Here is a 57,671-nt window from a genome sequence, read left to right as displayed (position 1 = left end):
ATGATTGACTTGCTGAGCAAGGCAATTTCGACGCTGTGGCCTTCGTAAAACCCACCCGAAGATCGCTTGATCTCCAGATCGGTAAAAGGATCCTTCATAGACATGTGATTCCTCCCTGTTCGCACGTGTCCCGATTTCCAGGTCATTCTCTTCTGGCACCCCGGATTTGCACCACAAAGCCCTAAGTCAGCAGAGCCTCAATTTTGTTAAGTGTCGCAACGTTCACCGCAACGCCATCAGATTTTGCTGCCAATCGTTTTGCACGGCGGCCATCTCCGGGCAAATGTGCGCCCTCTTGCGACCGGATCGCTTCGACAAGATCGACAATTCCTGTTGAAAATGCGTCATTCGCCGTCGCATTTGCGTCAATCGCAATAAAGAACTGCCCCGTCTTCGGCGGACCACCGACCGTGCCAGAAAACGGAGAGGCGTGGATTCCCAATGTCGCGCCGGTCAGAGCAGCAGCCAGAACTTCGGTCAGCAGCGCGATGCCAACACCTTTGTAACCACCCGACGGCGCCATCGAACCCTTGAGGCCCACATTCGGATCAGTAGTTGGATTTCCTTCTTCGTCCAGCGCCCAACCAACAGGGATCGGCCTGCCTTCACGTGCGTGTTTCATGACTTCGCTTTTGGCGATGGTGCTGGCGCTCTGGTCAATCAAAAGGGCGGGCTGGCCGTCCGTACCCGGAGCGGCGATTGAAAACGGATTGGTGCCGACCACCGGCTTGGCTCCGCCGGAGGGCGCAATTGAGGCCGGAGCGTTGGTGAAACCCAGACCTACCAGGCCGGCCTGCGCCAGACGATAAGTGTGATATCCAAGAACGCCGCAGTTATAGCTGTTTCTGATCGCCAGCGCCGCAATCCCCTGCGCGCGGGCAGCGGGGATCAAGGCGTCGAACCCGGCTTCTATGGCGGAATGCGCAAATCCGGTGGCAGCATCGACTGTAACGACGCCGGGGCGTGGCTGCGCCAGAACGGGCTGTGCCAGCCCATCAACCTTGCCGCATTGAACATGCTCACAGTAGATCGGGATATAGGCCAGACCATGGCTGGCAACCCCGTCAGCCTCGGTTGCCGCGGTCGCAACCGCCAAGGGACGCGCGTTTTCTTCGCTCGTCCCCGCAGCCACCAGCGCGCGAAAGGACAGGTCTTCAATTTCAGCAAGTGAAAGGGTGCGGGTTTCAATCATGTCTGTCTCTTTTCAGTCATTGTCAGAAAGCCCAGCCCCTGCGCCGAGCAAACGGGATTCTTCAGTCGCAGGAGCATAGGTAAGATGGGCAAAACGGTTCAGTATTGTCCATGCCGCCGGATCAGGCGTTGCACGCGTCTGTCGTGAACACGGCTCGATCAGTAGGTCGCTAAATGCAACCTCGACATGATCCGCGCGAACCGGGCAGTCGTTTCTCGGCATCAATCTCGCACCATCCGTCAAAGCCTTGAAATCGCCCGCCGTGACTGAAACCACCGTGTTGTGCATGCGCGCAGCATAGGCCGCAAATGGCAGTATCATCATTGGCGAAGAAACCTGTCTGATCCGGATCGGGCCTGCCAACAGCATGTGCGCACAGTCGGAAAGCAGAGCACCGACCATCAGTGGGCATAGGTCTTTACGACCAACCCAGTCTCCGTCCAGCCCTGCGGGAACATGATCTTCCAGTGACCCGGCAAACTCGCCTTCCAGCACGCGCGACAATTCGACCGTTCCATCCAGCCCCTGCGCACAGAGCCATCGCGTCGCTTTTGCGGCCTCTTCAGAGATGCCCCAGGCATAGCCCGCACCCCGCGTTGCACGCTTGGCCGTGGCTTCGATTTCATTAAGGGAAAAACTCATTGGGCGCGCTCCGGATACACCCACAAATCCGCGTTCTCCGGACTCAGTTCCTCGGGGTAAGGTGCCCCCGAATACATGCAAATACGCACCCAACGATCCGAGCGCGGGTCGAAATGCGTGGCACCAAAAAACGACAATTTGGCGCGCAACATGTCAATCGGCAGGACCTCCGCACTGATCGTATTGTCGCTGATTTCGCCATATGGTGCCAGTCGGCTCATCTGCGCACGACGTACGGTGTGGCGGTGTTCAGGGTGGCGCAGCAGGAATTCGGCGATCGGACTTTCGCCCAACCAGTCCGCCAAAGCCTTATCGGCAAGCGCAGAATCACGTGCCGGAGCAAGCGGTTGCTCATACTCCTCTATCGGTTCTTCAAACCGTTCCCCCAAACGAGGCTCAAGCTTTTCTTCCGACACATACCAGGCACGCGCGCAGTGTTCAGGCGCCGACCAGTCAAGATCGAGCGCCCAGCCAAAACTGGAGCGGATCAGGTCGCGCACCTGTGCGACTGGCATCGCGCCGTCAATTGTAAAGGCCGCGCTATTGCCATCCGCCATGCAGCTGGCCAGCCCGTCCACCAACTCGCCATATGGTTCAAGGATCAAAGAAGCCAGCAACTCTTGCCCTTCTTCGCTAAGCGCGGTCCGGGACCACAGGATCAGGCGATCCCAGGGCTGATTTTCCGTCAGATCGGTCTGATCGAGATGCGCGGCTATCGCGCCCAGATCGGCATTCAGTGCGGCGAGTTTTTCAATCTGGATCGGGTGCTCGGACCGCCACCACGAGATCGACAATTTACTGCGCTCGAAAATCTCGCGGAACATGGCAACTTGGGCGTCTGTGGCGGCATCAAGGGACCGAACGCGTGCGATGGCCTCTTCACGGACCATGATCCAGTTGTTGAACAGGATCGGGTGATTGACGATGAAAGGCGCCATGCCCAATCCGGTCGAGTTGCCGATCCCCAGCCAACGAGCGATATCGGGATCAAGCTGCGCGGTCTGCGTACCACCCTTTGCATTTGCCATATGCTGCACCAGATCACGGACGAATATTCGCGTCAGATATACTGACAGCATCTCGGCCTGAAACGGGCCGCTGACCTCGGGGCGGTCTGCGATCTTTTCCCGATCCGCCGCGCCGAACTTGCCCGATCCGTAAACCGCAGTTGTGCGCATCAGATAGCCAACCTTGTAGATCTGCGCGAGATCTGGTTGCTGGCCCGCAGCCAACTGGTCGACCACATGAGCCCACAACCGAACAGAACGGTTGGCACGCGACAGCGACAATTCATTTTCACTGACACGCCCGGCCTCTTGCAGTGGTACGTTGCGAGACAAACGTTGGATATCGTCCTTGGTGGGAACACCATCAAACAAGGTGAAGGTGGCATCCCAGGCCTCGGCGATCACACGGTCCGAGCGTTGCTCGGGCGGCAGGTCATGGGCGAATGCGACCAGTGAATAGGTGCGATCGGGTCCTTGTGCGGAATAGACCGCGTGGCCGACCCCGTTGTCATCGATATCGAATACGGGGCGGCTAAAAACCCACTGCTCGGCCGCCATGCGACGGGTGAGCTGGCGCATAAAACTGAGCCGACATTGATGAAGCGAGCCCAGACGCGAAAGGCGCATCACCGTGGCGGGATCGCGGCGTTCGATTGTTGGGTTCACGGTATTCATGGTTCATAAGGTCCAAAGTTTTCTGCAAAGAACCGATACCAGTTGCCGCCCATGATTCCGGCGACTTCCTCGGCATTCATGCCAACGGCACGCAATCCAGATTCGATATTGCCAAAATCCCGATTGTCGCGGAACCAGTTTGGCATCGGCGGGAACCCGGCGTTAGAAGCCGAGCCTTCGCCATAGTCGATCTCTTTTGTCCAGCGCCCAACCCGCATCCATTCGACCACGCTATCGGGTTGGTCCTGACACAGGTCCGTACCAACCCCCAGATGCTGCGCCCCGTACTTGTCAGCCGCGCGGGCGATCATTTCGCAAAAGCTTTCCAACGTGCAGTCGGACTTGTCTTTCAGATGATGAGGATAGACCGAAAAGCCTAGCATCCCACCTTTTTCCGTCACCGCCCGGATCACGTCATCCCGCTTGTTGCGAAGCGCTGGAGACCATTCATGGGGGTTTGCGTGGGTGATCGCGATGGGGCGCTCGGAAAGTTCGGCGGCCTCGATAGTCGACCGATCCGCCGAATGGCTCATATCAACCACCAACCCCACGCGGTTCATCTCTTTGATGACCTGCTTGCCCATGCGGGTGATACCGGTGTCTTCGGCCTCATAACAACCGGTCGCCAGCAGCGACTGGTTGTTATAGGTCAGCTGCATGAAGCGCGCGCCCAGATCGTGCAGGATTTCAACCAGACCGATATCATCTTCGATCGGAGATGGGTTCTGAAATCCGAAGAACACAGCCGACCGCCCGGTTTCGCGCGCAGTGTCGATGTCGCTGGCCCAGCGGCCTTTCATGATCAGGTCTGGGTATTGTTCGAACCAACGGTTCCACTTTTCAAAGTTCAGAACGGTTTCGCGGAAATTCTCATGGTAGGCGATGGTGACGTGGATCGCGTCCACGCCTCCTTCACGCAGTTGCCGGAAGATCTTCTCCGACCAGTTTGCATATTGCAGGCCATCGATCAGCATCAGACAGGGCCTGCGCTGATATAGGCGGTTTTGACGGTGGTGTAGAACTCCGCCGCTGCCTTGCCCTGTTCACGCGGACCGTAAGAACTATCACCCCGCCCGCCGAAGGGAACATGGTAGTCAGTACCTGCGGTGGGCAGGTTGACAGTAACAACACCCGTGCGGGCATTGCGGCGGAAGTGAGTGGCACGTGCCAGAGATTTAGTAACGATGCCCGAAGTCAGACCGAAATTGGTGTCATTGACCACGCTCAGCGCCTCGTCATAGCTGCCTACCTTGATGACGCTGGTCAAAGGGGCGAACATTTCCTCGCGGTTGATACGCATGTCATTATTGGTGTTCAGGAACACGCCCGGCGACATGTAGAAGCCATCGTGCGGCATCTCAAGACGCTGACCACCGCAGGCCAGTTCCGCGCCTTCGGATTTGCCCAGATCAACATAGGCGAGGTTCTCGCCCAGTTGTTGTTGGCTGACGACGGGGCCCATCTGAACGCCCTCTTCTAGTGCATGGCCGACCTTCATCGCCTGCGCGCCTGCAACCAGTTTCTCGACAAATGCATCGTGAATGCCCGCGTGAACCACCAGCCGCGACGAGGCTGTGCATTTCTGACCGGTGCCACCAAACGCGCCGCCCAATGCCAGCGAAACCGCCAGATCCAGATCGGCATCATCCATGACCGCCAGTGCGTTCTTGGACCCCATTTCCATCTGAACCTTCGTCAGATTCTGTATGGCCGCTGCGGCGATGCCCTTGCCCACCGGGACCGATCCGGTGAACGAGATTGCATTGACCTTGGGGCTTTCAACAAGACGCTGCCCAATTGAGCGCCCTGACCCCATAACGAGGCTGAACAATCCTTTGGGAATATCCTGACGCTCGATGATCTCGGTCAAGGCCACTGCCGAGGCCGGGGTGATGTTGGCAGGCTTCCAGACGACAGCGTTGCCATAGCACAGCGCCGGTGCGATCTTCCACGAGGCCGTCGCAGTTGGGAAGTTCCACGGGCTGATGATCGCAACAACGCCAACGGCTTCGCGACGCACATCCACCTCGATATCAGGGCGCACAGAATCTGCGTTCTCACCGATCTGACGCAGACATTCTGCAGCGTAGTAGGTGAAGAACTGACCGGCGCGATAAACTTCGCCCTTGCCTTCGGCCAGTGGCTTTCCCTCTTCCCGGCTGAGCAGCGTGCCCAGTTCCTCAGCGCGCGCCATCAATTCATTGCCGATTGCGTTAAGAACTGCTTGCTTGCGCTCCAGCCCGTAGGCGGCCCATTCCGCCTGCGCCACGCGTGCCTGATCCAGTGTCGCCTCGAGCTGGTCGCCGCTGGCCTGCGCGAACATGCCGACCAGATCGGTCAGATCAGAAGGGTTCCGGTTTTCAATTTCGCTTTCGCCTGCCAGCCATTCGCCAGCGATTAGGTTCAGTTTGGTCACAATGCGCCCCAGAGTCAGAATTCGTTTGTCACAGGATGGATTTTCGGGGGCGCATCAGTCAAACTCAAATAACTTAAACAAACTTCAAGGAAGCTGAAGGTTGGCCATCAAAATCGAAATGTTGCGATGCTTTTGCACCGTCGCGCAGACCGGCAATCTGGTCGAGGCAGCCGATCGCCTTGGCCGAACGCAATCAGCCATCTCAATGACGCTAAAACAGCTCGAGGACCATCTGGGTAAGAAACTGTTTGAAGGCGAGCGAAAAAACCAGCTATCGGCGCTGGGTGAGCAGGTGTTCGAACTTGCCCTGAAGCAGATTCGCCAATTTGACCAGGCAGTCCAGAACATCGATGCGGCGGCACAGGCTCAACAGGGTCTGATCCGGATCGTATCCGTCCCTTCGGTCGGGGCGTTGATATTTCCACCTCTGCTGGAATACATGACCAGCCAGTTCCCAGGTGTTAAGATCGAACTGCGTGACTCGGATACGCAACAGGTGCTCGACGCGATTGCGCAAGATCAGGCCGATATCGGCATTGCATCGGGATATCATCCATTGAATGGTGTTCGCGCTCTTCCACTATTTCAGGATCCATTTGGACTTGTCGCCGCCTCAGATCATGACCTGATCACAAGTGCAAAACCGCTGAGCATCGCTGATATCCCAACCGCGCCATTTGTGCGAAATAGGCTTTGCGATCTCATTCAATCGCCAGCGTTCCTGTCAGCCACCGAAAATGCCGCGATCACAATCCACAATACACATTCACTGATCACTCTGGTTCGATCCGGTAATTGGATCACTGTTTTGCCCCAAACCGTGGCGGAATTCCTGCCAGAGGCGGTCGCTTTCCGCCCTATCGTGGATCTTGACGACAAGAGGCAGGTTTATCTGTATGTCCGCGAACGGTCGCGGTTTCAGAACCTGACCGAACAGTGCAGCACTTTCATATTGTCATGCGATTTCGCCAAGAAATAGGATTCCCAAATTCAGCCTCCGCGCAGGCGCTGCATCAGATAAACTTCGGCACCTTCCGGGATCGGCTCGGACAGACCCGTCGCGATGATGCGACCGTCAACCGCAACCGATACGCCCGCGTCAATTGGGGCCTGTAATCGGGGATGATGGCGCACCAGTTCTTTCAACAACTCCCCCGTGGTAGCCGCCTCAACTTCGACCACCTGCTGGCCTCCGGTCAGAGACCGGAGGCTGGACCAGAGGTGAACCTGGATCATTTTTCCTTAAGCGCCGCCAGAATGCGCGGCGGTGACATCGGCAGTTGCTTCATCCGCACACCAGCTGCGTTGGATACCGCGTTGGCGATGGCGGCCAGAGGCGGCACGATCCCGGTTTCACCCACGCCGCGCACGCCAAAGGGATGGCCGGGGTTGGGCACTTCGACAATCACCGTATCAATCATCGGCAAATCGCTTGCGACCGGGATGCGGTAGTCAAGGAAGATCGAGTTCTGCAATCGACCATCCTCGCCATAGATATATTCCTCGTTCAGCGCCCAGCCGATGCCCTGCGCGGCGCCGCCTTGATATTGGCCTTCCACATAGGTCGGGTGGATCGCCTTGCCGGCATCCTGAATGACCGTGTAGCGGACGATGCTTGTTTTGCCGGTTTCCGAATCCACCTCGGCATCCACAATATGAGTGCCAAAGGACACACCCGCGCCTTCCGGGGTGGCTTCGAAATGACCTGAGATCGGACCTCCGGTCGCGCCCATATCTGCGGTGATGTCAGCCAACGGCAGCGGGTCGAAATCGCCCGCATTCGGGCCCGACGGTACTGCGCAACCATCCTCCCATTTCACCGCATCAACCGGAATGCCCCATTTGGCTGCTGCGCGTTCGCACAGTTTCTCAACCGCGTGGTTTGCGGCTTTGATCGTCGCCAGACCACTGGCATAGGTTACGCGGCTGCCGTGAGAGACATCATTGTAACCAAGCGAAGCAGTGTCCGCGACGGTCACCCGAATGTTTTCATAGGGAATACCCAAAACCTCGGCCGCCATCAGGGCCATTGATGCACGCGAACCGCCAATGTCAGGCGTTCCAACCATAACTTGCGCCGAGCCATCCTCGGACAAGGCCAACGAAACAGAGGTCTCGCCACCGTGGTTGAACCAGAAGCCACAGGAAATTCCGCGCCCCTGCCCTGGTTTCAGCGGTGCCGAATAATGCGGATGCGCCTTGGCTGCTTCAAGTGTTTCGACAAGGCCGATGCGCTCATATGTGGGTCCATAGCTGGCTTTTGAACCTTCAGCCGCCGCGTTCTTTAGGCGCACATCCACAGGGTCGAGACCCAGCTGATTGCACAGCTCATCCAGCACAGATTCAACCGCAAACGCGCCCATAGGTGCGCCTGGCGCGCGATAGGCGGCCTGTTTGGGGCGATTAGCTATTACGTCATACCCCACCTGCCGCACGTTGGTCAGGTCATAGGGCGCAAAAGCACACATCGCAGTCAAATCGCCGGGTGCACCGGGAAACGCGCCGCCCTGCAGACGAAAAATACCTTGGGCCGCTGTGATCGTGCCGTCTTTCTTCATCCCTATCTTAATATCCATCGACGCGGATGAAGTGGGGCCGGTGGACCGGAATACCTCGGATCGGTTCATCACCAGCTTGACCGGGCGGTTGGCTTTGCGGCTTAACGCCAAGGCCACCGGTTCGATGAACACAGTGGTCTTGCCGCCGAAACCTCCTCCGATTTCGGAAGCTGTCACGCGCAACTGCGCGGTTTCGATGCCCAGCAATGTGGCACAGTATTTCTGGGCGTACCAATGACCCTGAGTGGTGCACCAAAGTTCTCCCTTACCATCCATGCCCAACGACGCAAGACAGGCATGAGGCTCGATATAGCCCTGATGAGTCGCCTCGGTCACAAAGCTGTCTTCGATGACCAGATCAGCCTCGGCGAACCCGGCCTCTACATCTCCGTGACCGCTTTCATGATAGCGTACGACATTTGGATGCATGCCTTCAGGCACCGAATAGTCGGCCGCGCCTTCGCGGATCACCGGTGCATCCGCAGCCATCGCGTTGTCTACATCGGTGACATGAGGCAACACTTCATATTCCACCTCGATCAGTTTCAGCGCATCACGTGCAGCCAACGCTGAAGTCGCGGCAACCGCAGCAATCGCATGGCCGTCATACAGCGCCTTCTCGCCCGCCATGACGTTTTCCAGGACATTCCAGAACTCGCCTTCCAGACCCGGCTTGAACGGGAGTACGGCAAAATCTGCACGAGTGACGATAGCCTTGACATCCTTGAGCGCCTCGGCCTTTGAGGTGTCGATCCTGACGATCCGCGCATGGGCGTGGGGTGAGCGCAGGATTGCACCATGCAACATACCCGGCGCGTAGGCATCAGCCCCGAACCTGGCACGACCTGTCACTTTGTCGAGCCCATCAGGGCGGTCGGGGCGCGTGCCCACAAAGTTGAAGATGGACTTACGATGGTCGAGTGCCATTACGATGCCTCCCGCAACTCAGCGGCCGTATCCATCACGGCGCGGATGATCTTGTCATAACCGGTACAGCGGCACAGATTGCCGGCCAGCCAATAGCGCGCCTCTTCCTCGGTTGGATCCGGGTTCTTTTCCAACAGGGATTTGGCCGCAACCAATATGCCCGGCGTGCAAACACCGCACTGCAGGGCGGCATATTCAATGAACTTCTTCTGCAACGGATGAAGGACATAGCCATCTGCGATCCCTTCAACGGTTTCGATCTGCTTGCCCTCAGCCTCGACGCCCAGCATCAGGCACGAACACACCAGACGACCATCGACGGTCACAGAGCAAGCGCCGCAATCACCGGTGCCGCAGCCTTCTTTCGCGCCGGTCAAGTTCAGCTTGTCGCGCAAACAATCCAGCAGCGTTTCACGCGGATCGCAAAGATATTCAACTTCATCACCATTTACGGTGGTCGTTACGTGCAGCTTACTCATGCTTGCTCTCCCTTGGCGCGGGCATAGGCGATCTTGGCGGTACGCTTGGCAAGAACTCCGGCAACTTCGGTCCGAAACGCGATGGTGCCACGTTTGTCATCAATTGGGTTGCACGCAGCCGATGCGGCAGCGGTGAGGGCATCGAGCGCGGCGTCATCCAAAGTGGTGCCAATGATCGCGCGGGCTGCTTCTTCGACCAGAAGAACGGTCGGCGCGACAGCCCCAAGTGATACGCGCGCCTCGGTGATGATGTCGCCGTCCAGTCGCAGGTTTACACCCACTCCGACCACGGCGATATCCATTTCGGTACGCGGGATGAACCGCAGATAGGCATCCCCACCGTTTTCGCCACGCGCCGGAATGTTGACAGACGAGATTACCTCACCCTTAGCCAGTGAAGTTTTACCGGGACCGGTCGGGATGTTTTCAACCGCCACGTCCCGTGCACCCTCTGGGCCAGTGACTGTGACCGTTACACCTGCCGCGACCATGGCGGGAACGGAATCAGCCGCCGGAGAGCCATTGCAAAGGTTACCGGTCAACGTTGCGCGCCCCTGTACCTGAGTCGATCCGATCAGGTCCATTGCCTCGACCACACCGGGCCAGTCATGGCCAAGCTCAGGGTGCTCGCTCATCTCTGCGCCGGTTGCGGCTACACCCAATGTCCAACTGCCGTCGGAATTACGGGTGATGTCATGTACGCCGTTGATTTTCTTGATATCGATCAGCGTATCCGGTGTCACCAGTTCCGAGCGCAGTTGCACCAGAACGTCGGTGCCCCCCGCCAGAAACCGCGTGATGCCCGTTGCATTTTGTGCCAGCGCCGACGCTTCGGCAAAACTGGCAGGGCTGTGATAGTCCATGAAAGTACCTCGCACCTGTTGATCAGGGTTCACTGGGTTTTGCGGGGACGTTAGTGCAGCGACCCCAGTTCGTCCATGGCCTGTACGACCTATTTTTTGATCTAAATATGTCGCATTCAGACTGCGCTCAGAGATCGATTTCGATCACACCGTCTTTTTCCGCTGCGCGGCTTTGGCAAAGAATGATCGCCTCTTCTCGTTGTTTGTTCGACAACACAAAATCACGATGTTCGATTTCGCCCGAAATCACACCGCATTTGCAGACACCACAGATGCCATCAGAGCATTTCACATCAACGTGAAATCCCGATTCATTCAGGACCTGAGCAGCATCTTTGTCCGCTGGCACTTTCAGTTCCCGACCCGATTTGGCCAGCCTAAGGGTGAATTCGTGGTTTTCGTATTCCGGCTGTTCAGGGACCGAAAAATACTCCAGATGCCGCGCTTCTTCTGGGAAACCCTGCGCTTCGGCGGCTTGCATGACGCCATCCATGAAACGATCCGGACCGCAGGTATAGACATGCCAACCCTCCTGATAGCCGCCAAGGATCGCATCCAGATCGGCACGCGTGCCCTCATCTGAAAAATGATAGTGGACGTGATCCGCCCAGGGCATCGTGGCCAAGTCGTCCAGATATCCCGCCCCGGCGCGCGTGCTGGCAGAATAGTGCAGTTCAAATGGACTTCCTAACGCGTGCAATCGATGCGCGAAGGCAATCATCGGAGTAATCCCGATGCCGCCCCCCATCAGGAACGATTTTGATGCATCTTCATTCAGCTCAAAGTGGTTGATCGGTTTGGACACGAAAACCTTACGACCTTCATTGAAAATCCGATGCAAGAGGGCTGATCCACCCCGCCCCTCATCTTCGCGCAGAACGCCGATCTGATAGGTCGAGCGATCTGACGGGTCGCCGGACATGGAGTACTGCCGCAAAAATTCTGGCGCGACCAGCACGTCCAGATGCGCACCAGCAGTCCATTCGGGCAGCGAGGCACCATTGAGCGTCGAGAATTCATACTTCGTGACATCCGCGGTCATCTTGTCGACCTTAGTCAGCTCCACCCTCATGACCGGAGCATCGCCTGCGATCTGATAACGATGAATGACCGACATATCGCCCGCAGCCTTGCGGGCTTTGTATTCATCGGCAGTCAGCATCGCTTCATACGCTGCGATCCCGGCCTCGCGGTCCATCGCAAACGGATAGGGCCACGGATGCGGTGCAAGGTAGGCCGGATACACCGCAAGCGTCTGATCCTCGTATTTCAGGTCGAGGTCCTTTTGCAGATCGCGCCGGTTCAGGGGATGTTGCGTAGGGCGATAGGCACCGTCAGCTTCCAGCTCTATATCCCACCACCATTTCTTGGTGTCATTCAAACCGCCATTGCCGACGGCATCGTCCAGCCTTGCCAAGGCAGGCGCGGCCTGAGGGATATTCATCGCGGCCCATCGGAAAGGGCGTTCCTTGAATATGCCTTCCAGATTCCAGGGGCAGGTTTTCATGCAACGCCCACACATGGCGCCGCCCGGAGTGGTGACCCGGTAGGTCGCGCATTTCTGACTATCGGACTTCCAGATTTCGTAGCCATTGAACATCAGCTTCGGCCCGGCGGTGATCGCACCCGATGGGCACTCACGCGCGCATTTGTTGCAGTTCTCACAAAAAGTCTGCAGGCCAAAATCGATCGGCTTGTCATGCGTCATCGGCATGTCGGTTGTCACGACACCCGATTTCAATCGGGGGCCGAGATATGGGTTCAGAATAACTTCTCCGATCCGACTGACCTCGCCCATTCCCGACAGTAGCAACAGAGGGGGCTGCAGCACCTCTCCATCCATCACCGTATGGGCCTTGGCTTTGTAGCCGAGGTTGCGGATTTGCTGCGCAATTACGCCGCCCAAAAGCGAAAACCGCAGATATGCGCGCATCGACTGGGCCACGCTGATCCAGTCATCACCGCTGGCGCCTTCCATCGTCTCGTAACCCTGGTCAATGATCATGCTGATCGCCTGATCATGTGGCGGGTTTATCTCTTCGCCAGTGGCGTCGTGGGAATACCAGCTCCATTCGGGACACCGGCTGAGACCGACCGCGTCGACCCCAAGGAAGTAAGTCGCAGCCTTGATATTCGCGGCATTTCGGTCGGCATCTGTAGGTCCTTCGACCTTGGCGCTGTCGCCATCCTGCAGCAGAACAAACGCGCCCAGCGCACGGCGTTGGGCAAAGCTTGGGGCCGCTTTGCGGACATAATAGCCGCCCTTGGCTGCGTCCTGCAGGTTTTTGCCCATGTCGCCGAACTGTGCTCGTGCGAACATATCCGCCCGTTTGGGCACGCGGGCAACATTCTCTTCGTCGATATATGTGGTGGGGTTATCCACGCGTTTGAGGTTTTCGAACGGATGGGCACCATCGACATATCGACGCTTAGCATACGGATCACGGTTCATGGCATTCTTCGCAAAGCCGGTACCCAACCACCACGCTGGACCCTGGGTTCGGAACCAGGGTTGTTCCGCCATGGGGCAAAGCGGGAGGTCATGAGCAAATTCCATTTCGGTGGTTACCGCTGTCAGACCAAAGCGTTTGCCAAGCCACGGCACTACGACTTCACCGTCCTCCAGTGAAGCCAGGCCTGCGGCCACGGCGAGTTTGCCCAGATCAACCTCGGATGACATTGCCGAGTGTGCCCGCGCATCAAAACCCAACAAACGAATGTAGTTGGCTATCACAACGGCATTTTCGGTAGCCAAGAGGCAGGCGCGATGATCCTGCGCCTCCGCGATCCATTCGGCCCCCGGCTCAGCAGGGTCAGGATCACGGTTGAATTCGTAAAGAAACACAAGTGCATGGCGATGGCTGTCGATGGGCTTGGGTTCGGCCTCCATACTTTCTTTCAGATCAGCCATGATCACATCGATACCCGAGGCCAGCGTTTTGGTCTGGCGGGTTCGAAGGGCATGGGCCAAGCGATCGATATCCGGGTTGCGCCGGGGTTCGGCCAACATTGCATCCGGCAGTAGAGGTCCGCAGCCCATCATCGACGCGTCGTTAAAATAACCGAACGCTTTCAGGTGGTTGGCGCGATCAACGGGATCGGCTGGAATTTCAGACGCGACTGGATTCACGAAACCGTCCCGGATCGCATCCAGCATTGCCTGGAATTCTCCCATTGCATTGACGATGCTTTCGGGCCGATCAGAACGGTGATAGCTGAGCGCGCGCATTGGTGAGACTTGTGACAGGTCAGGCATCCGGTTTTGCCGTGCCAGCCGTTCCAATGGGTACGAGCCCATATGAACGGGTCGGTTCTTGTCCGAGAAAAAGCGGATCCCCATCGCGTGCCTCCTGCTTGCTGCCTTTCCCCCTATCCGGGCATGGACACCAAATCCATTCATGAATAGTCATATATGGTATGAACAAAATTGATTTCACCGATCTTGATGGCAAAGTCTTGCGGGTATTTTTGACGATACTCGAAGAAAGTTCAGTCTCGAAGGCGGCCGACCGGTTGGGGGTGACGCAATCGGCCATCAGCCATACGTTGGGAAAGTTGCGGCAGGTGCTTGGTGATCCGCTGTTCGTTCGATCCGGGCAAGGACTAACCCCGACCGAGCGCGCGCTTGCCCTTAAAGAGCCGGTGCAACAGGTGCTCGACAAAATGCGCGCCCTGACCGTCGGCCGTCCATTTGATCCTGTGTCTGAACAGATGGACATCCAGATCGCCACCAATGATATGCCGCGCGAGCTGATCTTTCCCGAACTGCTGCGGGAAACACGCGACGAAGGCGTCCGGCTGCGGCTGGAATTCATCCCTTCGGGGGTTCCGGACCCGGACCTACTACGCAGTGACCGGTGCCAGTTGATGCTGACCCCATTGCCGCCAGATGGGCCGGATATCTTTCAGAAACGGCTGATCACCAGCCCGCTAATGATTTTCTACGATGCCGCCCACCACGACCCGCCCAAGGACTGGCAGGCATATTGCGATAGCGATCATGTCGAGGTGCGTTTCGCCGACGGACGAAATGCCCGTGCCGTAATGCGTGGCGTGGACCAAAGCCAGATCAGACCACCCGTTGTTACCTTGCCGCATTTCAACGCAATCCCGCCCTTCGTGAAAGGCAGCGACCTGATCTCGACCGATACAGCTTTGATACAACGCGGCCCGCTGGCGACACTGGACTGTGCGCCCTTACCATTTGAGTGTGACCCAGTGTCGATCTACATGGTCTGGCACCAGCGCTCGACCAACGATCCCGCGCATCGCTGGTTACGCACACGGATCGAGAGCATTGCCGCCAATCTTCAGACCTGAGATAGAAGCCAGTCGCGCATGTGTCCTACTAATTCTGGTTGACGTGGCTTCTTAGGGGTGACGATAAAAAAGCTCAGATCATCAACCAGCACCTCGGATAATGGTTGCGATAGGCGCCCCGAGGCCAGTTCATCCGACACAAGCGGGGCATTGGCCAGCGCAAACCCCTGACCTGAGATTGCGGCGTCAATCGCCAGGCTTGTCTGACTGAAGCTTATCGTCCGGGGTTTCCCTTCTACCCCTGCACGTTCCAGATACAGAGGCCAAAGTCCGTGGGAATCGCTGAGTAGAACGTACTCCATCAGATCATCTGGGCTGGAGATTTGTGATGCCAATTCTGGAGAGCTGACAACAACGAACTCGGTCGAGAATAGCGGTATGGCATTCAGGTCCTGCGCAATCGGCGAACGGCTTTGACGTACTGCGATGTCGATCCCATCCGATCTGAAATCCGCCAACCGCTCGCGTGCATCAACCTGAACTGAAATATCGGGATAGCTGGTCAGAAAATCATTCAAACGCGGCACCAGCCATTTAGATGCAAAACTGGGCGTGACCGATATTGCGATCTGCCTATTATTGGATAGGTCATCGAAGGCATCTTCGATCAGACGAAACGCCCGACGTAGTGGCGCTTGGAACCTGCGTCCCGCTTCGGTTAGCCGCAACCCGCGCGGAAGGCGTTCAAACAGAGCAGTCCCCAATCGCGCCTCAAGTCCACGCACTTGCTGAGCAACGGCCCCTTGAGTGACCCCAATTTCTTCCGCTGCAAGGCGAAAGTTCAAGTGACGCGCCGAGGCCTCGAAGGCGCGCATCGCGTTGAGAGGTGGAAGAGCAGGCATTCTTAGACTGTAGATTTTCTACTGCTATCGCGCAATAGAACTGATTGGTCAAATTCATGCAGGTCAGTCATCTTCACATCAGTTATCGCAGAGGGGCGCGAAGATGGAAAAAGTTGCATTGATCACTGCAGGCGGCAGCGGTATGGGCGCGGATAGCGCGCGCCGGTTGGCGGCGGACGGGTTCAAGGTTGGCATCCTATCCTCTTCGGGTAAGGGTGAGACGCTGGCGCATGAATTGGGCGGCGTCGGTATTACGGGTTCGAACCAGTCAAATGATGACCTGCAAAAACTTGTGGATGCGGCGATGACCAATTGGGGGCGCATCGATGTACTGGTCAACTCGGCTGGTCATGGCCCACGCGCACCGGTGCTCGAGCTTACGGATGAGGACTGGCACACTGGTATGGATGTCTATTTCATGAACGTGGTGCGGCCCACACGTCTGGTTACCCCTATCATGCAGGCGCAGGGTGGTGGATCGATCATCAACATCTCGACCTTTGCCGCCTTCGAACCTGACCCGGTGTTTCCGACTTCGGGCGTATTCCGCGCGGGGCTGGCAGCCTTTGCAAAACTGTTCTCGGACAAATATGCCACCGACAATATCCGCATGAACAACGTCTTGCCGGGGTTCATCGACAGCCTTCCCGAGAAGGAAGAATTCCGCGCACGCATTCCGATGGGCCGATATGGGCGCAGCTATGATGAGATCGCCTCGGTCGTCTCGCTGCTGGCCTCCGAGGGTGGCGGATATATCACCGGCCAGAATATCCGTGTGGACGGCGGCATTACCCGGTCTGTCTAAACTTCAAAATCGGGTTTTGACGAGGTGCGTCAGGGCAGCTCCGGTTTCGAAAAAAGCACGGCGTAGACCCGTCCAGCTCTCACAGTACTCCGTTATCGGCGGCACAGGCAGCAGCGACGGATCATCGTTAAGCAGGCTTTCGGCCATCAAGCGACCGAACACCGTGCCCGGTCCGATCCCACGCCCCGAGAACCCATGCGCGGCAAGCGCATTCGGACCAATCTGAATGATCTTGGGAATGTGGTCTGAAGTCATCGCAATGCGTCCGTGCCAACCTTCGACCAGCGGTTGATCCGCCAGTTGCGGATAGAGCACCACCAACTTGCGACTGACCCAAGCTTTGTGCGCAAAGCCTCCGACGCTGTTCAGATCACCCATTCCGCCAATGATAAATCGTCCCTCCTGATCCAGCCGGAACGATGTCATGATCAGCCCTGTATCCCAACACCCTTCACCCTCGGGCAGTATGCTGGCTCGTAGGTTATGTGACAGCGGAGCAGTGGCGTATTGGAAATAGTACACAGGTACGTAGGCGGGCGCGGTATCGGCGATGCCTTGATGATAGGCGTTGGTCGCCTGAATGATCGATTTGGCACGCACGGTGCCGTTTTCTCCGTGCAAAACCCACATCCCCGCCTCCTGTCGCAGGGATTGGATTGGGCTATCGGTATAGATCAGCGCCCCCGCATCCTGCGCAGCGCGTGCCAGGCCGACTACAAAGGCCAGCGGTTGAATTGTGCCAGCACGGGGGTCGAACAATGCGCCATGGACAGCGGGGCTACCTGTGCGCTTGCGTGAGGTGTTTGCATCAAGTAGCTCGACCGGCGCCCCAGAAACGCTCAACTGGCTATGGCGTGTATGCAAATCCTCAAAGCCCTTGGCCGAATGGGCACAATGTAACGTGCCATGCCTCACCGGCTCGCAGGCGATCTCATGCGCATCAATCAACCCAAAGACTTCAGATGGTGCATTCGCCAGCAGATCGATCAGACGATTACCTGGCACCTGCCCCAAGTGCGATCGAATTTGATCAGGCGGCAGCCAGAGCCCTGCATTGACCAACCCGACATTTCGACCCGAGCCGCCATGCCCAATCTCATGTGCTTCGAGTAGGCAAACCGAAGCCCCAGCCTTTGCTGCGGTCAAGGCGGCAGAGCACCCCGTGTACCCGCCTCCTATAACTGCAATGTCTACGGTTACGTCACCGGAGAGTTTTTGCGTTTTGATACTCTCGCCGCAGGTCTGCCGCCATAACGATTGATCATAGTCAGGCATTCCCAAGCCTCGCCAAATTTTCGTCGATCATCAGGCCGGATCTAGCCAGTTGCAAGGGCGCGTTGATCGGCCCGCCCCATGGCAATCAGAAACGGGTCAGCTTCCTGCAGCGACTGGAACGACATCTTGTCCGTCATACCGCGCCAATTCCCCAAAGTCAGAGATTGCGCGACGGCACCGCCTAGCGTTGCACCGGGGCCTGTCACAATAAAGAGGTCCGGAGCGAACTCGCGCGCCGCCGTCTGGATGGCATGGGTGAAATCATAGGTCTCGGTCACCTGATGGCCAAGTGTATACTCCCACAGTGCCCCGGTATCTGTCGCTCCTGGCCACCAGATTTTGCCGCGGCCGTCAATCATCGGGCGCTCGGGTTGGCCAAACAGATCAGCGCCCAGTAGCGCCCGACCTTCCGCCGCGACTGGTGCCTGTAGCGCGGTGTGGAAGGCAGCGTGGTTCGCCAGTCGCAAAGGAAACCTATCCTGCACAACGGGATTGGCGGTTTCAAACGCATTTAGTCCTGCCTCATTCCCTGCAAGTACCAGCATCCCGCCCAGATCAATCGAAAGCGCCAGAGTATGGTCTTTCAATGTGTTGATCCGTGCAACCGCGTCTAACAACGCTGATTTGCGTGCAACATCATTCGACCACTCTTCGTCGACGAACGGGTACACCAATTGGCCACCGATCAGTTGCTTTTGCATTAGCGTACCCATCGCATTGACCACACGAAAGCCGTTCTCTGGGGTCAATGCACCAGCGACGGCCAGCGCGATGTACCATCCCATCGAATTGCCGGTGACGGCGACTACCTCAATATCCTTGGCAAGTGCCTGCGCATCCGCCAATGACGCCGCATAGATCAAGGGTGAGGCCACATCGCCACGCGAATATTTTCCAACGCTGAAACGGCCAGCACCATCCAGCGCCGTAACCGTCTCCTGCCCCGCTTCAGCACGGATCTCATCGAAACTGTGAAATTGGCTCATCCGATCCGCATGATATTGATGCAGGTAGCCCAATTCAGGCTTGTTATAAGTACCCCGACCAGGACAGATCACAACAGCAGTGCGGGTCATGATTTTCCTCCGGTCAGCGCCAAAGCAGCGTCAACAATTCCGTCTTTCGAGGGGAGTGGAGCAGCATAGGCCGGTCCGGTCGCTATAAAGCAATCCTCGGCCACAACACGAGCAGTTGGTATTGCGGGGCTGTCTTCCGCGAAGAAAGTCATCAACGCCTCAGACTGGCTGCCGGTGCGGCGGCATTCGTCAACGATCAACACATGCGCGCATGTGTTGGTGGTCTCGCGCAAGGCGTCAGTCGGTAGCGGAGCCAGCCAGCGCATATCAATGATCCGGGTTTTCAGCCCTGCCGCTTCAAGCTCGGGCAAAGCCTGTCTCGAAAGATAGTGCCCATTGCCGTAGGTCACGATCGCCAAATCTGTGCCGTCACCATGTATGCCAACCTCGCCCAGCGCGATCTTTTGATCCGGTGACGGATATGTGGTCATCCACCCTCCATCCTGCGCCCCGTGCAGATCGCGCATGGGATAGAGCGCGATCGGTTCAAGAAACACCACAACCCGTTGCTCCTCTCGCGCCAACCGCACGCACTCGCGCAGCATTTTTGCCGCATCCGTACCAGTAGAGGGGCAGGCGATGATCACCCCCGGTATGTCGCGCAAAACGGCCAGAGAATTGTCGTTGTGAAAATGCCCGCCGAATCCCTTCTGATACCCCAGACCAGCGATCCGCAGGACCATCGGATTAGTGAATTGTCCATTCGAGAAGAACGGCAAAGTTGCCGCCTCACCCCTGATCTGATCCTCGGCATTGTGCAGATAGGCCAGAAACTGGACTTCGGGGATCGGCACGAAGCCGTTATGACCCATGCCGATAGCGAGCCCCAAAATAGATTGCTCGTCCAGAAGTGTATCAATCACTCGATCCGGGCCAAAACGCTGCTGCAGCTTTTGCGTTACGCCATAAACGCCACCTTTGCGTCCTACATCTTCACCCATACACACGATCTCACCATGTGTCAGCATCAGATCAGTCAGCGCCCAGTTGATCAGCCGACTCATTGGCTGGGGCTCATCCATCGCACGCATGTCGCCACCAAAAGTATCAGTCCGCGCTTTGGCACTCGGGCCATTTGTCGGCTTGCAGGGACGCTTGGGCGGGATCAGGCTTGCCATAACCTCGGCCGCATTCGCCAGATGCGGACGTCTGGCGACCTCGGTCGCCACGCGATCGGTTCTTGCGCAAGTGTCGCGGTAGATGCTCAGCGCTTGGTCAGGCGACAACGCACCTGCCTGATCCAGCAGCCGTACGGTGTGCAATAGCGGGTCGTTTGCCTCATCTGCTTCAACTTCAGACTTTGGCAGATAAGTTGTCGGCACATCCGCACCTGCGTGGCCATACAGGCGAACTGTTTTCAAATGCAGGAAAGCTGGTTTTCGACGCCTGCGGACATAGTCGGCAGCCTTTTTTGCGACGGCTTGAGTTTCATAGATATCCAACCCGTTTGCCTGAAAATACCTGATCCCCGGACGGTGCTCCATCGACGCCTGAATCCAGCCTTTGGGCGTTTTGACGGAAATCCCGATTCCATTGTCTTCGCACACGAACAGCAAGGGCAGCGGCGTCGACTGCACGCTTGTCCACCCTGCAGTGTTGATCGCCCCCTGAGCCGTCGAGTGATTGGCCGAAGCATCCCCGAAAGAACACATTGCAATTCCGTCTTCCGGCAACACGCGATGTTCAGGCGTGTTTCGGCGCGCAGCCCCCAGCGCATAAGCCGCACCGACAGCTTTGGGTAAATGGCTGGCGATGGTCGAGGTTTGTGGCGGGATCATCAGTGCTTTTGACCCCAGAACTTTATGCCGTCCGCCCGAGATCGGGTCATCACTTGAGCACGCAAAGCTGAGCAGCATGTCCCATGTGATCTGTTGACCCGGTACCTGTTCCGCCCGCGCGATCTGGAAGGCCGCGTCCCGATAATGGAGGAACGCAATATCGGTCGGGCGCAGGGCATGCGCAACGGCTGCCATCCCCTCATGCCCGGACGAGCCAATCGTATAGAACCCCTGCCCAGCCTTTTGCATCGCTCGGCTGGTCCTGTCCAATGCACGGCTCAGAACCTGTGACCGGAACAGCGAAACCGCATCTGCATCGCTCAACCCGGAGCGCGGCGGCACGCCGTCGGGAAAATCGCGATCTGCAACGCGGGTCAGAAAATTCTCATGTACGATCTGGGCGCGGTCCATGGTTCTCGCTTTTGTTTGGTCTGTATCATCGGCGTTGACCGATCTCGGCGCGGGTTCGCCCAGCCTCTCGATTTTCCCGCGCCCGGGCGCTCGTTTCAAGATCACAATTGGCGATGCGTTCCAGCTTTCATCGCTCTGGTGGCTGGAAAAAACCAGTGCTATTGCATTCAGAAGGTATGAGGATAAGTCATATGATTACGCCCAGGCGGTTTCTTCCCTCCATCTCATCTCTGCTCGCGCTCGAGGCTGTTGACAGGTTGGGCAGCGCTTCGGCTGCGGCTGCTGAACTGTCCCTGACCCAAAGCGCAATCAGTCGCCAACTGAAGACAATGGAAGACCAGTTGGGCGTACAACTGATCGAGCGCAGCCAAATGCGTCTGCACCTCACGCCCGCCGCCAAAGTTTATGTCCAAACCGCAAGGTCTGCAGTGCAGGAACTGGCGCGTGCGGCATTGAAGCTCAAAGCCAACCCGGCTGGCGGGTCGCTTGACCTGTCGATCCTTCCCGCGTTCGGGATGCACTGGCTTGCACCGCGCCTGCAGGATTTTGCCCGCCGCCATCCTGAGGTCACAGTCAATCTGGGTACCCGCCTCAGGCCATTTGATTTTGCCTCTGAACCGTTTGATGCAGCGATCCATTTTGGTCAGCAGGATTGGACGGGTGTTCAGTATCTGCCGATCATGAGGGAAGAGGTCCTGCCCGTTTGTGCCCCTGCACTTACCAACGTCAATTTCGACACCTTGGATACCCTCTGCGCCGCGCCGCTGTTGCACCTGGATTCCCGACCAGACGCCTGGGAGCGCTGGTTCGAGATGCAGGGCCAATCAGTCACCGGTCTGCGAGGTATGATGTTCGATCAGTTCTCGACCATGATCCAAGCCACGATCCACGGATTAGGCGTAGCTTTGGTGCCTTCATATCTGGTTCAGGATGATCTGCGCTCAGGGAGACTTGTTAAGGCGTGGGACGGTCCGTATGTGAGTCTTGGCAGCTATTATCTCGTATGGCCGAATGACCGGTCTACCCCCGAGCCGCTGCGATCTTTCCAAGGCTGGATCAGTGAACAATTGGAGCCTGATACCAGCCTTTAGAACTCCCTTAGAATTTGCCGTTGTCATTCTTCCATTCGCTGCGCGGTGCAATCGTCTCAACCGTATCCCAATGTTCAGTGATCTTGCCAACAGATACGCGGAACAGATCATAGAAAGAGCTATGCTTGCCTGCTCGCTCGCCCTCACAAACGGTCAAAACAAAATCGCCTTCCGCCAGAACCCGGTGAAGATGCTGATAGTTTATGGCCTCTATGTCGGACAATGCGGCGCGCAACGCTGTTAACTCGTCTGAGAAACCCGGGCTGTGTTCCACAAAGGCAGTTGTGTTAACAAAAGCTCCTATCTGATCTGGGTCTCCTGCGATCAGGGCATTTTCGACGAAAGAACGGACAAGCGTCCGGTTCTTTTCTGTATTCTCGATGTCCCGGCTTTCTGTGGGGCCATCCACCATACTTCGCCCCGAGTCATTTGGACCCAGTCGTTTCTGAATATTATCCCAATGCTCGACCGCTTGCCCGTCTTCAAAGCGGAATACTTCAAATCCAATGTTTCGGCGCGAGAAATCATATTCGGTATGCGCAAAGACAAAGTCTCCATCTTCAAACGCGCGCACAATGTTCACGCATGGAGAGGTATCAGACAGCCGCTTGAACAACGCCGCCAGGCCCTCACTGCCTTCATGAGTTTGTGGATTGTGCTGGATATACCGCGCTTCGTTCACCACTGAAATCGGGCCCGGATCGCCCGTCTCAATACTCTTGAGCAGGGCGCATATGCGATCTTTGTTAGACGCAACCATATCGAGGTTCCTTTCGGACAGAATATCCCTCAATCACAATGGCAGGCAGAATTCAGTGCTTCAATGGCAATCAGTGCCGCAAACCTACGCGGCCTCCGGCCTTGCGTCCTGCGGACGGCAGGGGCCAGGCAGGCGCGGGCTGCGCCCGCGCCTGCCTGGCCCAACGGGAGGAGACGTTCTGCAAGGAATGTCGACGACGGGCGGGAGTGTCTCGCCTTAGGTGTCCAGCGAACGGGCGATAAGCTCTTTCATCACCTCATTGGTGCCACCGTAGATCATTTGCACCCGCGCATCCGCGTAGAGCCGCGCAATCGGGTACTCCATCATGAAGCCATAGCCGCCGAACAGTTGCAGGCATTCATGCATGATTTCGTTCTGCACCTCTGAACCCCAGTATTTCACCATCGATGCTGTCGCTGCGTCCAGCTCACCGGCCTCTAGTTTGCCGATGCAGTCATTGACAAAACTGCGCAGGACTTCGGCCTTGGTCTTACACTCGGCCAGCTTGAAACGGGTATTCTGGAAATCCATCACCCGCTGGCCAAAGGCTTTGCGTTCCTGCACATATTTCACTGTCTCAGATATTGCGAAGTCGATCGCGCCCAGCGCCATGATCCCGATGGTCAGCCTTTCCCACGGCAGCTGTTTCATCAGCTGATAGAACCCTTGCCCCTCCTCTGGGCCCAGCAGGTTAGTCATTGGAACTTTGACATCCTCAAAGAACAATTCTGCCGTGTCGTTGCCCTTCATCCCAAGCTTTTCGAGGTTCCGTCCCCGGCGGAATCCCTCGGTTCCTTCGGTTTCGACGGCAATCAGCGAGACACCCTTTGCCCCAAGGGATTTGTCGGTCTTCGCCGCCACGATGACCAGATCAGCCGATTGCCCGTTGGTGATAAATATCTTGGAGCCTTTAAGCCGATACGAATTGCCATCCTTCTCAGCCGTAGTCTTCACTGCCTGCACATCCGATCCGGTACCCGGCTCGGTCATGGCAAGCGCTCCGATCATCTCGCCCGAGGCAAGCTTTGGCAGCCATTTGTGTTTCTGATCCTCACTGCCATAGGTCGTGATGTAATGAGTCACGATGGACTGAATGCCATATCCCCATCCAGCATCACCGCGTGCGGTCTGTTCGTACAGGGTGACAGAATCGAAGCCCATTCCACCACCAACACCGCCATATTCCTCGGCAATCGAACCGGCCATCAGACCCGTCTGACCCGCCTGCAGCCAAAAGTCCCGATCGACCACGCCGTCTTCGGCCCATTTCTCTGTGTTGGGAACCAAAGCATCGTCCATGAAACGGCCGGCCATCTCGGCAAACATCCGGTGTTCGTCAGTAACCCAGGCTGCGGTGCTGGTAAAAAGCGACATCAATAAGCTCTCCAGATCAGGTGTTTGACCTAAGGCTATCTGCGTGTGCGATTCCTTCCAATCCATGTGACGTGGCGTCGAAAAGCGTTGCTACGCAACGTCTTTGGTCCAGTTTCCGGCCCTGTTCACTTCTGCGTTCCCACATCTGACAGCCCACGCAATTGTCATCCATATTGAAGACAATCCGCGAAAGTCTCAGGAGACCGCAAAAATGCCCCGCGCCTTTTCTGAACTGACCTTCACGCCCGCAGTGCGCACCCATCAAGAGCGGATGGGATCAACCAAAACCTACTCAAAATTCCTCGAATCCGGGCCACGGCAAGGCCATCAAATCGGACCGGTAGAAGAGGCGTTCATTCACGCACGCGACGGATTTTATCAAGCCACCGTATCAGAAACAGGGTGGCCGTATGTTCAGTTTCGCGGTGGACCGGTCGGGTTCCCGAAAGTGCTGGACCCGCAAACTATCGGTTACGCTGACCTGTCGGGAAACAAGCAGTACATCTCGCGCGGAAATCTTGATGGAAATGACCGCGTAGCGTTGATTCTGATGGATTACGCGAACCAGCGTCGCCTCAAGATCCTAGGGCGGATGACATTTTCCGAGGGTGTTGAGGCCGCAACCAATCTCTATGTCGACGGCTCGGAGACCGAGGCAGAGCGTGCTGCCATCATCAAAGTTGAGGCGCTCGATTGGAACTGCCCGCGCCATATCACGCCCCGCTTCACCGAGGCCGAGCTACGGCCCCACCTAAACACTCTGGGCAAGCAACTGGCTGATTTACAGACAGAAAATCAGCGGCTGCAACGCGAGTTGGCCGAGCTCAAGGCTTCCGGCGCGTAGATCAACTTCAATCCAGGTGCGACGGTGACGCGCAGTTGAGAACAGTGTCTTTACCTTCCAGTGACTGGAGACTCTATATCGAGACCAAAGTACATTACCAGGACGCCACGAATGGCCGAGTTACTGCATACACAGATCAGGATTCCGGGCATGGGATGCGCCTCGTGCGTTGGCCGGGTCGAGGGCGCATTGCGTGCGACACCCGGGGTGTGCTCCGCCGAAGTCAACTTCGCGACCAAGACGGCCGATATCACCCATGAGGCCTCATTCGACGAGATTCTAGACGCGCTCAACACGGCGGGCTATCCCGCGGCGACAAGACAGATACGTCTGGACATCGATTGCATGACCTGCGCCTCGTGCGTGAAGCGGATTGAGCGTATTTTGCAGTCAAGCCTGGGTGTGTCAGATGTGGCAGTCAATCTTGCCACGAAAAGCGCCACAGTGACCTATGCCGAGGGTGTAACCGAAACGGCATTACTTGCGAAAACTTTGACCAAAGCGGGGTATCCGGCGCGCCCGGAGGTCGAGGACGGATCCAATCATAATTGCAAAATAGATGAGTTTGCGGGACTGCGGCGCGCGACGGTGTTTGCGGCCATGTTGGCCTTGCCGGTTTTTGTTTTGGAAATGGGCGGGCATATGATCCCTGCATTTCACCATTGGGTTCATTCTACTATCGGCCTTCAAACAAGCTATTTGATCCAGTTGGCCCTAGCTTCAGCGTTGCTTGTCGGTCCTGGCCGGGTGTTCTACACCAAAGGTATCCCATCACTGCTGAGGGGCGCCCCCGATATGAACGCGCTGGTCGCTTTGGGGACAGGCACGGCATATCTGTACTCGGTCCTCGCGACATTTGCACCGCAGGTTCTGCCGCAAGGTACCGCCAATGTCTATTTCGAGGCTGCGGCAGTCATCGTTGTACTGATCCTGCTGGGCCGTCTGATGGAGGCTCGCGCAAAAGGGCGAACAGGTGCAGCAATTCGCAAACTGGCCGGACTCCAACCCAAAACTGCACGGGTCGAGAGGGATGGAACAACCCAAGACCAGCCTATCGCTGAGATCATCGTGGGTGACATCATTCAGATCCGCCCGGGTGAGCGCGTTCCTGTGGACGGCAACGTTTTGGACGGAACCTCGTAGGTAGATGAGAGCATGATTACCGGTGAGCCCATACCCATCGGCAAAGCCAAGAACGATCCGGTGGTCGGAGGAACGGTGAATGGAACAGGTGCCCTTCGCATTCGGGCCACGCATGTAGGTTCGGATACCGTGCTGGCGCAGGTTGTCAGACTCGTCGAACAGGCACAGGGGGCAAAGCTACCCATTCAAACGCTGGTGGATCGAATCACCTACTATTTTGTACCTGCGGTGATAGGTGTGGCCTTATTGACGGTTGTTGCGTGGCTGATTTTTGGGCCCGCCCCGGCTTTACCGCTGGCACTGGTGGCCGGGGTTTCGGTGCTGATCATCGCCTGCCCTTGTGCGATGGGTCTGGCTACGCCGACCTCGATCATGGTGGGTACCGGGCATGCAGCTGAATTGGGCGTGCTGTTCCGCAAGGGCGATGCATTACAGCAGTTACAACAAGCCAAAGTCATCGCCCTGGATAAAACTGGCACGCTGACTCTGGGTCGGCCCGAACTGGAAGAGATTGCGACAACAAACGGCTTTGACTGCGCCGAAGTCCTGCGCCTGGCCGCGGTGGCTGAGGCGCGATCGGAACACCCTATCGCTACCGCAATAACTCGCGCAGGTCCTGACATTTTGCCTGACGTGAAGGAATTCAACTCCCTGACAGGGTTGGGCTTGCGTGCGCAGGTCGAGGGGCATTCTGTATTGATTGGGTCTGACCGCCTTATGGTACAGACCGGCATCGACCTTGGTAGCCTGCGGCCTGATGCGCAGATACGTGCAGCCCAAGGGGCTACACCGATCTATGTAGCGATTGACGGACAAGCCGCTGCTGCGCTGACAGTTTCAGACCCACTCAAACCGGGCACGCCCGAGGCACTGGCCCGACTGCATGAGATGGGTGTGACCCTCGCCATGGTCACCGGCGATAACGCGCAAACCGCACAGGCGCTGGCCGATAAGCTGGGCATTGACCACGTCACCGCCGAGGTACTGCCGGAGGGGAAGGTTGACGCAATCGAAAAGTTGCGAACCAGGTTTGGAACGCTCGCCTTTGTTGGTGATGGCATCAACGACGCGCCTGCTCTGGCAAGGGCTGATATAGGTGTGGCAATCGGAACCGGCACTGACGTGGCAATCGAAACCGCGGATGTCGTGCTGATGTCGGGCGATCTGCGCGGTGTCGCAAACGCGGTCGAAATCAGCCAGCGCACGATGCGCAATATTCGCCAGAATCTCGGTTGGGCTTTCGGATACAACACGCTGCTGATCCCGGTCGCAGCCGGAGCACTATATCCGTTAGGCGGTTATCTACTGTCCCCCGCACTGGCCGCCGCGGCCATGGCCTTGTCCAGCGTCTTTGTCGTATCCAATGCTCTGCGGCTGCGGCGCATCCGGACCAGCGTGCCGGCGGCCAGTGACAATTCACTTCGACGGGAGGCGGTAGCATGAACATCGGAGAGGTCTCGACCCATACGGGCCTGCCCGTCAAAACCATCCGTTACTATGAAGACATCAACCTGATCAAACCGCTGCGCGACAACAATGGGTATCGTCGGTTCCGCGATCAGGACATTCACAAACTGAATTTCCTGGGTCGCGCCCGAACGCTCGGGTTCACCATCGAAGACTGCCGCACATTGCTGGCCCTTTACGAGGATGAGACCCGGGCCAGCTCTGACGTAAAACGCGTTGCGCGGGATCATCTGGCGCAGATTGACGCCAAAATTGCTGATCTCAAAGGTATGCGCCAAACGCTTAGCCATCTCGTCGATGCGTGTGCCGGGGACGACCGTCCTGATTGCCCGATTCTGAAAGACTTGGGCGGCAAACTGTGACGCAGGGTTGCCCTTTAGCCCAACCTTTGATTTGTCTCTGCTGAACATCTCGCCCTGTAGTGCCGTCGAGGCCTGGGACGGATTACAAAGAGGATCATCACATGGCAAAAATCGCTTTCCTTGGTCTGGGCGTCATGGGCTACCCGATGGCCGGGCACCTTCAGGCCGCCGGTCACGACGTCACAGTCTATAACCGCACCGCATCCAAAGCAGAGGCCTGGGTTGCCCAGCATGGCGGAACCATGGCGCTCACCCCGCGTGAAGCCGCAGCAGGGGCAGAATTCGTGATGGCCTGTGTCGGCAACGACGACGATCTCCGCATGGTGTGCACAAGTGAGGATGGGGCCTTTCACGGAATGGCCAAAGGTTCGATCTTTGTGGACCACACTACGGTATCCGCCAAAGTGACGCGCGAGTTGTACGAAGCTGGCAAAGCTGATGGGATCGCTTTTGTGGATGCCCCGATCTCGGGCGGTCAGGCCGGGGCCGAGAATGGTGTATTGTCGATCATGTGTGGTGGCGATCAGGAGGCCTATGACGCAGCTGAACCGGTGATGCAGGTCTATTCCAAGATCTGCCGCCGCATTGGCGACAACGGTGCAGGCCAGATGACGAAGATGTGCAATCAGATCGCCATTGCTGGGCTGGTGCAAGGCCTCAGCGAAGCGCTGCATTTTGCTGAGAAGGCCGGTCTGGATGGCCGTGCTGTCGTCGAGGTAATCAGCCAGGGCGCTGCGGGCAGTTGGCAAATGGCAAACCGGTACGAGACCATGTTGGATGACCACTTCGAACATGGCTTCGCCGTGGATTGGATGCGCAAGGATTTGGGGATCTGCCTGAATACAGCAAATGAGACCGGCGCATCGCTGCCCGTTACCGCGCTAGTCGATCAATTCTACAAGGATGTGCAGAAACTGGGCGGCGGCCGGTGGGATACGTCCTCGCTGTTCAAACGCCTGCGTGCTTTGAGTTGACGGCAGGGGGGCTGTCTGCCCCCCATCGCACCGGGGCGCGATCCCCCCGAGAGTATTTTTGGCCAGATGAAGGGGATCAAGTTGGGAATGGCATGGGGTAATGCATGGGCGATCTGAATGCATATTGGGCTGGAAAGCTGCGTCAGAACTGGGGGCTGGAAGCCCGTCTAACGCGGTTGGATGGGGAATATGACCTCAACTTTCTAGTCGAGGCCACGAATGGGCAGGACTATGTGCTCAAAGTAATGCGGGCCGGATGTGACGCCGATCTGGTGGATTTGCAGATCAAAACACTAAAGCATCTCGATGCCGAGGCTCCGGGCTTGCCGTTTCCTGACGTTGTTTCTGATTTGAACGGAACCATGTTGCCTGAAATTGCTGACGCGGACGGGCAACCGCGGCTGGTCTGGATGCTTGAACGAATGCCGGGGCAGTGCTTTGCCCGCAGTGTGCCAAAAAACGAGGACCTGATCCTCAAGCTGGGGCGTGTTCTAGGCGCAACGGACCGGGCGTTGGAGGCGTTCAAGCACAAGGGCTTAAGTCGTGCAGATTTCAAATGGGACCTGACCCAAGCGGGTTGGATTGTTGATCGACTGGAGGCAATTTCTGATCCTGCAAGGCGCGCACGTCTGCAAAAGATAGCTTTGGAATTTGATGCCATCGGTGATCAGCTGAACGGCTTACCTAAACAGGCGATCCACAATGATGCCAATGACTACAATATCCTTGTTGAAGGTGAGTTGAGCGAACGTCGAAGCGTCTCGGGCCTGATCGACCTTGGTGATATGTGCGCGGCACCGCGTGTATGCGAGTTGGCCATTGCTGGGGCTTATGTTGTTCTGGACCACCCGAAACCCGAACGCGCATTGGCCGCGTTGGTGCGTGGCTATCACGCCGCCAACCGTTTGCGACCTGATGAAATCGATCTGATCTGGCCCCTTCTGCAGATGCGGCTGGCAGTGTCGGTGGTGAACTCGACTCTGATGGCGGCCGAGAACCCGGACGACCCTTATGTGACAATCAGCCAGGCTCCGGCGTGGCGATTCCTGGAGGACGCGAAGATCAATGGCGCGCTCATGCCAGCCCGCCTGCGCGCCGCTTGTGGCCTGCCGGTAGTTGACGGTGCCGAGCGCGTCCACACCTACCTGTCCAGCCATCGCGGGCATTTCGCACAGATGTTCGGGCAGGATTTAAGCGATGTGCCGATGGGCTCGTTGTCCGTGGAAAATTCGACATGGCCACAAAATCCATTCCACATGCCGCTTGCTGAGGCGGCTCGAGTCGGAGAGGAATTCGGAGAGGGCCTCTGGCTTGGCTATTACAATGAACCCCGCCTGATCTATGCGGAGCCAGGGTTCCGCAAGGGTCCGTGGAAAGCGTCGGATCGGCGCACCGTGCATCTGGCGTTGGATGTGTTTGCACCAGCCGGAACAGTGCTTCATGCGCCGCTGAGTGGTCGGGTCGAGGTGGTTGAGAACCGGGACGCTCATCTCGATTACGGTGGGGTGGTGATCCTGCACCACGAAACACCCGAGGGGGACGCGTTCTATACGCTATACGGCCATCTGGACCCCGAAGTAAGCGAGCGTTTGAAACCCGGTGATCCGGTGGCTCAGGGTGCGGCTTTTGCCCGGCTGGGCAATGCCAGCCAGAATGGTGGCTGGGCCCCGCATGTGCATTTCCAACTGGCACTGACGACCGACGGGATGCAGGCCGACTGGCCCGGAGTTGCCGACCCGGATGAGATGGAACTGTGGAACGCGGTGTGCCCCAACCCGGCGGCTTTGTTGAACCTGTCGGATGAGAAGGTTTTCTATCGCCCAACCGACAAGCAAGCTATTCTGCAAGACCGACGCGATCACTTTGGCGGCAACCTCAGCCTAACATATGACGATCCGGTCATGCTGGTGCGCGGTTGGAAGCATCACCTGTTCGATGAGTGGGGGCGGCCTTATCTGGACGCATACAATAACGTGCCCCATGTGGGCCATGCACATCCGCGCATTCAAGCGGTCGCGGCGGATCAACTGAAGAGGATGAACTCCAACACCCGCTATCTGCATCCTGCGCAGACCGCATTTGCTGACAAGATTTTGTCGAAACTGCCAGATCACCTTGAGGTCTGTTTCTTTGTCAACTCGGGGACCGAAGCCAACGAACTGGCCTTGCGGCTGGCGCGCGCGCATACCGGGGCGAAGGGTATCGTGACGCCGGATCACGGCTATCACGGAAACACAAACGCAGCGGTGGCGATCTCAGCTTACAAGTTCAACAAACCCCGAGGGGTTGGGCAAGCCGATTGGGTGGAACTGGTTGAGGTCGCAAATGACTATCGCGGTTCGTTCCGCCGTGACGATCCCGACCGTGCCCGGAGGTTTGCGGATCTGGTTGATCCGGCGATTGAGGCATTACAGGCGAAAGGCCACGGCCTTGCGGGCTTTATCGCAGAAACCTTCCCTTCGGTCGGCGGGCAGATCATCCCGCCAAAGGGCTATTTGCCTGCTGTCTACGAGAAAATCCGCGCTGCCGGCGGGGTCTGTATCGCAGATGAGGTTCAGACTGGTCTTGGGCGATTGGGTGAACATTACTTCGGCTTTGAACATCAGGGCGCGCTGCCTGACATCGTGGTCATGGGAAAACCCATCGGCAACGGCCACCCCCTGGGCGTGTTGGTCACCACCAAAGAGATCGCCCAAAGCTTCGACAACGGGATCGAGTTCTTTTCTACTTTTGGCGGCTCAACCCTGTCCTGCAGGATCGGGAAAGAGGTGCTGGACATTGTCGACGACGAAGGATTGCAAGAAAATGCCCGCGTCATGGGGGCTCGCCTGATGGACGGCCTCAGGCAAATTGAAGCAGACTTTGCCTGCGTTGGCGATGTGCGCGGTATGGGCCTTTTTCTGGGCGTAGAACTGATCAACCCGGATGGCTCGGAAAGTGACGAGATCTGTAGCTACGTTAAAAATCGGATGCGCGATCACCGCATCCTGATTGGCAGCGAGGGGCCGGAGGACAACATCCTGAAAATCCGGCCGCCGCTGACCATCGAAGCGGAAGATGTGGACATGATCCTCTGGGCGTTGCGGGAAGTTCTTGCGGAGGTTGGGGACTATTGCCCCGCCCTCGAATGCGATCACGACCACCACCATGCAGGCTGTGGCTGCTGCTGAGTAAAACAAAACCCCGGCAAAATGGCCGGGGTTTTGCTACCACCGATCAGTGGAGCACCGCATTTGGGGGTTGGTGCCCTGTCGTCGGCAAAGGTGCCGCTTTAATCATCCGGCGTAGAGCCAGCCCCAGTTCCTCGGACAATGAGGCCAATGCTGGGGCAAAATCAGGTCGCACAATCAGCGAGGCCATCATCATCGCGTCCTCGCGCGCGCCTTCGGACGCGGCGCCGATCATCTGCGCAAAGCAGTTCTCATCAGCCCCCAGACACGCGCAACCCAAACCATGGCGCACTAGCGGGCGGCGACCGTGATGCGCGCACAGTGAACACAGCCGATCCAACGTCAGCATCGTGGCATGGCCCTGATCTGCGCCCAGCGCGATGTCGAAATCACTAGCAGCGTTGGCGCGGCCTTTGTCACCTTCACCCCAGAGACGCAGATACATGACTGCACCGGCCTCAATGGGGCTCAAGTCTGACAGGCGGCCGACGGCCGCCCCGCCGCGCGAAGAAGGTGCACTCATTTGGTCAGGATCAGTTTTCCTGCGCGGGTGATGCGCAGTGTATAAAGCTGATCGCCCAGCTCGATATGGGCCAGATTGCCACCGTTTGTCAGATCTTCTGCTTTATGAGCCGGCAGCATTGAAACAGCATAACTTTGCGTCGAGGAGGGTGTTTGCATGTTCATCGGGGCATCTCCAGAGCGTCTTTGGCACGTGGCCTGTCGGTTTGTTTCGCTTGATCTGGCTGACCCTGAATAGGGTTGGCTATCTTTTCGTAAAATTAATCTGATAAAAATAGTAAGGTTTGTCAAGCCACAGTTTTGAAGCCAATTATTCGGCTCTCCATTGCGTCGTCACGAATTGCGACCTAGGCACTAATCATCAATAGTTATAGGTGGATTCGCAGATGACGGCAGTCGTTGTATTTGACCTGGACGGCACCTTGGTAGACAGCCTTGCCGACATCGCTACTGCAGCAAATCGAATGCTTGATGATCAAAGGCATCCGGCCTTGCCTAATGACACAATCCGTAGATTCGTCGGAAACGGCCTGCCTAAATTGGTCGAGCGTGTAATGACCCATTGCGGGATAGAGCCGGATCGGCACGCGGAACTGACGCAGCTTACCTTAGCGCACTACAATGCGGGCGCGTGCGACCAGACCGTCGTTTACCCCGGAGTCTTTGAGGCATTGGAAGAACTGCGTGAAATGGGTTGTGCTCTTGGGGTCTGTACCAACAAACCCGAAGCGCCGGCCAGGCATGTATTGAGCGAATTGAAGCTGCAGCCTTATTTCGACACGGTATTTGGCGGCGACACCTTGGATATCCGCAAGCCCGACCCAGCGCATCTGAACGCCAGCTTTGAGGCACTGCAGGCTGCTGGCCCGCCCATCTTTGTCGGTGACAGCGAGGTTGATGCCGAAACAGCCCAGCGTGCAGGGGTACCGTTTTTGCTATTTGAACAAGGCTATCGCAAATCACCTATTTCGGACCTGCCGCACACGCTCAGCTATCAAGACAGCGCCGAGCTGCCTGCACTCGTTCGGCAAATCCTTCAAAACGATACGGTGTGAGCCTAGTCCCAAAAAAGTTGAGGGGCCGGCCAAGGGGGTAGGAAGCCAGCCCCTCATCGGGGGAAATTAGTGAAAGTGGTTGGGCACACTGGCCCGGTAGTTAATCAAAAGTTAACGCATCCATGGGAATCGCGAAATTGGGGGATTCCCGTAGTGTCGAAACATTTTTGTCTGATCCCAGAAAAAATCTTCAAACCGGCGCGCTTCGTAAGGGAAGATTCAACCGATCTGCGCAGCCGCCGCACGCGCTATTACCAATTCCTCATTTGTCGGAATGACCATCAATTTCACGCGCGACAAATCGGTGGAAATAACCCGCCTGTTATCAGCGTTTGCATCATGGTCCAGCTCGATGCCCAACCATCCCATATCGGTGCAGATGCGATCACGGATGTAGGTCGAGTTCTCTCCGATCCCACCGGTAAACACGACCGCGTCCAGCCCACCCAGCACGGCGGCCAATGCACCTAGTTCGCGGCGTATCCGGAAGGTGTAATAGTTGATTGCATTACGCGCACCCGGCGTATTCGACGCCTCGAGTGTGCGCATGTCATTGGTCATACCCGAAAGTCCCAGCAACCCGGATTTGCGATAAAGAAGATCCGATATCTCGTCCGCATTCATGCCCTGTTGATCCATGAGATACAGCACAACCCCCGGATCCAACTGACCGCAGCGCGTGCCCATAGGCAAACCATCCATGGCCGAAAATCCCATGCTCGACCCGACCGAGCGGCCTGCGATCATGGCACACATCGAGGCACCGTTACCAAGATGGGCTACAACCACGCGCCCACCGTGAATTAGTGGGGCGGTGTTGGCCAGATGGTCCGAGATGTAATCATAGCTCAACCCGTGGAAGCCATAACGCCGAACGCCTATGTCGTAATACTCGGTCGGCAATGCGAAGGTGTCATTGACCCAGGGGTGATGGCGGTGAAAAGCCGTATCGAAACAGGCAACCTGCTTGGCATCTGGGAACCTTTCCATCGCCGCGCGTGCGCCGTGCAGATTGTAAGGCTGGTGCAACGGCGCAAAAGGCTCGAGCTTTTCAAGCACCTGCAAACTATCGGGGGTCAGCAATATCGGTCGATCATTGTCCGGCCCGCCATGCACAATGCGGTGCCCAACGGCTGCCACACGTGCAGCCGGGAACTCTCGCTCTAGAAAATCCAGAATGTAATCCAGTGCGCTGGCCTGATCGTGCAGAGCCTCGGACGTGGTATCAACAAGTACCCGGCCATCCGTGGTCTTTGCGCTGATATGTGCCGCTGCACTGCCAATGCTTTCAACCTCACCCGAGCAGATCAGCACCGGATCGTCTCCGGTGGTTGTGAACAACCCAAACTTGAGTGAAGACGAACCCGAATTCAGAGTAATGATATGGTCCATCAGAATCTACCCGATATACGTTCCCGTTGCAGAGTCGCGTCCAAGGCAGCTGCATCCTGTATTGTGAAGCGCCGCGTCAGATCTGCAATATCGCAATTCTGTAACTGATCATTTGGATTGTAGTGGCAATGCATTGAATCTCTCGGCGGTGGATTTGACCGGAGCATTATGAGATTTCAAGCAAATGTCCAATGACATGGCCAAGCTCTTCTAGGGTTCAAAGCCCTCGGGCACACCAAAGAGCGGCGTATCAAGCGTCGTTCCCGTCAGAGCATGAAGAAAGGCAACTAGGTCGGCGATCTGATCATCCGTCAGATTTTGCGGGGTAATATCGATTTTGCGGCGCTGGCGAGCCATCTCTAAGCTGTCTTCCCAGACGATGAAGTCGACACGTTCCAGCCACGGCACTTCGGGAAGGGCAGCCATATCTGAGGTCCATGTCGCAAGACTTTCCGGCGGGTTCAGGTGATGGCGTACAATACCTTCAAGATCGGGAAACGCACCGTTGTGACCATAGGGTGCCGTTTTGGCGACGTTCCGCAGCATTGGCGTGCGGAACCGATAGGCGTCTTCCAGGCGATTGCTTTCACCCACACGGCCCACGTCGCGCGCATAAGGATCCCACTGACGGGTTTTCCCCGGACCAAACGGAGGCAACCCTAATGCATGGAATCTTTGATCCGAAAGCAATGGGCCAGAGTGGCAGGAAGAACAGCCCGCGTCGCCAAAGAACAAGGACATCCCTTCTTTTTGTTGTGGAGTCAGAGCCAAACGATCGCCGGCCAGAAATTGATCAAACGGACTGTCTGTGCTGCGCCATTCCAATGCCATGAACGCGGCCAGCGCGTTGGCGATCTGGGTAATCGTGATGTCTTCGGTCGTGTCGATTTCATCAAACGCACTGACCATGGCTGGGCCATAGAGAGGGTCGGTGCGAACGCGCTTTGCGAGGATCGGCCAACCTTTGTCGATGCGGTCATGCACCGCGCCCGTCACCTGATTTTCGGCGACATTGCCGGCCATCTCGAACTGCGAAGTCAGCGGGAACAGCGCCTGCGCGGCCAATAAGGAATTCAATCCTTCCGGCAGCCACTCCTGTGCAGGTGAATTGAAGCCGTTGCCGTAAACGTCCGAAATACTCAGGCGGCCGTCGTGAAAAACCGTATGGATCTCCTTGGCCCCCAGATTCCACAAACCCGGCGAGTTCCGCGGAATTCGCTTGCGGATCTTGTCCGCCCCGATGCCGGGCGTGCGGTCCGGGCCAAGCCCTTGCCCGCCTTCGCCGATGCCCAGAGACAGCCCATCCGAGGTGCCAAAATCCGGGTGATGGCAATGAGCGCAAGCAATGTTTTGATTACCCGATAGGATCGGATCGTAAAACAGTTGATGACCGATAGCGGCCTGTTCCATATCAAAGGGAATGAAATCAGCATCCGTCAGCGGGCGCGGCAAATCCTGAGCCACCGCGGCCCCGGCCAAGAGGAAAGAAACCCCATGCGTCAGTTTGTATTTGCCCTTTATCTGCTTGCGACTCCGGCGCTGGCCGAGTTGGAACAGGCGCGTGATTTTATGGAAGCCGGGGAGTTTAAGGCCGCGCGCGAAGAACTGTTGCCAGCGGCGCGATCCGGCAATGCCGAAGCCGAAGAGTTGATCGGTGTGATGTACGGGCTGGGTCTTGGGGTAGAGCAAGACTATGAGCGCGCGTTCGAATGGTATCTGCGCGCCTCGATGAAGGGGCATCCGGGGGCACAATCCGGCATCGGCTGGTATTATGAGCTGGGTCTGGGCATGCCTGCGCCTGATCTGGTGCGAGCCTACATGTGGTACACGCTCAGCGCGATCGGCGGCGATCCCGATGCGGCGATCAGCCTTGAGGAAGTGGTCAAGAAGATGTCGCCGGAGCAGATCGAAAGGGCGCATGTTCTGGTCAACGACTACAAAGGGTGGATGTACCCGTTTCGGTGAGGGCCGAGCCCAAAGGCCCGACCCAACAATTTAGTTCAGATCCGCATCACGCGAGGCGTTTACATCCTCCTCAGCCGCTGCAACGGCCTCGGTCAGCGCAGTGAACACTTCGTCCCCGCGTGCCACGTTTGACTGGAACCAGGCATAGACCGGCGTTGCAGCCTCTTTGAACGCGGCTTTCTGCTCGGGTGTAGGTACGTAGAGATCACCTCCGCCAGCAACAAAATCTTCGTACGCTTGGATCGATTTGCGCTTGGGCGAGGCAAAGGTGGCCTGCTGCAGCGCATAAAAACCATCCACGACAACGCGACGCATGTCCTCGGGCATTTCCTGGAATTTGGCGTTGTTCATCCACCACAGCGCACCCATGTAAGCGTGACCATCAAGCGTGACGTATTGCAGACCCGCATCGGGGAATTTCATGCCCATGATGTCGGTGATGCCGTTTTTGGATCCTTCAACCACACCGGTCTGGAAGCTGGTGAACAGTTCCGGCCACGGGATTGGGGTCGGCGAGGCACCAAGAGCCTTAACCAGTTCTTGTGGCAGGTCGGCCACGACTGTGCGAATTTTCAGACCTTCCATATCGGCAGGCTCGGCAACACGACGCTGCGTATTGGCGAAGTTGCGCCAGCCACCGGTGTTGCCAATGGTCATCAAGCGGATCGCGCCACCGGAATCTTCCAGCGCCATGTCGCGCATTTTGCGGGTGAAATCGCCTGACAACACGTGTTCGGCAATGCGGTCATCGGCCATCAGATATGGCAGGTCCAGAACCTGCACGTAAGGAAAGATGCCCGACGCGCCGCCAGAGGTGGAGATGTAGATGTCGATGGTGCCATCCGCCACGCCCTGCAGGCACTCGGCACCGTTCGAGCAAAGCTGCGTTCCGATAAACAGCTCAACCTCAATGGCTCCGTTCGAGGCCGCCTCGACATAGTTTTTGAAAACGACCAGACCGTCATAGTCTTCGTCGTTTTCATTCGAGTTTGCTGTGGCGCGTAGCGTGTAGTCGGCGGCTGTCGCGGCAATCGCGGATGCAGCCACCAACGATGTGGCCACCGCTGCGGTTTTGATAAATCTTCTGAGCATGCGTTTCCTCCCTGTGAAACTCAGTTTGCAAATCCCGTTATCCTCGGGATCGTCATGGATAGTGCGGGGATGTATGTGATCAGGAAGATCACAATGATTTCGACTGCCAGAAACGGCAGGATGGCTTTGGCGATGGTTTCTACCCGCTCCCGCGACACTGCGGCGGCTACGAACAGAACCAGGCCCATTGGCGGTGTGGCCAGACCAACGGTCAGGTTGACGCTCATGATGATGGCGAAATGGATCGGGTCGACACCAAGACTGGTGAAGATCGGACCAAGGATCGGGCCAAGGATGATGATCGCCGGGCCTGCGTCCAGAAACATACCCACGATGAACAAAAGCAGGTTGATCAGGAACAGCAGGATCAGCGGGTTTTCCGATAGGCTGAGGATTAGCGAAGCCAACTGTTCCGGCGCATGGCTGAGGCTGACCACCGTCTTAAACGCCATTGCCGCGCCCACCAACAGCAAGACGACCGCCGAGGTCATACCCGCGTTGCTAAGTATTTCAGGAACTTCCTTCAAGGTAAGTGTGCGCAGAATAAAGAAACCGATGATGAAAGCGTATCCCACAGCCACGGCGGCGGCCTCGGTGGGGGTGAAGATACCGCCGAGAATACCACCTAGAATGATCACTGGTGTCATCAGCGGAAAGAAGGCCTTAAGGCTGGCCTGACGGCGTTCGGGCCAAGTGTATTTACGGCTCGCGACAGGGAAGTCATAACGATCGGCCATGACCTTGATCATAAGCATCAGCCCAACGCCAACCATCACACCGGGCACGATACCTGCTAGGAACAGGGCCGCCACGCTTTCGCCCATGACATAGGCATAGATGATCATGATGCCCGAGGGCGGGATGATCGGCCCGATCACTGAACTGGCCGCCGTGATCGCTGCGGCGAATTTGCGGGTATAGCCCTGCTTCTCCATCGCGGGGATCAGCATCGAACCCAGCGCCGAGGTGTCCGCCACGGCGGACCCGGAAAGGCCCGCAAACAGGATTGAGCTGAGGACGTTCACATGTGCGAGACCGCCCCGCAGGTGGCCCATCAGGGCCTGGCTGAACTCGACCAGGCGAATGGTGATGCCGCCGCGATTCATCAGCTCTCCGGCCAGCATGAAGAACGGAATAGCCATCAGCGGGAAGCTGTCCATGCCGTTATAGACATTGCGATAGAGCAGCGTGATGTCGTTGGTTTGGCCACTCAGCCACAGCAAGATACCGGGTGCAGCCAGTAGCGCGAAAAAGACCGGCAGGCCGATCAGCAGGAAGACAAGGAATGTAGGCAGGAACCAGATCAGCATTTATTCAGCCCCCACCGCAGCTTCGGGAATTTCGGGCAACAGATGTGCTCCGCCTAGCATGGTCACGATGGACCGCAGGATCAGTTCGATATTGACCGAGATCAGAAGGATGATCCCCACCAGCAGCGAGGCCATCATCCAACTGCGCGGGATGCGATACCATTCATCAAACCCCAAAGAGGTAGGCAAATACAACGCCGCAGTGGCGAACCGGCCACCAAAGCCCGTCACCTCGGACCAGCCGATATTGACCGCAACCAGCAGGACGGCCAGCGAGATCAGCAGCAGGAACAGATTGAGCGAAAGGCCAAGCGCACGCGGCAGGAAACGCGCAAGCATGTCGATGGCGACGAACCCTCCACGGCGGAAAGCGGTGGGGGCCATCAGACCCGTCATCCAGAGCATGCAGAACCGCGCAGCCTCATCCGGCCACGGCAGGGCGTTGCCCAGAACGTATCGAAAGAACACTTGGATCAGGATTGCGATTACCATGACTGCAATCGCAACGACACCAACCGCGCGGCCCAATCGCAGCACGGTTTCGTTCACGAATGCAATCGGCGCGAGCGCCGATGCCAGTCCGCCCATGCGGATCCTCCCTTGTTCAGCTGCGGGTTTGCCCCGCAATCGTCATATCGCGCTTAGCTCTGCGCGAATTGGCCGAGTTTTCCGGCAAAGAAAGTCAGCGCGTCTCCATCCGCCATGCTGACCTTCAGAACTTTGCCCACGACGATCACATGATCGCCCGCATCGTGATAAGCGTGCTGCTCGCATTCGAACCGGGCAAGACTGCCCGGCAACAACGGGGTGCCGTTTTCGCAACGGTCATGTTCGATATCACGCAGCGCATGGGCGTCTTTTGAACAGCCAAAGCACAGCTCGGCCTGTTCAGCAGACAGGACATGCACGCTAAAATGGCGTGCCGTGTGAAAATACCGGAACCGGCGCGAATTACGATCGCCCGCCCACATCACCAGTGGTGGGTCCAGCGACAGTGACGAAAAGCTGTTGGCCGTAATGCAGATCGGGCCATCCTCACTGTCGCAGGTCACGACCGTAACACCGGTGGCAAAGCGACCAAAGGCATCGCGCAGGGTGCGCGTGTCGTCTTTATGCGGGACGAATGTATGGTTCATATCGCGCGAGATTGCATTCATCAGGGCACCTCATGTCCCAGCGCCGCCTCATACAGGCGGTACCAGCTTTCACGATCCAGCTTGACCTTCAAAGCATCCGAGACGCGCTTGATGCGGCCCAGATTATTTGTGCCCAGAACCGGCAGGATGTTTGCCGGATGCGCGAGCAGGAAGGCAACGGCCACTGCCGCTCGGTCCACGCCGAATTCTGCGGCGATCTCATCCGCTACAACACCGACCGGAGGGTTCCCGGCCATCAAAAGGCCGCCGCCAAGCGGGGACCACGCCATCAGCGGATGTCCATGCTGCTGATGGAACGCCAGATCACCGTTAGTGAACGGGCCGATTTCTCCAAGCGAGATTTCAATCTGATTGGTGACCAACTGGGTTTTCATTGCCGACTGCAGCAGAGACCAATCCCAAGGGCGGAAGTTTGACACGCCTACAGCCCCGACCTTGCCACTGGCAACCACCTCGTCCAGCACTGCACCGGTTTCATTGTGGTCCATCATTGGATCAGGGCGGTGGATCAATAGCAGGTCGATGTGGTCAATCGCCATTTCCGACAGAGACGTATCCACCGATTTCAGAATATGCGCGCGCGACGTGTCGTAGTATTTGACCTTGGCCTCCGCATAGCGACCCATTGGCGCGACGATGTCACATTTGGTGACGATCTCCATCTTCTGGCGCAGGCTGGGATTGGCGCGCAAGGCGTTGCCCAGAACAGCTTCGGCTGCGTATCCACCGTAGATATCTGCCTGGTCGAAGGTGGTGATCCCTTGATCCAGACAAGCCTGTATCTTGGCCTCGACATGCGCTGTCGAGGTGTCACTGTCATCACCCAAGCGCCACATGCCATAGACAAGGCGGCTCATTTCCAGCGTGTCAGATAGTTTCACACGTTGCATTAGCGACGAACTCCGTTGCCCAGCGGGGTCGCCGGGGTGGTTGCTGGCACGCGTCCGTAGGCTTCGGGAAGCGAGCAGGTTTTCAGGTTGGGCATCACGCGGGCGCCAAAATGCTTGGCCTCGTCCATGTGCGGATAGCCCGAGAAGATGAAGGCGCGGATGCCCAGCTTCTGATACTCTTCAATCTTAGACATAACTTGATCGGTCGAACCGACCAGCGCAGCACCACAGCCCGAACGCGCGCGACCGACGCCGGTCCACAGGCCGGGTTCGACATAGCCAAATTCATCCGCCAGATCACGGTTCTTGGATTGATGCGCCACACCCAACGATGTCGCGTCCAACGCCCTCTCGCGGATCGCGCGACCGTATTCGTCATCCAGTTTCGAAACGATGTAGTCGGCGTATTCCTGTGCCTCAGCCTCGGTATCGCGAACAATCATGTGGACGCGCAGACCGTAATCCAGAGTACGATTGTAATTCTCGGCAACGGCATGAACGGCTTTCATCCTCTCGGCCAACTGATCCTTGGTTTCTGGCCACATCAGATAGACATCGCAATGCTCGCCGCACAGGTCCAAAGCAGACGGGGAGTAGCCGCCAAAATACAGAAGTGGGCCACCAGCCTGGTAAGGCCGGGCCGGGTCCGTAGTCAGGCTCGAAAAATTGTAGACCTCGCCCGCATGGTTAATCTCATCCTGCGTCCAGGCCTGTTTCAGAATCTCAACCACTTCGCGCGAACGCTGATAGCGAAACGCACTGTCGGCTTTTTCGCCCGGGAAATCGGACGAGATGATGTTGACCGTCAACCGCCCCTTGAGCATGTGGTCCAGCGTCGCGATGGTACGGGCCAGCATGATGGGCTGCATCTCACCACAGCGCACGGCGGCCAGTAGGTTGATTTTTTCGGTAATCGGCGCGCACCCTGCGACAAAGCTCAGGGTGTCCTGTCCGACCTGATATGACGATGGGCAAAGGATGTTGCGAAAACCTTGCGCCTCGGCCTCTTTAACGATGCCCGAGCAATGCTCCCAACTGGATCGCAGATCACCATCGGGCACACCCAGAAACTGGTAGTCATCCGAGCAGAGCGCTGCAAACCACGAAACCTCGGCCGCATCCAGGTCGGGGGATGTGATGGGGACGATGGTCATTTGATTCACGCTCCGTACATCTTTGACTTTCCTCTTGCGTAGCAAGCGCATTGATGTAGATCAATAGTATATCAATTTTTCCTGCGACCGAGTGAAGCGCCCTCAATGTCCTCCAACAGCCGCAACCCAAATGCCCTGCCTATCTATGTCCAGATCTCAGAGCTGCTGATCCGTGATATCGCGGCGGGTCGCCTGATTGATGGTGAACGTCTTCCGCCCGAACGAGACATGGCTTCGAACCTGAATGTCTCAGTCGGGACCTTGCGAAAATCCCTCGCCGAGCTTGAGAAAAAAGGCATGTTGGAGCGTATTCAGGGTTCGGGCAACTACATCCGCGAGACTGGAACGCAGAACAGCGTCTATGCGATGTTCCGGCTGGAATTACCCGAAGGCGGCGGGTTGCCGCGCGCTGATATCCTATCGGTTGATCATCTGCAAAAGCCCGCAGACCTGCCGGAATTCGGCCTGTCTGATCACGGTTCGCGGGTGCGCCGGATGCGCTATTTGAATGACACAATCATCGCGGTCGAGGAAATCTGGCTGGACGAATCGGCTGGGACCATCGACCAGAACCTGCTGTCCGACTCACTTTATCGCTATTACCAGCAACAGCTTGGCTTCTGGATTACACGGGCAGAGGATCGCGTTTCCATCGGTTCATTGCCCGACTGGACGCCTGAAGGCTTCACCAAATCTGCCGGACACACGGTCGGTTACATCGAACGGTTCAGCTGGTCTGAGAAAGCCGAACCTGTCGAGTTTTCAAAAACATGGTTCGATCCGGATCGGGCCAAATACGTTCAACGCCTGAAGTAAAAGGAACTGCGCATGACCCGGACCACCAACTACGGGCTGATCGGATGCGGCATGATGGGGCAGGAACACCTGCACAACATTGCTCTGCTTGAGGGCACACGCGTCGCCGCAATCTTCGAACCTGACCCGGAGATGGCGCAAAAGGCGCAGGCGATTGCGCCCGATGCGAAGATAGCATCTTCCATTCAGGACCTTCTGGCGGTCAGTGACCTAGACTGTCTGGTCATCGCCAGCCCCAACCACCTGCATGTCGATCAACTGGCCGAGATTGCGGAAACCCGCCCCCTGCCCCTGTTGATCGAGAAACCGTTATTCACCGACCCCGCCGATCTTGCCCGGCTTGAGGAACTGGATCGCATTTACCCTCACCCGATCTGGGTGGCGATGGAATATCGCTATATGCCCCCTATTGCGGTGCTCATCGATAAAGCAGCGACCGCCAGTGGTGGGATCAAAATGCTCTCGATCCGCGAACACCGTTTCCCGTTTCTTGAAAAGGTCGACAACTGGAACCGGTTCAACCGCAACACCGGCGGTACGTTCGTTGAAAAGTGTTGCCACTTCTTCGATCTCATGCGCCTGATCCTGCAATCAGATCCGGTTCGGGTTTCGGCAAGCGGTGGCCAAGCCGTCAATCACTTGGACGAAGACTATAACGGCGATACTCCGGATATTCTGGACCACGGCTATGTCATTGTCGATTTCGCCTCAGGCGCGCGGGCGATGCTCGAGCTTTGCATGTTCGCCGAGGGGTCGCGGTATCAGGAAGAAATCTCAGCCATTGGACCCGAAGCAAAGATCGAAGCGCTTGTGCCCGGCCCGGGCCGGTTCTGGCCCGAACATCTGGGCGACGCGCCGGTACCACAGCTGATCATCAGCCCCCGCGCACCGAAAGGCCCAATCCAACGTGAGATTCCGGTCGACCCCGAGTTGCTGGCGGCTGGCGACCACAATGGCTCGACCTATTATCAGCACAAAGGTTTTCTGGAGTTGATCCGGGGTGAGCGCGCCAAACCCGAGGTCTCTCTGGGTGATGGGATTTGGGCCGTACGCATCGGTCTTGCGGCGCAACAAGCATCCGAACAGGGCCAAACAATCAACCTGTCCGGATAGTCATCAGGTTTAGAAGATCACGTTTAGCATCAACAGCGAGACGATCAGAAATATGATCGTCATGACGCCGCCGGAACGCACGAAATCCATAACCTTGTACCCTGCGGGCCCCATGATTAGCGCGTTGACCTGATGGGTCGGGATAATGAAACTGTTCGAGGTCGAAATCGCGACGGTTAACGCAAAGACAGCGGGGTTGCCACCGGCGGCAACCGCGATTGAAACCGCAAGGGGCACCAGCAAAACTGTGGCCCCGACATTCGACATCACCAGCGAAAACGCTGTCGCCAGAATGGCTACACCGGCCTGGAGCGCCCAGATTGGCCATCCGTCCAGGATGATCATGATCTGTTGCGCAATCCATGCTGCAGTTCCCGTATTCTGCACCGCTTGCCCCAATGGGATCAGGCAGGCCAAGAGAAAGACCGTGTTCCACCCGACCGCGCGGTAGGCCTCGTCCACGCTCAACACGCGGGTCAGCATCATACCCGCAGCACCCGTCAGCAGGCAAAGCGACAACCGCACATCTGTGAATAGAATTAGCGATAAAGAGATCACGAAAAACAAAAGCGCCCAGCCAACCTTTTGCGGGCGTAATTCGTCTTGCGGGAAATCAGATGTGACCACAACAAAATCCGGGTCACGCTTGATCCGCATCAGGTTATCCCAACGGGTATGGGCAACCAACATGTCACCGGCCTTGAACTTCTCAAGACCGATTTGCGTGGATTCGTGTGTCTCTGTTTCGACATGGCTTAGCGTTTCCTCCCCCCGATGGATGGCGAGCAGAGACATTCCGTAAGTTTTCCGAAACAGCAACTCCCTCGGGCATTTGCCGATCAGCTTGCTCTCGGGCGTCACGACCACCTCTGCGACCCCGGCATTTGTGGGTGCAAACTCTTCGACAAACACATCCAGATCCGGCAGCACGGTCAGCCCGTACTTTTCGGCAAATTCTTCGACAACCCAACGCCGCCCCACAATCGCCAATCGGCATGGCGCGGCAATTTCGGCTGTCAACACCTGAACCATCGAGGTCTTGCCGCGATAAAAGGTCGAGATGATATAGAGGTGATTTTCGAAATTGATATCCGCCAGAATTTGCCCAACCAAAGGGCTGTCGGCCGGTACAACAACCTCAAACACGTCGGCCTTCAGCCCATAAACCCGCTGAAGATATTCCTGCGTCCCGCGCCCGGTACCGGTGCTTTCCGAACCTGAATCACCCGGCAAGACCCATCGCCCCAGCAAAAGGAAATACGCGATACCCGTCAAAATCAGCACCGCACCTATGGGCGTGACCGAGAACAACCCAAAAGGCTCCATACGCTGTGCTTCAGGCAAACCCTCATTCGCAGTTTGAATCAAATCATTCAGAAGGATCAGCGGAGAAGAGCCCACCATGGTCATCGTGCCACCCAATATGGCGCAAAACCCCATCGGCATTAGCAATCGCGACAGCGGGATCCCTGATCGAGATGAGATCCGGCTAACCACAGGAAGGAACAAAGCCGCGGCACCGACATTCTGCATGAATGACGAGATGACACCGACGGTACCTGAAATGATGGGCAAAACCCGTCCTTCCGACTTGCCACCATATTTCAGGATAACCGAGGCGACTTTGTTCATCAGCCCCGTCTTGTCCAGCCCCGCACCAACGATCATTACTGCAATGATCGAAATGACCGCATTCGACGCAAATCCGTCAAACAGATGCGGTACATCTGCCAGATTCTCAAGGCCGGGCGCATAGCTCAGCAGACCGACAATGACCAAAACGAGAATAGCGGAAAGATCGATCCGGACGATTTCAGACACAAACAAGAAAACCGTGAACGCCAAAAGCCCCGACACCACGGCCATCTCATAGGTAAATGCCAATTGCTCCACTGGGGTCACCGGGCTTAAATCGTAAACTTAATTAACATTTCTAGGCAATTGCCCGGTGTCTGTCATGGTATTTGTGATCCTTGTGCAAAATCAAAACCATTATCAGGTTCTACCCACCTCCATATCAAGAGACCTGAACATACAAACACCCCGCAATTAGCGCCAAAGGCAGATCGCCATTTTGTAGAATAGCGTGGATGGTCGCTAATCGTTCCGTCAAACAGCTGACTCCAGTATGTCGCGGGCAGCGCACTGTTGAACATTTGGATCAAGCTCGGCCAAAGCAGAGCGGAAATCTCGACCCCACAAATGGAACCCAAATGTGGTGGGTGTCACCAAATCTGAAAGCCGGGTTCCTGCTTGAAACAACGCAGGTATTTCTCGACTGGAAATATAGTAAAATGCGGTGCTGTCATGAGCGTATTTGCGTTCGCCTGACATATTCAATGCAGTCGTCAAAGCTCTTGGGCCAGTTGACCCCCAACGCAAGCGCCCAAAAGGTTTCTCTCGTTGCGCCTCAACCACCGCGTTCAATCCCAAAAGTGCCGGCGAATCCTTCCAGGCCTCAGAGGCCAAACGGTCCTCCTCGAACACCTCTCCCAACAGAGCAAGCGATTTACTATGCGCCGGAAGCCCAAAAACCGCATTATTCACGAGTGAATGATACGTTTGATGCCTTGGAAGATCCGGCAAAACACATCCAACACAAAAACCTGCACGAGATTCAGCCGAAGCCATGAGCCTCTCGGCCGAAGCGACCATGTACATATCGGTATCAAGCCAGATCATGCCGGTCTTACTAACCAAATGATACCTGAATATGTCTGCGTGTATCGCTGGGCTTTTGTGCCTTACATGCCGAATGACCCTGCCTGGCTCATATATTTCTCTCGCATCAAAATACTCCACCCCTTCTGGCAGGTTTCGGATCGGCTCGTAAGAAAAGACAATAGGATTATAACCAAAGTCCTTCATGGAATTGAGGCAAGAACGTTCCAGTTTTCCCGGCTCTCCCCCCATCCAGAGTGTCCCAAATTTTTGGTCCTTCTTTTGCTCGCTTCGCTTCTTGGGCAACGCGGCATTCTTTGGCTTTTTCTTTGGCTTTAAGTGCAGCCAACGCATTGGGTATCTACGTCCCTCGGATGCAAGCACCCAAGTCAAATCATCTGGCATATGCAACTCATTCCGAAGCTGCAAAAGATCGCGTTTTGTATCGTCAACCAATTCGACATCAAACAAGACCTGTGCGTCGCGAACTAGCCTTTCTTCTTTTTCGTTGCCCAACCAAACGCCACTGGAGTGCAACTCGATCAGAAACTCTGAAGACTTGAATTCACTAAGAAATTCGAAGGTTAAAAGTTCGAACTCACCGCCTTCGATATCAATCAAGAAAAACAAATCCTGAGGCTGATACCTAGTAGACACCAGTTCGCGAATTGACGTGTCCGTAGCGGTGGCAGCAATCTCGACCCTGTTGCGAACACCATTCACGTGCAGGGTCTTACGGATGATCTGTCGAGCTTTGCGTCTTTGTTCGAAACATAGGCTTCGCTCGAAATGGCCCGCTTGCACCAAACCAACGCCCCAATAGCCATCTGCCGCCCCAAGATCGACGAGTATCGGCTTTGTGCTTTCCACGAAAATAGGTTGATTTTGTTGTTCGTAGATCCCCAGCAATTTCGTGAACAAATCTGCTTGCCCCCAACTGCTTTCTTCAAGCAACCGGAAACCGCGAAGGCAGCCGCCCATGACGTATCCACCACGTTCCTTAAATAGTTGGTTACCTATGTCCCTCCGATACTGGACGATCTGACGCTTTAACTGCCGCAATTCTTTTGGAGATTTGCTCGGACGCATGGAACGCTCTTGATAGAACCGAAATTTGGACCTTTTCTATCGCAAAAGTCTAATAGCGAAACCATCTCCCAACTTGTCGGCATTATTTGTGACATCAATGCAGCGGCAACGCGGAACAAAAAACCCGACCAACACCTGTTGGCCGGGTTTTCCGAGAGTATTTCGAAGAACTTATTCGCCCGCAGCAGCAGCCACGTCCAAAGTAACACCTGGGCCCATCGTCGAGCTCAGTGCGATTTTCTTCATGTATGTACCTTTGGCGCCCGACGGTTTGGCTTTCGCAACTGCCGAGATGAAGGCGCGGACGTTTTCCACCAACTTGGCTTCGTCGAAGGACGCTTTGCCGACACCAGCGTGCACAACGCCGCCTTTTTCCGCCTTGAACTGAACTTCACCACCCTTGGCTGCTTCCACGGCCGCTTTCACGTCCATGGTCACGGTGCCAACCTTGGGGTTGGGCATCAGGTTGCGGGGGCCCAGCACTTTACCCAGACGGCCAACGATCGGCATCATGTCCGGGGTTGCGATGCAGCGATCGAATTCGATGGTGCCGCCCTGAATAGTTTCCATCAGGTCCTCTGCGCCAACGATATCTGCGCCAGCTTCTTTTGCTTCGTCAGCTTTCGGGCCGCGAGCGAAAACAGCAACGCGCATCGCTTTACCGGTGCCGTTCGGCAGGCCAACAACGCCGCGAACCATCTGGTCTGCGTGACGGGTGTCAACGCCCAGGTTCAGAGCGATCTCGATGGTCTCATCGAATTTCGAAGTTGCGTTGCCTTTGACCAGGGAAACTGCTTCTTCAACCGACAGGTTTTCCTTGCCAGCAACAGCTTCGCGCGCAGCGCGGGTACGTTTACCGAGTTTTGCCATCTTACTTCACCTCGATGCCCATAGAGCGGGCCGAGCCCAGGATGATCTGCATTGCGCCTTCGACGTCGTTAGCGTTCAGATCTTTCATTTTGGCTTCGGCGATTTCGCGAACCTGCTTCGAGGTCACGGTTGCCACGGTCTCACGACCTGGGTTTTCCGCGCCACGGGGGCGGTTACGCTTGCCAACCGGCTTCAAACCAGCCGCTTTTTTCAGGTAGTAAGACGCGGGCGGCGTCTTGATGTCCATGGTGAAGGACTTGTCCTGATAGTAGGTGATCACGGTCGGGCACGGAGCGCCGGGCTCCATGTCTGCGGTCTTGGCGTTGAACGCCTTGCAGAATTCCATGATGTTGATGCCGCGCTGACCCAACGCTGGACCAACTGGCGGCGACGGGTTCGCCTGACCTGCAGGAACCTGCAGTTTCATTGTACCAGCAAGCTTCTTGGCCATTTGGTTTTCCTTTCAACTTAGGCGGGACGCGTCCCACCCAGATTATGTTGCGTGGTCCGGCCCAAGATCGCGATCTCAGTAACCTCCCACGAGAGAATCTCGCCCGAAGACGATAGGGGCGGCGTTTACAGTGGAACGAAGACATTGGCAAGTGACTGGCGACCAATTGGGCCATATCGAATCGCGCTTCGCAGCATCGAGAGTGAGTTCTATGGATGAGCGGTCTCGCCACCAACGTCGGGTGAACAGCTAACTATCCCATAGTTCGACAGAAATTCCAGATACTCCGCGCACAATCAGCCAATTGTCGCCGGTTTCACCTGCGCGTGCTTAGCTGTGCTATACTCAGCGAAATTAGTGATTTTTGAGTGGAGGTTGATTATGATCATTCGTTTTATTCTATCGTTGGGTATCGCTATTTCTATTGCAGCAATAGCCCCTCAGAATGCGCGCGCTGACGCTGGGGATTTCATCGGCGGTGCTGTCGTCGGAGGGGTCGCTGGATATCTTATTGGCAAAGATCAGCAAAAAAAGAAGACACAGTCATCGACAGCGACCCGAACCTACCGGCAGGGCATCCCATCCACCACTCAAGGGGCGCAAACCCAAACGGCGCTGAATTACTTTGGCTACAATGCCGGTCGTGTTGACGGTCAGGTCGGGCGTGGCACGCGCTCCGCCATCGAACGTTATCAGGCCTCAATGGGTTATCCCGTAAATGGGCATGACTTTCAGCCTTATCAATATGACTTCCTGCAGCAGGCTTATTACTGGGCGACAAGCGGTGGACAGGCCGCCACCCAGCTCTCGGGTCAACCGCTGTTGATGGAGTACCGCCGACAGGTTCAATCAGGATCTTCTCTGGCTGCGGCACCTCAGGCTCCAGCTCAGGCTATTCCGGTTATCAAGCCCCAAGATACCGAAGCCGCAGCGAACACCACTGAAACAGCATCTGCGAGCCTGCCGACTCTGTTTTCCGGCGGCACCGGAGGTCCATCGCTGGCAAATCGTTGCAGCGGGGTCATGCTGCAAACCTCGACCAACGGAGGCTACACAACGCTTTCGAACATGACGGATGCCGACTTTGCACTCAGCGAGCAGTTTTGCCTTGCCCGCAGCTATGCGATGGCGCGTGGTGAGGATCTGATGCAGGATATCCAGGGCCTGACACCCGATCAGGTATCTGCCCAATGTGCCTCGTATGGTGAGATGCTGGCACCCCAAGTTGACGCCCTGTCTATCAGCTCAAAAACAGATGCTGAAACGCAGGTTCGCAAAATGGCGCTGGATTCTGGATTGAGCCCCGCGGATCTCGCTGCGACGAGCAAGGTCTGTCTGGCGATGGGCTACCGTCAGGACAACATGGATACCGCCGTTGGCTCTGCGCTCATGCTGGTTGCGATGGGTGAACCCGCCTATGGAGAGCTGGTGGGCCACCACTTGCGCGAAGGATTTGGCGTGCAGGAGCGTCGCGATCTTGCGATGCAGTGGTATGATGCGAGCCTTTCGGCACTGGATGCCGGTTCACAGGCTGTCTTCCTGCCGTCCCAGACCGACCGTCCACAACTTTTGCGCGCGGCTATGATCCAGTCGCAATAAGACGATACGCAATTCGGTATCGGCCCCTGTAGGTTTCAAAACGCGCCGCGTCGCTAGCTGCGTTGCGGCGTTTATTCCGGTCGCGTAGCATGGCTCATCCCGTGATCGCGCGCCTTTCAATCTGGGATGAAAGCCTCTCCCCAATTATTGTGACCGCAACTACGCTTAACGCTGAATACATTGGGGCGGAGTTTTGATACATTCACCCGTTTTTCAAATAGCCAAGCGTTTTTTGTGGAATATTGTGCTATCGATTGTCCATCCAAAGTGCTGAACCGACAACCGCCTAAAAAGAGGAAATCAATGATGAATACGACAGGCAGAGCAATGGCAATTGCCGTGCTGGCAGCGTCGGTCGGCACCGCGCACGGAGAAACCGCCGAGATCAATGGGTCTGATATGTATTATGAAACCGTCGGAGACGGGCCGCCAATTCTGATGATGCATGGCGGTCTCGGCCTGAGCCATGATTACCTGAGACCCTATTTCGATACATTGTCCGATACGCATACGGTTATTTACTATGACCATTTTGGCAATGGTCGCTCGGGCAGACCCGACGAATATTCTGAAATGACCTTTGACCGCCTGGTATCAGATGCCGCCGGGCTGATGGATCACCTGGGGCATGAAAAATTCACGCTGATCGGCCATTCCTACGGCGGTTTTATTGCCCAGGACTTTGCCACTCAAAATGCGGATCGGCTGGAGGGGCTTGTATTGATCGATACGGTCCCCGCGTTTGACTATGCGCCAACGATTTCCGGGCCAGACGAGCAAATGGCGGCTTTTGGGAAGTTGTTCAGCCAGCCCATGGCCGACAATGATGATTGGCGGTCTACCTGGGGTGAAGTCGTCAAGCTCTACTTCAAGCAATATCCTGAAGATACTGGCGCGGATCTGGATGATCGAACCGTCTATGAATATCAGGCCTGGAATGCCGCTGGCCCTCTTCTGGGCACATTCAACATGCTGGATAAACTGCCTGATGTGACTGTGCCTACTCTTGCCATGGCTGGTCAGCATGATGGCATTACGCCTCCCGGTCCTGGGGCCGAAAAAATTGGCGCATTGATGCCCAACGCCACAGTCGTGGTTTTCGAAAAATCTGCCCATTACCCATTCATAGAAGAGCAGGATGCCTTTTTTGCCAGTCTGAACGAATGGCTGAACCGATAGCAGAAACAGGTGGCGCCCTCGGGCACCGCTTTTGATTTTCTCAGGCAGAGTCCGAACAGGCGCGGCAGCCTACGGAGATCCCAATATGTTTGGGTTATTTGGCCAAAGATCGATTTTGAGACCCGTTCGATCACGTACCAGTCCCTGATAGTCTATTCCATTAGTCGCAGCACTATCTTCGCGTGCTACTTGCGGTCTCGGACTAAGACCGCCACAATTTTATCTAACGCGGAACGAACCTGACCCAGCATTCTATCGCGAGAGGCTTATGTTGCCCCCAGCATCCGAAGCGAACCAGCAACAGAACAAGGTTGATGCTCTGATCGAGTGGATGGTTGACGGAGCCCGACCGGCTGGAAATGCGGTCGAGATTATTGAAGGTATCTGCACGCGTCTGCTGGACGCTGATGTGGCCATTGATCGGTTCGGTTTGTTCATTTGGACGCTACACCCCAATCTGATGGGCCGGCGTTTCCTGTGGAAAGCGGGCGCTGGCGTCGACAGGGTCGATGCGCCGTCACAACTGTTTACTACCGCTATTTATACCGATAACCCCTTGCCGCACGTGATCGAGCGTCAGCAATCCATCCGTCGCCATCTGGAAGATCCAAACTGCCCTCAGGACTACATTATCGTCAGCGAACTGCGCGAGCAGGGATTCACGGACTACCTGGCGCAGCCGCTGATCTATCTCAATGGCGATACTCATGTCTGCACTTGGTCAAGTGCTACACCCGGTGGGTTTTCAGATCGAGATCTGGCAGTCCTGAACCGGGTTCGCGGTCCGCTCGCGCGCCTGACCGAGACCTATATGCTTCGGCTCGACGCGACTTACCTGCTGTCGACCTATGTTGGACGTAACAGCGGCGCGCAGATACTGGATGGCAAGGTGCATCGCGGTGATGGTAACACAATCGACGCCGTTATACTGTTTGCAGACCTCAAGGGATTCACACATCTTTCAAATTCTGTATCCGGCGATGCACTGGTTAGGCTGCTGAATGACAGCTTTGACTGCCTTGTTCCTTCAGTAATGGATCAGGGAGGAGAGATTCTGAAATTCATGGGCGACGGCTTTTTTGCCATCTTCCCAACCAACTCGGACCTTACTCCGAGCACACAGATCACAGCCGCCATTACAGCAGTCCGCGAGGGTTTGGCGTCGCTGACCAATGCCGATTTCCAGCACAAGCTTGGCGTACGGACTGCAATCCATCACGGTCGTTTCCACTATGGCAATATAGGTGGCGGTGATCGGCTGGACTTCACGGCCATCGGCCCCGATGTCAACTTGACAGCCAGACTTGTGTCGGCGGCGACAGAACTGAATTGCGATCACGTCCTATCCGAAACCGCCGCAGCGTTTTTGCCGAAACTCTGCGAACCGGTCGGGACCGTATCACTCAAGGGGTTTGGCGAAGATCAAACCGTTTGGCAGTTGAGTGGCCCGTAAACGCAAAAAAGGGTGCCTATAAGGCACCCCATCCGGTGGTTCAAAGAAACCAATCAGCTCTGCTTGGTAACCTGTGTAAAATCCAGCTCGACCGGGGTCTCGCGGCCAAAGATCGAGACCGAGACTTTCAGCTTTTGGGCTTCGTCGTCCACACCTTCGACCATACCGTCGAAATCCTCGAACGGGCCGTCGTTGACCTTGACCTTCTCGCCAACCTCGAAGGTGATCATCAGCTTGGGCGCTTCTTCACCTTCCTGAACGCGGTTGAGGATCTGGTTCACCTCGGCATCGCGCATCGGCATCGGGCGGCCCTGCGGGCCCAGGAATCCAGTGACACGGTTGATCGAGTTGACCAGATGATAGCCCTGATCCGACATTTCCATATGCACCAAAACGTAGCCGGGCATGAACCGGCGTTCGGTGGTGACCTTCTTGCCCCGGCGCACTTCGATCACCTCTTCGGTGGGCACCAGAACTTCGTCGATATCGTCCTCAAGGCCCTGTTCAGCCACCGACGTGCGGATCTGCTCTGCGATCTTCTTTTCGAAATTCGAAAGAACGCTGACCGAGTACCACCGTTTCGCCATGAACCTGTCGTCCTTGTTTGCCTTTGGCGCGTTCGAACCAGGCGAAGCACCGTCATTGAAATTCTATCACGTCACCCGGAATAAAAAGCGGCGCGCAGCTCGAATCGCCGCACGCCCATTCCGAATAGTTCCGTGTCACCTACTCTGACACGGCGCGCTGTGCAAGGGGCAATGGCGTTTCCACCCGCCCCGAACGGGCTTAGCTGAACGCGCCCAGGACCAGTTGCAGACCACCACGAATGCCCAGATCGACCAGTGCAAAAAACACAGCAGTCAGCGCTGCCATGATGAACACCATGACCGTGGTCAACAGCACCTCGCGACGGGTCGGCCAGACGACCTTTGCAACTTCGGCTCGGACCTGCTGAATGAACTGGATCGGGTTTGTGGTTGCCATGAGGCTACAATCTCTCTGCTTGCGGATGGGCCGGACATAGCCGGGCATTGCGGCAATTTCAAGGGCTGTTGGCACCGCGTCAGGGCTTGGGCTTGTCATCCCATTCGTCGCTGAGGATGCGGCGCGCATCACCTTCGGGATCTTCATACTGGTTCGAGCGCACGGTGTAGATAAAGGCGATAAGACCAACTGCGCCCAAAAGCAGCGAAATCGGGATCAGATAAGCAAGCACTTCCATCGGGGTTACCTCAGCCGCAAGGCGTTCAGTGACACCGTAATCGACGAGGTCGACATCGCCAAGGCTGCGATCAGAGGGGTTGCCAATCCGGCGACGGCCAGCGGGACAGCGATCACGTTATAGACAGTGGCAATGCGGAAGTTCTCGCGAATCCGGCGCGTCGCCTTGACAGCAGTTTCGCAGGCCTCGGCAATCGGAGACAGATCGTTGCCCAGCAGCACGATATCCGACGCCACCCGTGCGGCATCCAAGGCGCTGGCAGGAGAGATGGATACATGCGCTGCCGCCAGTGCGGCCGTATCGTTCAGCCCATCGCCGACCATCAGAACGTGCCGACCCTGATCGCTCAGGTCCTGCACCTTGGCGGCTTTGTCCTGAGGCAAGGCCTGTGCGATCCAGTTCTGGATGCCAAGCTTGTCAGCCAAGGCCTGAACTGCGGGGTGCGTGTCGCCGGATATCAGGATGACGTCTTTTCCCGCCTTCCGAAACGCGGCGATGGCTTCGGCGGCACCCGCGCGCAGGCTATCCGTGAATGTAAAGCGCAACGGGGTTTGCGACCCTATGGCCAGCCAAGCTGCGGTCTGCTCACAATCTTTGCCTCCGACCCAGGCTGCACGACCCAGCCGGACGCGCTGTTCCTGATACATGCCTTCGGTGCCATAGCCCGGCACCTCAACCACATCACGCAATATCGCAGGCTTTATCCCGACCCCACGCGCCGCCTTTGCAAGAGCAATCGACAGCGGATGGGAAGAGGCCTCAGCCAATGCCAGCGCGACTTCCAGATCAGCGCGGGAATGATCGCCGAGATTGGTCAGCTCGGGCGTCCCTGAAGTAAGCGTGCCGGTCTTGTCGAACACCACCGTGTCCACCTCGGCAAGGCGTTCAAGGGCGGTGGCGTGTTTGATCAGCATCCCGTTCCGAAATAACCGGCCCGAGGCCGCTGTGGTTACTGCTGGCACCGCCAGCCCCAATGCGCAGGGGCACGTGATGATCAAAACCGCCGCTGCGATGTTCAGCGCGGTGCGAATATCGCCGGAATAGATATACCATCCTAAAAAGCTGAGCGCCGAAAGGATGTGCACCCCCGGCGCGTAAAGCTTGGCCGCCTTGTCCGCCAGCGAGGTATAGCGTGACCGGCCCGACTCTGCGATGGCAACCAGATCGGCCATACGGTGCAGCGAGGTATCCTCGCCGACCGCGGTCGCACGGATGGTCAAAGGGCCGGTCAGGTTGACCTCGCCAGCGCTGACACGCAGCCCGGCTTCGGCAAAGATAGGAAGCGTTTCCCCGGTCAGCAGCGATCGGTCCAGCTCGGACCGGCCAGAGGTAATTTCGCCATCCACCGGCATACGCCCGCCGGGACGAACCAAGATCAGATCACCCACGCGCAGGTTAGCGACGGCGACCTCCTGTTCTGAACCATCCACCAGACGAATGGCGCGGGGGACTTCCAGCGCTGTAAGCTCTTCGGCAGCCGATCGCGCAGCGGCGCGCGTGCGATAATCAAGATACCGGCCCGCCAGCAGGAAGAATGTCAGCGTCAAGGCCGCATCAAAATAGGCGTGTTCACCGCTGAGTGCAGTTTCCCAAAGCGAGGTGACCAGCGCCAGCAGGATCGCCAAAACAATCGGCACATCCATATTCAACCGGCGCACGCGCAGCGCGCTCCAGGCGTTGGCAAAGAAAGGTTGGGCCGAAAATGCAATCGCAGGCAAGGCAATCGCTGCCGATATCCAGTGGAACATGTCGCGTGTCGCGTCGGTGGCACCAGACCAGACCGAAACCGACAACAGCATCACGTTCATCGAGGCAAATCCCGCAACCGCGAGCCGCATCAGAAGATCGCGCCCAGCCTTATCCGATTGCGTGGCCGACAGGGCACCCGGATCCAGTTCGTGTGCTTCAAAACCGGCACGTTCCAGCACTGGTATCAGATCAGCCGCACGTGTATCGGGTTTCGCTTTGATCATCGCGCGTTTCAGCGTCAGATTGACCCTCGCACCCTCCACACCGGGATGAGCATTCAACTCGCGCTCGACAGTGGAGATACAGGCCGAGCAATGGATACCCGGCAGCGACAGCGCGATTTGCACGTCCTCGGGGATTAGCCGGGCCGGTTCCGCCGCGGTCGCGACACAACCGGGACAAGCTGCCCGAGCTGGGGTAACTTGCGCTGTCATCCCTCTAACCCTTCACATAAAGCGGCACGCGTTGCGCAAACTCGGCA

General features: G+C 56.8%; 51 protein-coding genes and 1 pseudogene (2 of these 52 cut by a window edge). 16 read left to right on the top strand and 36 right to left on the bottom strand.

Annotation, left to right across the window (positions count from 1 at the left end):
* From G7G_RS0110100 to G7G_RS0110075, 6 genes are all read right to left on the bottom strand, one after another.
* Positions 1 to 104: the 5' end (the start) of a BCCT family transporter gene (locus G7G_RS0110100; protein WP_010441063.1), read on the bottom strand. The gene continues 1,711 nt to the left of window position 1, outside the view; the window shows 104 of its 1,815 coding nt (coding positions 1–104); the start codon lies at positions 102 to 104; the stop codon falls past the left edge of the window.
* Positions 105 to 181: 77 nt separating this feature from the next.
* Positions 182 to 1,192: an Ldh family oxidoreductase gene (locus G7G_RS0110095; RefSeq protein WP_010441061.1), complete on the bottom strand. Its 1,011-nt coding sequence runs from the start codon at positions 1,190 to 1,192 to the stop codon at positions 182 to 184.
* Positions 1,193 to 1,204: 12 nt separating this feature from the next.
* Positions 1,205 to 1,834: a DUF3726 domain-containing protein gene (locus G7G_RS0110090; RefSeq protein WP_010441060.1), complete on the bottom strand. Its 630-nt coding sequence runs from the start codon at positions 1,832 to 1,834 to the stop codon at positions 1,205 to 1,207.
* Entirely contained in the window at positions 1,831 to 3,516 is a 1,686-nt protein-coding gene (locus G7G_RS0110085) for a hypothetical protein (RefSeq protein WP_010441058.1), read from the bottom strand. The genes G7G_RS0110090 and G7G_RS0110085 overlap by 4 nt, the downstream gene beginning before the upstream one ends.
* Positions 3,513 to 4,490, bottom strand: coding sequence for a membrane dipeptidase (locus G7G_RS0110080; protein ID WP_010441056.1), 978 nt, complete (start codon positions 4,488 to 4,490; stop codon positions 3,513 to 3,515). Before G7G_RS0110080 ends, G7G_RS0110085 begins: the two co-directional genes overlap by 4 nt.
* Entirely contained in the window at positions 4,490 to 5,932 is a 1,443-nt protein-coding gene (locus G7G_RS0110075) for an aldehyde dehydrogenase family protein (protein ID WP_010441054.1), read from the bottom strand. Before G7G_RS0110075 ends, G7G_RS0110080 begins: the two co-directional genes overlap by 1 nt.
* A gap of 100 nt (positions 5,933 to 6,032) precedes the next feature.
* Here G7G_RS0110075 and G7G_RS0110070 point away from each other — a divergent pair, with 100 nt between their 5' ends.
* Complete coding sequence (locus G7G_RS0110070) at positions 6,033 to 6,911, top strand: LysR family transcriptional regulator (protein ID WP_010441053.1); 879 nt, start codon at positions 6,033 to 6,035, stop codon at positions 6,909 to 6,911.
* Between the two features lie 11 nt (positions 6,912 to 6,922).
* Here the strand turns inward: G7G_RS0110070 and G7G_RS0110065 are convergent, their stop codons facing one another.
* The 5 genes from G7G_RS0110065 to G7G_RS0110045 all read right to left on the bottom strand — a co-directional run bounded on the left by G7G_RS0110065 (position 6,923) and on the right by G7G_RS0110045 (position 14,099).
* Positions 6,923 to 7,168 carry a MoaD/ThiS family protein gene (locus tag G7G_RS0110065; protein ID WP_010441051.1) on the bottom strand — a complete coding sequence of 82 codons (246 nt, stop codon included), beginning with the start codon at positions 7,166 to 7,168 and terminating at the stop codon, positions 6,923 to 6,925.
* Positions 7,165 to 9,417 (bottom strand): xanthine dehydrogenase family protein molybdopterin-binding subunit, encoded by a 2,253-nt coding sequence (locus tag G7G_RS0110060; RefSeq protein WP_010441049.1) that lies wholly within the window; start codon positions 9,415 to 9,417, stop codon positions 7,165 to 7,167. The genes G7G_RS0110065 and G7G_RS0110060 overlap by 4 nt, the downstream gene beginning before the upstream one ends.
* Positions 9,417 to 9,896, bottom strand: coding sequence for a (2Fe-2S)-binding protein (locus G7G_RS0110055; RefSeq protein WP_010441047.1), 480 nt, complete (start codon positions 9,894 to 9,896; stop codon positions 9,417 to 9,419). The genes G7G_RS0110060 and G7G_RS0110055 overlap by 1 nt, the downstream gene beginning before the upstream one ends.
* Positions 9,893 to 10,759 carry an FAD binding domain-containing protein gene (locus tag G7G_RS0110050; RefSeq protein ID WP_010441045.1) on the bottom strand — a complete coding sequence of 289 codons (867 nt, stop codon included), beginning with the start codon at positions 10,757 to 10,759 and terminating at the stop codon, positions 9,893 to 9,895. Before G7G_RS0110050 ends, G7G_RS0110055 begins: the two co-directional genes overlap by 4 nt.
* 127 nt (positions 10,760 to 10,886) lie before the next feature.
* Positions 10,887 to 14,099: a reductive dehalogenase gene (locus tag G7G_RS0110045; RefSeq protein WP_010441043.1), complete on the bottom strand. Its 3,213-nt coding sequence runs from the start codon at positions 14,097 to 14,099 to the stop codon at positions 10,887 to 10,889.
* Positions 14,100 to 14,176: 77 nt separating this feature from the next.
* On the opposite strand from G7G_RS0110045, the gene G7G_RS0110040 reads away from it, so the two are divergent.
* Positions 14,177 to 15,079, top strand: a complete 903-nt coding sequence (locus tag G7G_RS0110040; protein WP_010441041.1) for a LysR family transcriptional regulator — start codon at positions 14,177 to 14,179, stop codon at positions 15,077 to 15,079.
* Here the strand turns inward: G7G_RS0110040 and G7G_RS0110035 are convergent.
* Complete coding sequence (locus tag G7G_RS0110035; protein ID WP_010441039.1) at positions 15,070 to 15,921, bottom strand: LysR substrate-binding domain-containing protein; 852 nt, start codon at positions 15,919 to 15,921, stop codon at positions 15,070 to 15,072. The genes G7G_RS0110040 and G7G_RS0110035 overlap by 10 nt on opposite strands.
* Positions 15,922 to 16,024: 103 nt before the next feature.
* On the opposite strand from G7G_RS0110035, the gene G7G_RS0110030 reads away from it, so the two are divergent.
* Entirely contained in the window at positions 16,025 to 16,726 is a 702-nt protein-coding gene (locus G7G_RS0110030; RefSeq protein WP_010441038.1) for an SDR family oxidoreductase, read from the top strand.
* Between the two features lie 3 nt (positions 16,727 to 16,729).
* Here G7G_RS0110030 and G7G_RS0110025 read toward each other — a convergent pair whose 3' ends face one another.
* The 3 genes from G7G_RS0110025 to G7G_RS0110015 are packed head-to-tail and all read right to left on the bottom strand — an operon-like array spanning position 16,730 to position 21,266.
* On the bottom strand, positions 16,730 to 18,001 hold the full coding sequence (locus G7G_RS0110025; protein ID WP_010441035.1) for an NAD(P)/FAD-dependent oxidoreductase: 1,272 nt from the start codon (positions 17,999 to 18,001) through the stop codon (positions 16,730 to 16,732).
* Between the two features lie 41 nt (positions 18,002 to 18,042).
* Complete coding sequence (locus tag G7G_RS0110020) at positions 18,043 to 19,077, bottom strand: acyl carrier protein (RefSeq protein ID WP_010441033.1); 1,035 nt, start codon at positions 19,075 to 19,077, stop codon at positions 18,043 to 18,045.
* Entirely contained in the window at positions 19,074 to 21,266 is a 2,193-nt protein-coding gene (locus G7G_RS0110015; RefSeq protein WP_029621896.1) for a dehydrogenase E1 component subunit alpha/beta, read from the bottom strand. The genes G7G_RS0110020 and G7G_RS0110015 overlap by 4 nt, the downstream gene beginning before the upstream one ends.
* Positions 21,267 to 21,457: 191 nt before the next feature.
* Here G7G_RS0110015 and G7G_RS0110010 point away from each other — a divergent pair, with 191 nt between their 5' ends.
* Positions 21,458 to 22,357, top strand: a complete 900-nt coding sequence (locus G7G_RS0110010) for a LysR substrate-binding domain-containing protein (RefSeq protein ID WP_010441030.1) — start codon at positions 21,458 to 21,460, stop codon at positions 22,355 to 22,357.
* Positions 22,358 to 22,364: 7 nt separating this feature from the next.
* Here G7G_RS0110010 and G7G_RS0110005 read toward each other — a convergent pair whose 3' ends face one another.
* The gene (locus G7G_RS0110005; RefSeq protein WP_010441028.1) at positions 22,365 to 23,117 is read right to left on the bottom strand and encodes a nuclear transport factor 2 family protein; all 753 of its coding nucleotides are present in this window, start codon (positions 23,115 to 23,117) and stop codon (positions 22,365 to 22,367) included.
* A gap of 216 nt (positions 23,118 to 23,333) precedes the next feature.
* A complete protein-coding gene (locus G7G_RS0110000; RefSeq protein ID WP_010441027.1) occupies positions 23,334 to 24,491 on the bottom strand; it encodes an acyl-CoA dehydrogenase family protein in 1,158 nt (385 codons plus the stop codon).
* Positions 24,492 to 24,702: 211 nt separating this feature from the next.
* On the opposite strand from G7G_RS0110000, the gene G7G_RS0109995 reads away from it, so the two are divergent.
* The 5 genes and pseudogenes from G7G_RS0109995 (at position 24,703) to G7G_RS0109975 (ending at position 32,451) form a co-directional block, all read left to right on the top strand.
* Positions 24,703 to 25,335, top strand: a complete 633-nt coding sequence (locus tag G7G_RS0109995; RefSeq protein ID WP_010441026.1) for a pyridoxamine 5'-phosphate oxidase family protein — start codon at positions 24,703 to 24,705, stop codon at positions 25,333 to 25,335.
* Between the two features lie 111 nt (positions 25,336 to 25,446).
* A pseudogene (locus G7G_RS22900) lies at positions 25,447 to 27,921 on the top strand (heavy metal translocating P-type ATPase).
* The gene (gene cueR / locus G7G_RS0109985) at positions 27,918 to 28,307 is read left to right on the top strand and encodes a Cu(I)-responsive transcriptional regulator (protein ID WP_010441024.1); all 390 of its coding nucleotides are present in this window, start codon (positions 27,918 to 27,920) and stop codon (positions 28,305 to 28,307) included. The pseudogene G7G_RS22900 and the gene cueR overlap by 4 nt, the downstream one beginning before the upstream one ends.
* A 101-nt stretch (positions 28,308 to 28,408) precedes the next feature.
* On the top strand, positions 28,409 to 29,281 hold the full coding sequence (locus tag G7G_RS0109980; RefSeq protein ID WP_010441022.1) for an NAD(P)-dependent oxidoreductase: 873 nt from the start codon (positions 28,409 to 28,411) through the stop codon (positions 29,279 to 29,281).
* 104 nt (positions 29,282 to 29,385) lie between these two features.
* Positions 29,386 to 32,451, top strand: a complete 3,066-nt coding sequence (locus G7G_RS0109975) for an aminotransferase class III-fold pyridoxal phosphate-dependent enzyme (RefSeq protein WP_010441020.1) — start codon at positions 29,386 to 29,388, stop codon at positions 32,449 to 32,451.
* 46 nt (positions 32,452 to 32,497) lie between these two features.
* Here G7G_RS0109975 and G7G_RS0109970 read toward each other — a convergent pair whose 3' ends face one another.
* Together G7G_RS0109970 and hemP are read right to left on the bottom strand one after the other, a co-directional pair.
* On the bottom strand, positions 32,498 to 32,974 hold the full coding sequence (locus G7G_RS0109970) for a hypothetical protein (RefSeq protein ID WP_010441018.1): 477 nt from the start codon (positions 32,972 to 32,974) through the stop codon (positions 32,498 to 32,500).
* Complete coding sequence (gene hemP / locus G7G_RS23920) at positions 32,971 to 33,138, bottom strand: hemin uptake protein HemP (protein WP_010441016.1); 168 nt, start codon at positions 33,136 to 33,138, stop codon at positions 32,971 to 32,973. The genes G7G_RS0109970 and hemP overlap by 4 nt, the downstream gene beginning before the upstream one ends.
* 221 nt (positions 33,139 to 33,359) lie before the next feature.
* Between hemP and gph the strand changes: the two genes are divergently transcribed.
* A complete protein-coding gene (gene gph / locus G7G_RS0109960; protein ID WP_010441013.1) occupies positions 33,360 to 34,028 on the top strand; it encodes a phosphoglycolate phosphatase in 669 nt (222 codons plus the stop codon).
* Positions 34,029 to 34,247: 219 nt separating this feature from the next.
* On the opposite strand, the gene G7G_RS0109955 is transcribed toward gph, so the two are convergent.
* The gene (locus G7G_RS0109955; RefSeq protein WP_010441012.1) at positions 34,248 to 35,420 is read right to left on the bottom strand and encodes an acetate/propionate family kinase; all 1,173 of its coding nucleotides are present in this window, start codon (positions 35,418 to 35,420) and stop codon (positions 34,248 to 34,250) included.
* A gap of 210 nt (positions 35,421 to 35,630) precedes the next feature.
* Positions 35,631 to 36,899 (bottom strand): cytochrome-c peroxidase, encoded by a 1,269-nt coding sequence (locus tag G7G_RS0109950; protein ID WP_010441011.1) that lies wholly within the window; start codon positions 36,897 to 36,899, stop codon positions 35,631 to 35,633.
* Between the two features lie 15 nt (positions 36,900 to 36,914).
* Here G7G_RS0109950 and G7G_RS0109945 point away from each other — a divergent pair, with 15 nt between their 5' ends.
* Positions 36,915 to 37,385, top strand: coding sequence for a tetratricopeptide repeat protein (locus G7G_RS0109945; RefSeq protein WP_010441009.1), 471 nt, complete (start codon positions 36,915 to 36,917; stop codon positions 37,383 to 37,385).
* 30 nt (positions 37,386 to 37,415) lie between these two features.
* Here G7G_RS0109945 and G7G_RS0109940 read toward each other — a convergent pair whose 3' ends face one another.
* From G7G_RS0109940 to G7G_RS0109915, 6 genes are read right to left on the bottom strand one after another with little or no spacing between them, the layout of a single operon-like run.
* Positions 37,416 to 38,477 (bottom strand): TRAP transporter substrate-binding protein, encoded by a 1,062-nt coding sequence (locus G7G_RS0109940; RefSeq protein ID WP_010441007.1) that lies wholly within the window; start codon positions 38,475 to 38,477, stop codon positions 37,416 to 37,418.
* A 20-nt stretch (positions 38,478 to 38,497) separates the two neighbouring features.
* Positions 38,498 to 39,787: a TRAP transporter large permease gene (locus tag G7G_RS0109935; protein WP_010441005.1), complete on the bottom strand. Its 1,290-nt coding sequence runs from the start codon at positions 39,785 to 39,787 to the stop codon at positions 38,498 to 38,500.
* Positions 39,788 to 40,375, bottom strand: coding sequence for a TRAP transporter small permease (locus tag G7G_RS0109930; protein ID WP_010441003.1), 588 nt, complete (start codon positions 40,373 to 40,375; stop codon positions 39,788 to 39,790).
* Between the two features lie 53 nt (positions 40,376 to 40,428).
* Positions 40,429 to 40,944, bottom strand: a complete 516-nt coding sequence (locus G7G_RS0109925; RefSeq protein ID WP_010441001.1) for a flavin reductase family protein — start codon at positions 40,942 to 40,944, stop codon at positions 40,429 to 40,431.
* Positions 40,944 to 41,834, bottom strand: coding sequence for an aldo/keto reductase (locus G7G_RS0109920; RefSeq protein ID WP_010440999.1), 891 nt, complete (start codon positions 41,832 to 41,834; stop codon positions 40,944 to 40,946). Before G7G_RS0109920 ends, G7G_RS0109925 begins: the two co-directional genes overlap by 1 nt.
* Complete coding sequence (locus G7G_RS0109915; protein ID WP_010440997.1) at positions 41,834 to 42,988, bottom strand: LLM class flavin-dependent oxidoreductase; 1,155 nt, start codon at positions 42,986 to 42,988, stop codon at positions 41,834 to 41,836. The genes G7G_RS0109920 and G7G_RS0109915 overlap by 1 nt, the downstream gene beginning before the upstream one ends.
* Positions 42,989 to 43,093: 105 nt before the next feature.
* On the opposite strand from G7G_RS0109915, the gene G7G_RS0109910 reads away from it, so the two are divergent.
* Together G7G_RS0109910 and G7G_RS0109905 are read left to right on the top strand one after the other, a co-directional pair.
* Positions 43,094 to 43,804 (top strand): GntR family transcriptional regulator, encoded by a 711-nt coding sequence (locus tag G7G_RS0109910; protein WP_010440994.1) that lies wholly within the window; start codon positions 43,094 to 43,096, stop codon positions 43,802 to 43,804.
* 12 nt (positions 43,805 to 43,816) lie between these two features.
* Positions 43,817 to 44,917, top strand: a complete 1,101-nt coding sequence (locus G7G_RS0109905) for a Gfo/Idh/MocA family protein (protein WP_010440992.1) — start codon at positions 43,817 to 43,819, stop codon at positions 44,915 to 44,917.
* Between the two features lie 9 nt (positions 44,918 to 44,926).
* Here the strand turns inward: G7G_RS0109905 and G7G_RS0109900 are convergent, their stop codons facing one another.
* The 4 genes from G7G_RS0109900 to rplK all read right to left on the bottom strand — a co-directional run bounded on the left by G7G_RS0109900 (position 44,927) and on the right by rplK (position 49,988).
* Positions 44,927 to 46,783 (bottom strand): SLC13 family permease, encoded by a 1,857-nt coding sequence (locus tag G7G_RS0109900; protein WP_037321196.1) that lies wholly within the window; start codon positions 46,781 to 46,783, stop codon positions 44,927 to 44,929.
* Positions 46,784 to 47,026: 243 nt separating this feature from the next.
* The gene (locus G7G_RS0109895) at positions 47,027 to 48,667 is read right to left on the bottom strand and encodes a glycosyltransferase family 32 protein (protein ID WP_139056600.1); all 1,641 of its coding nucleotides are present in this window, start codon (positions 48,665 to 48,667) and stop codon (positions 47,027 to 47,029) included.
* A 171-nt stretch (positions 48,668 to 48,838) separates the two neighbouring features.
* A complete protein-coding gene (rplA, locus tag G7G_RS0109890; protein ID WP_010440987.1) occupies positions 48,839 to 49,537 on the bottom strand; it encodes a 50S ribosomal protein L1 in 699 nt (232 codons plus the stop codon).
* 1 nt (position 49,538) lies between these two features.
* Positions 49,539 to 49,988, bottom strand: coding sequence for a 50S ribosomal protein L11 (gene rplK / locus G7G_RS0109885; RefSeq protein WP_010440985.1), 450 nt, complete (start codon positions 49,986 to 49,988; stop codon positions 49,539 to 49,541).
* A 381-nt stretch (positions 49,989 to 50,369) separates the two neighbouring features.
* Between rplK and G7G_RS0109880 the strand changes: the two genes are divergently transcribed.
* The 3 genes from G7G_RS0109880 to G7G_RS22895 all read left to right on the top strand — a co-directional run bounded on the left by G7G_RS0109880 (position 50,370) and on the right by G7G_RS22895 (position 54,219).
* A complete protein-coding gene (locus G7G_RS0109880; RefSeq protein ID WP_010440982.1) occupies positions 50,370 to 51,587 on the top strand; it encodes a peptidoglycan-binding domain-containing protein in 1,218 nt (405 codons plus the stop codon).
* A 306-nt stretch (positions 51,588 to 51,893) separates the two neighbouring features.
* On the top strand, positions 51,894 to 52,766 hold the full coding sequence (locus tag G7G_RS0109875; RefSeq protein ID WP_238528782.1) for an alpha/beta fold hydrolase: 873 nt from the start codon (positions 51,894 to 51,896) through the stop codon (positions 52,764 to 52,766).
* Between the two features lie 268 nt (positions 52,767 to 53,034).
* A complete protein-coding gene (locus tag G7G_RS22895) occupies positions 53,035 to 54,219 on the top strand; it encodes an adenylate/guanylate cyclase domain-containing protein (protein WP_010440979.1) in 1,185 nt (394 codons plus the stop codon).
* 53 nt (positions 54,220 to 54,272) lie between these two features.
* On the opposite strand, the gene nusG is transcribed toward G7G_RS22895, so the two are convergent.
* The 5 genes from nusG to G7G_RS0109845 all read right to left on the bottom strand — a co-directional run.
* Positions 54,273 to 54,806, bottom strand: a complete 534-nt coding sequence (nusG, locus tag G7G_RS0109865; RefSeq protein ID WP_010440977.1) for a transcription termination/antitermination protein NusG — start codon at positions 54,804 to 54,806, stop codon at positions 54,273 to 54,275.
* A 199-nt stretch (positions 54,807 to 55,005) separates the two neighbouring features.
* Positions 55,006 to 55,203, bottom strand: a complete 198-nt coding sequence (gene secE, locus G7G_RS0109860; protein ID WP_010440974.1) for a preprotein translocase subunit SecE — start codon at positions 55,201 to 55,203, stop codon at positions 55,006 to 55,008.
* A gap of 79 nt (positions 55,204 to 55,282) precedes the next feature.
* Positions 55,283 to 55,441 carry a cbb3-type cytochrome oxidase assembly protein CcoS gene (gene ccoS, locus G7G_RS0109855; RefSeq protein ID WP_010440972.1) on the bottom strand — a complete coding sequence of 53 codons (159 nt, stop codon included), beginning with the start codon at positions 55,439 to 55,441 and terminating at the stop codon, positions 55,283 to 55,285.
* 5 nt (positions 55,442 to 55,446) lie between these two features.
* Entirely contained in the window at positions 55,447 to 57,624 is a 2,178-nt protein-coding gene (locus G7G_RS0109850; protein ID WP_010440971.1) for a heavy metal translocating P-type ATPase, read from the bottom strand.
* Between the two features lie 4 nt (positions 57,625 to 57,628).
* On the bottom strand, positions 57,629 to 57,671 hold the 3' portion of the coding sequence (locus G7G_RS0109845) for a FixH family protein (RefSeq protein ID WP_010440969.1). The gene runs 416 nt beyond the window's last position; 43 of the gene's 459 nt are visible here — the last part of the coding sequence; the start codon falls outside the window, past its right edge; its stop codon occupies positions 57,629 to 57,631.

Source organism: Ruegeria conchae, assembly GCF_000192475.1.
In the GTDB taxonomy this organism is placed as follows: Bacteria; Pseudomonadota; Alphaproteobacteria; order Rhodobacterales; family Rhodobacteraceae; genus Ruegeria; species Ruegeria conchae.
The sequence above is the reverse complement of the archived record's forward strand: the minus strand, read 5'-3'. Positions and strand labels throughout refer to the sequence as shown.

Bases quoted from the DNA above. Each gene is read 5' to 3' on its own strand.
- G7G_RS0109930 (WP_010441003.1), bottom strand. From the start codon at position 40,375: ATGGGCGGACTGGCATCGGCGCTCGCGCCGATTGCATTCGTGAACGAA.
- secE (WP_010440974.1), bottom strand. From the start codon at position 55,203: ATGGCAACCACAAACCCGATCCAGTTCATTCAGCAGGTCCGAGCCGAA.
- G7G_RS0109880 (WP_010440982.1), top strand. From the start codon at position 50,370: ATGATCATTCGTTTTATTCTATCGTTGGGTATCGCTATTTCTATTGCA.
- G7G_RS0110000 (WP_010441027.1), bottom strand. From the start codon at position 24,491: ATGTCGCTTTTTACCAGCACCGCAGCCTGGGTTACTGACGAACACCGG.
- rplK (WP_010440985.1), bottom strand. From the start codon at position 49,988: ATGGCCAAGAAGCTTGCTGGTACAATGAAACTGCAGGTTCCTGCAGGT.
- G7G_RS0109935 (WP_010441005.1), bottom strand. From the start codon at position 39,787: ATGCTGATCTGGTTCCTGCCTACATTCCTTGTCTTCCTGCTGATCGGC.
- G7G_RS0109980 (WP_010441022.1), top strand. From the start codon at position 28,409: ATGGCAAAAATCGCTTTCCTTGGTCTGGGCGTCATGGGCTACCCGATG.
- G7G_RS0109995 (WP_010441026.1), top strand. From the start codon at position 24,703: ATGCCCCGCGCCTTTTCTGAACTGACCTTCACGCCCGCAGTGCGCACC.
- G7G_RS0109955 (WP_010441012.1), bottom strand. From the start codon at position 35,420: ATGGACCATATCATTACTCTGAATTCGGGTTCGTCTTCACTCAAGTTT.
- G7G_RS0109925 (WP_010441001.1), bottom strand. From the start codon at position 40,944: ATGAATGCAATCTCGCGCGATATGAACCATACATTCGTCCCGCATAAA.
- gph (WP_010441013.1), top strand. From the start codon at position 33,360: ATGACGGCAGTCGTTGTATTTGACCTGGACGGCACCTTGGTAGACAGC.
- G7G_RS0110030 (WP_010441038.1), top strand. From the start codon at position 16,025: ATGGAAAAAGTTGCATTGATCACTGCAGGCGGCAGCGGTATGGGCGCG.
- G7G_RS0110035 (WP_010441039.1), bottom strand. From the start codon at position 15,921: ATGCCTGCTCTTCCACCTCTCAACGCGATGCGCGCCTTCGAGGCCTCG.
- G7G_RS0110065 (WP_010441051.1), bottom strand. From the start codon at position 7,168: ATGATCCAGGTTCACCTCTGGTCCAGCCTCCGGTCTCTGACCGGAGGC.
- G7G_RS0110085 (WP_010441058.1), bottom strand. From the start codon at position 3,516: ATGAATACCGTGAACCCAACAATCGAACGCCGCGATCCCGCCACGGTG.
- ccoS (WP_010440972.1), bottom strand. From the start codon at position 55,441: ATGGAAGTGCTTGCTTATCTGATCCCGATTTCGCTGCTTTTGGGCGCA.
- G7G_RS0110010 (WP_010441030.1), top strand. From the start codon at position 21,458: ATGATTACGCCCAGGCGGTTTCTTCCCTCCATCTCATCTCTGCTCGCG.
- hemP (WP_010441016.1), bottom strand. From the start codon at position 33,138: ATGAACATGCAAACACCCTCCTCGACGCAAAGTTATGCTGTTTCAATG.
- G7G_RS0109920 (WP_010440999.1), bottom strand. From the start codon at position 41,834: ATGCAACGTGTGAAACTATCTGACACGCTGGAAATGAGCCGCCTTGTC.
- G7G_RS0110045 (WP_010441043.1), bottom strand. From the start codon at position 14,099: ATGGGGATCCGCTTTTTCTCGGACAAGAACCGACCCGTTCATATGGGC.
- G7G_RS0110080 (WP_010441056.1), bottom strand. From the start codon at position 4,490: ATGCTGATCGATGGCCTGCAATATGCAAACTGGTCGGAGAAGATCTTC.
- G7G_RS0110020 (WP_010441033.1), bottom strand. From the start codon at position 19,077: ATGACCCGCACTGCTGTTGTGATCTGTCCTGGTCGGGGTACTTATAAC.
- G7G_RS0110040 (WP_010441041.1), top strand. From the start codon at position 14,177: ATGAACAAAATTGATTTCACCGATCTTGATGGCAAAGTCTTGCGGGTA.
- G7G_RS0110095 (WP_010441061.1), bottom strand. From the start codon at position 1,192: ATGATTGAAACCCGCACCCTTTCACTTGCTGAAATTGAAGACCTGTCC.
- G7G_RS0110005 (WP_010441028.1), bottom strand. From the start codon at position 23,117: ATGGTTGCGTCTAACAAAGATCGCATATGCGCCCTGCTCAAGAGTATT.
- G7G_RS0110060 (WP_010441049.1), bottom strand. From the start codon at position 9,417: ATGGCACTCGACCATCGTAAGTCCATCTTCAACTTTGTGGGCACGCGC.
- G7G_RS0110090 (WP_010441060.1), bottom strand. From the start codon at position 1,834: ATGAGTTTTTCCCTTAATGAAATCGAAGCCACGGCCAAGCGTGCAACG.
- G7G_RS0109970 (WP_010441018.1), bottom strand. From the start codon at position 32,974: ATGAGTGCACCTTCTTCGCGCGGCGGGGCGGCCGTCGGCCGCCTGTCA.
- G7G_RS0109975 (WP_010441020.1), top strand. From the start codon at position 29,386: ATGGGCGATCTGAATGCATATTGGGCTGGAAAGCTGCGTCAGAACTGG.
- G7G_RS0109945 (WP_010441009.1), top strand. From the start codon at position 36,915: ATGCGTCAGTTTGTATTTGCCCTTTATCTGCTTGCGACTCCGGCGCTG.
- cueR (WP_010441024.1), top strand. From the start codon at position 27,918: ATGAACATCGGAGAGGTCTCGACCCATACGGGCCTGCCCGTCAAAACC.
- G7G_RS0110015 (WP_029621896.1), bottom strand. From the start codon at position 21,266: ATGGACCGCGCCCAGATCGTACATGAGAATTTTCTGACCCGCGTTGCA.
- G7G_RS0109875 (WP_238528782.1), top strand. From the start codon at position 51,894: ATGAATACGACAGGCAGAGCAATGGCAATTGCCGTGCTGGCAGCGTCG.
- G7G_RS0109905 (WP_010440992.1), top strand. From the start codon at position 43,817: ATGACCCGGACCACCAACTACGGGCTGATCGGATGCGGCATGATGGGG.
- G7G_RS0109900 (WP_037321196.1), bottom strand. From the start codon at position 46,783: ATGGCCGTGGTGTCGGGGCTTTTGGCGTTCACGGTTTTCTTGTTTGTG.
- G7G_RS0110050 (WP_010441045.1), bottom strand. From the start codon at position 10,759: ATGGACTATCACAGCCCTGCCAGTTTTGCCGAAGCGTCGGCGCTGGCA.
- G7G_RS0109915 (WP_010440997.1), bottom strand. From the start codon at position 42,988: ATGACCATCGTCCCCATCACATCCCCCGACCTGGATGCGGCCGAGGTT.
- G7G_RS0109895 (WP_139056600.1), bottom strand. From the start codon at position 48,667: ATGCGTCCGAGCAAATCTCCAAAAGAATTGCGGCAGTTAAAGCGTCAG.
- G7G_RS0109940 (WP_010441007.1), bottom strand. From the start codon at position 38,477: ATGCTCAGAAGATTTATCAAAACCGCAGCGGTGGCCACATCGTTGGTG.
- G7G_RS0110055 (WP_010441047.1), bottom strand. From the start codon at position 9,896: ATGAGTAAGCTGCACGTAACGACCACCGTAAATGGTGATGAAGTTGAA.
- rplA (WP_010440987.1), bottom strand. From the start codon at position 49,537: ATGGCAAAACTCGGTAAACGTACCCGCGCTGCGCGCGAAGCTGTTGCT.
- G7G_RS0109910 (WP_010440994.1), top strand. From the start codon at position 43,094: ATGTCCTCCAACAGCCGCAACCCAAATGCCCTGCCTATCTATGTCCAG.
- nusG (WP_010440977.1), bottom strand. From the start codon at position 54,806: ATGGCGAAACGGTGGTACTCGGTCAGCGTTCTTTCGAATTTCGAAAAG.
- G7G_RS22895 (WP_010440979.1), top strand. From the start codon at position 53,035: ATGTTGCCCCCAGCATCCGAAGCGAACCAGCAACAGAACAAGGTTGAT.
- G7G_RS0109850 (WP_010440971.1), bottom strand. From the start codon at position 57,624: ATGACAGCGCAAGTTACCCCAGCTCGGGCAGCTTGTCCCGGTTGTGTC.
- G7G_RS0110025 (WP_010441035.1), bottom strand. From the start codon at position 18,001: ATGCCTGACTATGATCAATCGTTATGGCGGCAGACCTGCGGCGAGAGT.